The following is a 50,623-nucleotide window of genomic DNA, read 5'->3' on the forward strand; positions in this document are numbered from 1 at the left end:
GTCGCGGGATCGAGAACCACGTCGCCAAGGCGCGCGGTCACGTCGTCCAGCCTGTGCACGTCGACCAAAGGCTCAGCTCCGCCTGATGCAGATTTCTTGTTGTTTCACAGGACGAAACAGGCCGGACCTGTTTGCACCCGCTACCGTGCATAAGAAGGCTCGGACCGCCGGATATGCAAGTTAAATCAGCGTCACGGCCAAAGGCCGGGCCCGCAAACCCTGGCGAAACATGATCGAAAATCGGCGAGGGGGCGAGCCCACCGCTACAGCAAATGCAGATCCCGGCGGCGATCGGCCTCGGTCAATGCCACGCGGCAGAAGCCGGCGGCGATCGCGACGACGTCCTCGACGGCTTGCGGATAGTGCTTCGATACCCAGCGCCGGGCGATCGAGATCACGGCGCCGACCATGCCGATCGAAAGCAACGTGGCCGGAGTACCCTTGTCGCTGCGTTTCGGATCGCGTGGCGGCGGCACCAGGATGTCGCTGAATGTGCGCGATGCATCGAGCGTGACGGCATCGACCGCCGGACTGATCCCGGCGATCTCCAGCAGGAAGACCCGTGCCGGCTTCGGATGCTCCTTCAACCGCGTGAAATACAGTGTCAGCGCAGCGCGCAGCCGCATTTCGGCATCGTCGCCGCCGGACACGGCGGCAGCCGCCATCTCGTCGTGGAGGTGGCCGACGACATGGTTGTAGGCGGCGATCAGCAGCGCCTCGCTGTTGGTGAAGGATTCGTAGAAATAGCGTTCGGTGAGCTCGGCCGCCTCGCAGATCGCCTTCACGGTGGCGACCCGATAGCCGACCTCGCCATAGACCTCGATCGCAGCATCAATCAGCTTCAGCCGCCGCTCAGCGCGGCGTTCCTCGGCGTCCATACCGCCATAGAGGCGGGCTTTCCGGCTGCTTGCCATGAAAAGTGTATTGACACGAGCCATTGTCAGATGTCAAGTTATCTGACAATACGAATTGTCAATTCTGCCGCGGGAGGTCAGGGCATGTCTGCTCATTTCGACGTGTTGATCGTGGGTGCCGGGCTGTCGGGCATCGGTGCCGGCTATCATCTGCAGACCAATTGCCCGGACCGCAGCTACGCCATTCTCGAAGGCCGCGATTGCATCGGCGGGACCTGGGACCTGTTCCGCTATCCCGGCATCCGCTCCGACTCCGACATGTACACGCTCGGCTACTCGTTCCGGCCCTGGACCGAGCCGAAGGCGATCGCCGACGGCCCGTCGATCCTGAATTATGTGCGCGAGACCGCGCGCATGTACGGCATCGACAAGAATATCCGCTTCAACCACCGCGTCGTGCGTGCCGACTGGTCGTCGGCCGACTCGCAATGGACGGTCGAAGTCGAGCGCGGGCCGGAGCAGACGATCGAGCGTCTCACCTGCAGCTTCCTGTTCATGTGCAGCGGCTACTACAAGTATGAGCACGGCTACACGCCGGACTTCCCCGGCCTCGCCGACTTCGCCGGCCGAGTCGTCCATCCACAGAAGTGGACCGACGACATCGACTATGTCGGCAAGAAGGTGGTGGTGATCGGCAGCGGCGCGACCGCGGTGACGCTGGTGCCGGAAATGGCCAAGACCGCCGCCCATGTCACGATGCTGCAGCGTTCGCCGACCTATGTCGTCGCGCGGCCGGATGAGGACAAGGTCGCCAACTGGCTGCGGGCGCGGCTACCCGCAAAACTCGCTTACGGCCTCACGCGCTGGAAGAACGTGCTGTTCGGCATGTATTTCTACCGGCTCTGCAAGCGCGATCCGGAGCGGGTAAAGAAGCTGATCCTCGGCGGCGTCCGCCATGCGCTCGGTCCCGACTACGACGTCGCGACGCATTTCACGCCGAGCTACAATCCGTGGGACCAGCGGCTTTGCCTGGTGCCGAACGGCGATCTCTTTCAATCGCTGCGCAGCGGCGGCTCGTCTGTCGTCACCGACCAGATCGAGACCTTCACGCGTGGGGGCATCAAGCTCAAGAGCGGCAATGTGCTCGACGCCGACGTCGTGGTGACCGCGACCGGCCTCGATCTGCAGGTGCTCGGCGGGCTCGAGATCAAGGTCGACGGCGCGCCGGTCGATCTGTCGAAGACCATGAACTACAAGGGGCTGATGTATTCGGGCGTGCCGAATCTTGCTGCGGCGTTCGGCTACACCAACGCATCCTGGACGCTGAAATGCGACCTGACCTGCGAATATGTCTGCCGCATGCTCAACCACATGAAGGCGAATGGCTTCGCGCAAGTCACGCCGCGGCGGAACGATCCGACCGTGACCGAACTGCCTTGGGTGGATTTCTCCTCGGGCTATATCCAGCGCGCCGCCACCAGGTTCCCCAAACAGGGCTCGCGCCGGCCGTGGCGGCTCTACCAGAACTATGCGCTCGATATCGTGACGCTGCGTTTCGGCTCGCTGAAGGATGAGGCGATCGAGTTTCTGCCGGCGCGCCGGGCCGGCGCGGCGAATGCCGGCTCGAATCCGGCCCGGCAGGTGGCGTAGCGCCAAGCGCCGAACACTGCGCAACTTCGCCCGCGCCTCGAGCAGCGGTTCTGATCGGATCAGAGCCGCTGCTCTAGCTTCTTGTTTTGACGCGTTTTCTTCACGCGAACCGGTGCCCACTTCGCTCGAACACGCTACAGTGTGGCGCGGGCTGGCGATCATTCGGCTCCTCTGCTATGGGGATGGCGACGCCCGCATGCTTCGCTGCGGGCGGTGCGGTCCCGTAGCTCAGCCGGATAGAGCGACGGTTTCCTAAACCGTAGGTCGGAAGTTCGAGTCTTCCCGGGATCGCCATTTTCAGCCTGGCTGCGCGCCATAGCGCGCCCACTCCTCATCGAAGCCGCAACGGCGTTTGGGCAACGTGCTCCGGCACGGTCTGCCGGACGTCCGCCCCCTCAGTTCACCCCAAATTAGGGAAAGCCCGGGACAATGGGGAGGGGGCCACCGGAAGACCGCGCGCATGCGAGCCAGCGTTCCAGAACGGGTTGAAGAGGGCGGCAGCGACGCCCTGCGCGATCCGCAGCGTTCGAAGAGCCGGCCGCTCGTTGTCGATGTCGACGAGGTGATGGTTCCGGGAAGCGCCTTCCCGGCGGATATTGCTTCCTGGATGACAAGCCGCTTTCGCGCCGTCAGTACGGCGATTGCCACCGCCTTCGGACTGGCAGCGCGTATTGCCGATACATCGGGCTTCGATCCATCCCGCGCACGGTTTGACCACGACGCCGTGACCTTCCTTTTGCAGGTGCTGGGCGAAGGTCGTCCGGTGTATCTCTGTTCGGAAACCCATCCCGAGCCGTTCGTCAGCGCCGTTGCCCAGCATCTCGGCGTCTTCACGGCCTGGGCTGCCACTCCGGGCGGCCGGTCGCCGGCTTCGCAGAGCGAAGACCTGCCGCCCGCGCTCTTGCAGGGCTTCGACTACATCGGCAGCGAAGCGGTTGCGCTGCCCGGCTTCGCGTCACGCGTGGCGCGCACCGGTCGATCCGCCGCGGCTGCACCCGCGCCGGCCGGCGTGCACTCATGGCTGAAGCTGCTTCGGGTGCATCAATATGCGAAGAACGCCCTCGTGTTGGTGCCGCTGCTGACCGCGCACAAGTTCGCATTCGGGTCGGCGGCGACGTCGCTGTTTGCGCTGATCGCATTCTCGCTCTGTGCGTCGGCCGCCTATATCCTGAACGACATTCTCGACATCAAGGCCGACCGCGCCCATCCGGCGAAGCGCAACCGCCCGATCGCAAGCGGCGCCGTCCCCGCGACGCAAGCTGCCGGCGCGATGGCGCTGGTGCTGGTTGCCGCGTTCGCGATCGCATTGTGCATATCGGTCGGGTTCGCCGGCGTCCTGCTCGGCTATTTCGCGCTGACCACCTCCTATTCACTCTGGCTCAAGCGCATCGCGATCGTCGACGTCGTCGTGCTGGCGACGCTTTACACCGTTCGCGTGATCGGCGGCGCGGTCGCGATCAGCGTGCCGATGTCGGAGTGGCTGCTTGCGTTCTCGCTGTTCATCTTCATGTCGCTGGCACTGGTGAAGCGCCATATCGAGCTCGCCAGCCAGCCGGACGGCGCGGTGCTGGCGGCGCGCGGCTACCGGATCGAGGACAAATCGATGGTCGCGATCCTCGCGGCTGCGTCGGGCTTCAACGCCGTCGTGATCTTCACGCTCTACATTTCGTCCGATACGGTTCGCGCGCTCTACAGCCACCCGCAACTGCTCTGGGTCTGCTGTCCGATCCTGATGTACTGGATCGGCCGCGTGATGCTGTTCGCGCAGCGCGAATTGATCGATGATGATCCCGTGATGTTCGCGCTGCGGGATCGCGCCAGCTGGGTCGCGCTTGGCGCGATCGGCGTCATCATGCTCGCCGCCATCTAGCGATGCCGGCGGCTGCCTTGCCAGGACGCGAAAGCGCGACCTCCAATCCGGGCGGGGTTTGCCTCTCCGGCTGGGGCAACTATCCCAAGGTATCGACCGAATTACTGGCTCCACATACGCCCGCAGCCGCACGCGATGATCTGCTCCGGCGGTCCGGTGTCATCGCGCGCGGCGCGGGCCGCGCCTATGGCGATGCCGCGATCGGCACGCAAGCCACGATCTCGTCGCGCGGCCTGAACCGGATGCGAAGCTTCGATGCCGCAACGGCCCAATTGACGGTCGAAGCCGGCGTGACCATCGCCGACATTCTTGCCGCGTTCGAGCCGCGCGGCTTCTTCCTGAAAGTTGTGCCCGGCACGAAATTCGTGACGGTCGGCGGCGCGATCGCAGCCGACGTTCACGGTAAGAATCACCATCGCGACGGCGGCTTCGGTATGATCGTCGAATCATTCCGCCTCGCACTGCCGGGCGGTGAGATCGTTTCCTGCTCGAGGTCGGAAAACGCCGCGCTGTTCGCGGCGACGCTGGGCGGCATGGGCCTGACCGGCATGATCCTCGACGCGACGTTGCAACTGCTCCCGATCGAGACGGCCTGGCTGCGGCAAGACACCCGCGTCGCCGGCAATCTCGATGCGGCGATCGATCAGCTGGAAAACAGCGCCTCCTCCACCTATTCGGTGGCCTGGATCGATTGCCTTGCGCGCGGCGCGGCGCTCGGGCGGTCGCTGGTCTATCTGGCCGAGCACGCCACGCGCCGCGACATGGATATGCTGGGGCCCGGCCTCGCGCCGTTTCCCAGCCCTCGTACGCAGCGGCTCTCGGTGCCGGAGCTGTTTCCCGGATGGCTGCTCAATCGCACATCGATGCGGGTATTCAACGAGCTGTATTTCCGCCGCGGTGCTGCGCAGCAGGGCAGACAGCGCCTCGTGCACTGGGATCCCTATTTCTTTCCGCTCGATGCGATCTCCGATTGGAACAGGATCTACGGCCGGCGCGGCTTCGTGCAGTATCAGTGCGTGATCCCGCTCGAGCGCGCGCGCCGCGTGCTCGCCGATATTCTGGACCGGGTATCCCGGCGCGGCGATGCGTCGTTTCTTGCGGTGCTCAAGCAGCTCGGCGATGGCGGCGGGCCGATGTCGTTTCCGCTGCGCGGCTACACCCTGACGATGGACTTTCCCGTCAGCGACACGCTGTTCGCGTTTCTCGATCAGCTCGACGCGCTGGTGGTCGACGCCGGCGGCCGGCTCTATCTCGCAAAGGACGCGCGGCAATCCCGCGCGACATTCGAATCCGGATATCCCGGCCTTGCGGCCCTGCGCGACATCCGCCGGCAGACCGGGGCGACCACGCGCCTTGCCTCCCATCTTTCAGAACGGCTTGGAATTTGATGACCGGCACAAAATCAATTCTGGTGATTGGCGGCAGCTCGGATATCGGGCACGCGACGGCGCTGCGCTATGCGAAGGAGGGGTGGCGCGTGACGCTCGCCGCCCGCGATCTTGCGGCCGCGCAGCGCAACGCCGACGATATCAGGACGCGAAGCGGCGTCGACACAACGGTTCAATCGCTCGACGTGCTGCAGACCGGACAGCTTGCCGGCTTCGTCGCCGGCCTGTCCGCGCTCCCCGACACCGTCGTGTGTGTTGTCGGAGAACTCGGCGATCAGCTGCGTGCCCAGGTCGATCCCGAGCTTGCGACGACAATCATGCGAACCAATTTCGAGGCCCCCAGCCTGTTGCTCGAACAGTTCGCGCAAGCCTTCGCGGCGCGCGGCTCGGGAACGATCGTCGGGGTCAGCTCGGTCGCCGGCGATCGCGGGCGGGCTTCGAACTATTACTACGGCGCGGCGAAGGCCGGCTTCACGCAATTCCTGTCCGGCCTGCGTAACCGCCTGGCGCTCGCCGGCAGAGTCCGCGTCGTCACCGTCAAGCCCGGATTCGTGCGCACTAAGATGACGGCGCATATGAAGCTGCCGGCGCCCCTGACCGTGCAGCCGGATCGGGTCGCGGAGGATATTTTTCGGGCCGACGTGACGCGGCCGCGGGACGTGATCTATGTGGCCAGACGATTTTGGCTGGTGATGACGATCATCTGCGCGCTGCCGGAGACGATCTTCAAGCGGATGCGCATCTGACGGTCGATCCGCTGACCGCTTCCGTTCCCGAACTGCGCAGCAGCACAATCCCGACAATGAGCGCGATCAGCGGAATGATCGCGAAGCCGCCGATCGAGAGCGTGCCGAGTGACGGCTCGCCCGAGTGGGCGGTCGTCGCTTGCAGGTAGCCGAACGCTCCGATCGGGATCGGCAAGGCGTAGATGAGGCCTCGCTCCCACTCGCGCGCGCTCGCCAGCAGCGCCGGCAACAGCAGCGCGAGGCCGACGCTGAAGATCAGAAAGTCGTAATCGTAGGCGTAGGGGCTGATGCAGACCGACACGATCGCGACGAGACCGAGGCGCTCGCGTGCCGGCATCGTCCGGTAGGCGGCGATGAGAACGACCGCAAGCGCCAGGACCGCGACGGCGCCTTGGGTGACAAACGCTGCCGACGCGGACATCCCTGCTGTTCGCAGCGCGGCATAGATCGAGATCATGCGATGCATCGGGTAATTCCCTTGCTCGAGGAACACCGACGAGTCGCGCACGCTTTGCAGGAACGCGCTCCAGATCTCCACGCCGAAGACCGCCGTACAGATCGCCGAGCTGATCAGCACGACGGCGGCGGCCGTCGCCACGACGATCCAGGAACGCCGCAGCACGGCGTAGACCGCGAACGCGATGGCGAGATGCGGCTTGATGATCATCAGACCGAGGGCGGCCCCGGCGAGGACCGGCCGCTCTTCAAGGAACAGGCAGACCATTCCGATCAGCGCGGCGGTCAGCAGGCCGTTCTGTCCGCATGCCAGTGTGATCCCGATCGTCGGAAAGAACACGATCAGCACCAGCACAAAATTATTGCCGGCGAGACGGCGCAGCACGGCAAGGTAAAGCGTCAGCGTCGAGGCAGCGAACAGCAGATAGGCAATCCCGACCGGGATCAGCGCGAACGGCGCCAGCAGCAGGCTGAACTGCGGCGGATAGGTCCACGACATGAAGCCATCGTGCCCGCCCGATGCCTCCTTCTGGATGACGATGAGCTTCGCGAACTGATAGGCCTGATCCACGGTGCCCAGCCACACCAGCTTTGCAGTGATGTAGAAGGCGGCAAAGTCGACGAGCTCGCGGCCATGCCCGAGCCCGACTTGGGCGAGCCACACCGCCTTGAAGACGATGGCGATGACCAGAAGCGCGAGGATTCCGCGGATATAGGCGGTCCGCTTTGACGTGGTCGACCGAATTGCTTCGAGGGTAGTTGCGAACATCAAGCCGGGCCCTGTTTCGGCAGTTCAGGCTAGGTCGAATAGGTTAAGCAGTCGAAAAATCCGGCAGGAGAGCGTGGTCTGGCCTGGCAGCAGGGATGCACGGCATCGGCCCGTGCGCGGGTTGTCGGAACCGGGCGGTATCTTGGTGCAGCGGTGCGACTTTCGCTGGAGCTCCGTCGGCGGCGGTGATAACGGCTGGGACAACCACCCCATGACGGGCCGCATGCCGAAACCACCGCCTCCTTCCAATCGCGGGCCCAGCCCACCCCCGGCTCTGCACCGCGCCATGGTCGCGTTGCAGATGGGGCAGGTCGTCGAAGCCGAGCGGCTGGCGGCGGAAGTGTTGAAGGCAAACCGGACCGATGTCGGCGCGGCCTCGATCCTGGCACGGGCGCTGATGGCCCAGAACCGCAACGAGGAGGCGATCGCGCCGCTCGAGCGCGCCGCGCGCCGCGTCGAGGATCCCGGCATTGAGACCCTGCTCGGGGCGGCGCTCGGCGGTGCCGGTCGGCGCAGCGAGGCGATCGATCTGTTGCGGCGAACGAGCGCGCGGCGGCCACCGTTCCTGCCCGCATTTCAGGGGCTGGCAGGGCAATTGGGCGCGGCCGGCCGCATCGACGAGGCGGTTGCCGTCGTCGAGAGCGCGCTTGCTTTCGCGCCCGGCAGCGTCGAGTTGCTGCTCTTGCTCGCGCAGCTCTTGCCCCATCGCAATGAGCGCGGCCGCGCGCGAGAGATTCTGGAGAAGCTCCGTACTGTGGCGCCGGGCCATCCCGATATTCTGGCCGCGCTCGCGCGCGTGCTGCTGCTCGATGGCGAATATGCGGGTGCGGCGGATCTCTACCGTCAGGTGCTGGCGCAGCGCCCCGACGATCCGCTAACACGGACCAGCTTCTCCGCCTGTCTTCTGGAAATGGGTGACCGCGCCGCTGGCGAAGCCAATCTGCGCCTGGCGTTGCGCGGCCGGCCGCAAATGATCGGCCGCACCACGTCCGCGCTGGCCATGGCATCGCACGGCCGCTTCTTCTTCCGTCCCAGCGCGGCTGCGAAATTTCTGAGCTAGGCAAAGCTCGGGCAAATCATGTTGCGAGACTGCGAAGCCGCGTCCCCACGGCAACTGTCATCGCCCGGCTCGACCGGGCGATCCAGTAGCCGCGGCTCCTCGGCTCAAGCACTGACGTCTCTGGAATACTGGATCACCCGCTTTCGCGGGTGATGACACCGAATTTGCTCAGGATCGCGCCACATATTCGGCGTCGTCCTGGCTTTCGCCAGGACGACGGCGGTGGATGCCGCGCCTCCGACCGGGTGGCTCGCAATGACGCCGGAGACCGCAGCGCGCCTCGCCCGCCGATCTACGTCCGAAACTGGCGGCGATAGAGTCCGGGCTCGCGGGCCATCCTGTTGGACAGGTCCTGTGCGCGCGATGTTTCATCCGGCGTCATCGCCGCGGTCTGCGCGACCCAGTTCTCGCGCTTCACCGGGAAGCATTGCGCAACCGGCGTGCCCTTGGGCAGCACGCCGCTGAAATTGGTGTCGTGCCAGCGCGCCGGAAAATGAATCCAGCTGTCGTGAAACTGATCGCAATCGACCATGCCGGTCAGCGTGGTGAACGGCAGATCGAACCGATTGACCGGATGCGTGAAGAACAGCGAGTAGCCCGCCGGCGCCTCGATGGTCCACAGATTGACGAACTTGATCACGAAGCGGTCCTGTTCGAACAGCGGCGAGCCGATCACCTGGCTCTCGTCGTGAAATCCGACCGGCGAGCGCGGGAATTCGAGCACGCCCCCCGATGGAAGGTCGTTGTCCCATGTCATCTCGCCATTCTCGATCTTGAGGTCGCAGATCAGCGGCATCAGGAAGCCGGATGTCATCGCGTCGATGAATGGCGGGCAGCGCTTGACGGTATCTTCCTCGCGATTGCTCATCGCGTTGAAGGCCTGTGTCGGCATCGTCTTGAGCCATCCGGGAAGACCCAATGACGCGGCCACCGGCGGCGGAATCTTGCCTTCGAGCTCCGCCGGGCAGCGGAATTTGATGGTCATCGCTTCGTTGTTGTTGGACACGGTTTTGGCCCTTGGTTCGTTCGGTGTCGGCAGCGCCCTTGCGCCAGTCGATGCTGATCTAGCACGCGATGACGGGGCGGAGAAAGCAGCCGCATCGCGCGCGGGGCGAGCCGCGGCCTCGACCTATAAGTTGTTGTTATCATGACGGATAAGGTAACTCGTCAATTTCGCGCGTCGCGCGCATGCCAATCCCGTTTTGATGCGTCTTTCCATTCGCCGATGTGCAAGACTTTGCCGATAGGCATTGGCTTTCGATGCCTGTCGGGCGCATCATGGCTGGTGTCGCTGACGACGAGATTTGCAGCAGGTAACGGAGGGACCGATGGCCGAATCGAAGGTTGAGACCGCCAACACTGCAGGTGCCTCGCCACCCTCCGGCGACGGCGGCGGCGTCAGCGAGCTCGCAATCGCGACCGTCCGTACCGTGCCGATCGAGCAGGCGCAGTCCCGCACCGAGCACGATCTGCTCGGCGAGGACGAGGTGCCGGCCAATGCGCTGTGGGGCATCCACACCAAGCGCGCGGTGGTGAACTTTCCGATCACCGGCGTGCCGGTCGGCCATTTCCCGGAATTCGTGCGCGCGCTGGCGCTGGTGAAGCAGGCGGCCGCCCGCGCCAACAAGCGCCTGGGCTATCTCGCGCCGGAAAAGGCCGATGCGATCGACAAGGCCTGCATCCAGATCGCGACCGACAAGGTCTATGCCGAGTCCTTCGTCGTCGATGCGATCCAGGGCGGCGCCGGGACCTCGACCAACATGAACGCCAACGAGGTGATCGCCAACGTCGCGCTCAAGCTGATGGGCAAGAAGCCCGGCGATTATCACACGCTGCATCCGAACGACGACGTCAACATGGCGCAGTCGACCAACGACGCCTATCCTACCGCGCTGCGGCTCGCGGTGATCTTTGCCACTCAGCCGCTGGTGCGCGCGCTCGATGATCTTGCCTATGCCTTCAAGGGCAAGGCGGTGGAGTTCGCCGATGTCCTGAAGATGGGCCGCACCCAGCTGCAGGACGCGGTGCCGATGACGCTCGGCCAGGAGTTCGACGCCTTCCACGCCACCGTGAAGGAGGACGTCGCGCGGCTGAACGAGATTTCGAGCCTGTTCCGCGAGGTCAATCTCGGCGCCACCGCGATCGGGACCGGCATCAATGCCGATCCGCGCTATGCGGCGCTCGCGGTCGAGGAGCTGTCGCGGCTGTCGGGCCAGCCGATGGTGCTGGCTTCGAACCTGATCGAGGCAACCTCCGACCTCGGCGCCTTCGTGCTGTTCTCCGGCGTCTTGAAACGCGTTGCGGTGAAGGTATCGAAGATCTGCAACGACCTCCGCCTGCTGTCGTCGGGGCCGCGCACCGGCTTTGGCGAGATCAGGCTGCCTGCGGTGCAGGCCGGCTCGTCGATCATGCCCGGCAAAGTCAACCCGGTGATTCCGGAGGTGGTCAACCAGGTCGCTTTCCTCGTGATCGGGCACGATCTCACGGTGACGATGTGCGCCGAAGGCGGCCAGCTCCAGCTCAATGCCTTCGAGCCGACCATCGGCTATTGCGTGCTGAGCTCGCTGCGCATGCTGACGGCGGCGATCGACACGCTGACCAAGCGCTGCGTCGACGGCATCGAGGCCGACCGCGAGCGTTGCCGCAGCCTGGTGCAGGGCTCGATCGGTCTGATCACGGCGCTGGCGCCGGCGCTTGGCTATGAGGCCTCATCGCGCGTGGCGCGTCGCGCGCTGAAGGAGAACCGCTCGGTCGCCGATATCGTGCTGGAGGAAAAGCTGCTGACCGAGGAGCAGCTCAATCAGCTGCTCGAGCTCGAAGCCATGACCCGCCCGGCGCGCCGTCAGCCCGTGCCGAAGTTGAAGGAAAGTTGAGCGCAGGCGTTACCGATCCCGCCCAACGAACATCCATTTTGACTCTTGCAGGACGGACCCGCCGGCGCATGCCGGCGGGTCCGTGATGACGCTTTGTGAAGCCGGTCACACGTCGATTGGAGATGTATGATACGATGAAGCAACTTTAGATAATCGATTTACCGCGCTCGCGGCATAGGGATTGCGAGGTTTGCCATGGCCACGCCCAACCTGCCGACGCCAGATTTCGCCTTCGACCCCGATCAGCCCGGCGCCTGCGTTGCCGGCGTGCGGCCTTATCGCAACGGATCGTACCGGCTCGATGCCGAAACCATCTCGCAGAGCTTCATCGTGCACAATTACGGCCATGGCGGCGCCGGCATCACGCTGAGTTTCGGCTGCGCCGCGAAGGTCCGCGACATCGTCAGGGATCATCTGGCCGCAAGCCGTGGGGCCGCCGAAGCCGCCGTGCTTGGCGCCGGCGTGATGGGTCTGACCGCCGCGACATTGCTGCTCGATCTCGGGCTCAAGGTCACGGTCTATTCGGATCGCGCGCCGCTCGAGACCACCTCCGCCAAGGCCGGCGGCCAGTGGGCCGTCTCGGTGGTGGAATTCGCCGGCAAGGAACGCGAGCTCACCGACATCATCAAGAGCGCCTATCGTGCGTTCAAGGATCGGATCGGGCAGGGGTTCGGTGTGTTCGAGCGGCCGAACTACACTGCGACGCGCGCGCACAATCTCGACATCGTGCTGCAACTCGCGCCCGGCCTGATCCCGCCGCGGCAGTCGCTGCAGCGCTTGCCGTTCGCGCACCACACCAAGCCCGGCTTCGTCTACCAGACCTTGCTGATTGAGCCGCCGGTCCTGCTCGCCAGGCTGAAGGCTGACCTCGACCAGCGCGGCGTCAGCTTCGTGTCGAAGCGGTTCGTCAATCGTTCGGATATCCTGGCCAGCGTGCCGCAGCCGATCATCGTCAACTGCACCGGGCTCGGATCGATGACGCTGTGGAGCGACACCAAAATGATGCCGATCAAGGGACAGCTTGCGCTGCTGCGGCCGCAGCCGACGCTGCAATACCTCTACGGCCAGAACGGCTACCTGTTCCCGCGTAGCGACCACGTCGTGATCGGCGGCACCTTCGAGCCCGGCGTCAACAACGAGACCCCGGACAAGGCGGTGTGCCAGGGCCTCGTCGATCACATCGCCTCGCTGTTCGGCAAGGCACCGGCGAGGCCGCTGCCGGACATCCATATCCACAACCCCGTCCACGCGCCGATCGTCAACCCGGCAATTCCCGAAGTCTGAGGGATCGCCATGGAACATCCGCTTCGCGTCGGCGAGTTCTTGCCCTCCGATGCGCCTGCCGCCGCCGACGCCGAGATCGCCGCGCCGCCGGCGGAGGCCGTGGCACCGCTGCCGCCATTGCCGAACCTGCCGGCGACCGACGTTCAGTTCCTGCGGCCGCAGGACGCGCATTATGCGGATTACCTGCCTGCCGCGAGCAAGCGCAGGCAATTGGCGCCGGCGCTGCGTGCAGTCTGCAAGACCGAGCACGCGGTTGCCGCGATGGTCGACTGGGTGCGCAGCAATGGATTGAGCTTCGCCGTTCGCTGCGGCGGGCATTCCTATGAAGGCCTGTCGCAATCGTCCGGGGTTGCGATCGACGTGCGCGGATTGCAGCAGATTGTGGTCGACAAGGCCTCGAACCTCGTCACGGCAGGCTCCGGCGTATCGCTGTATGCGCTCTATTCCGCGTTGGCCGCCCAGGGTCTCGCGCTGCAGGCAGGGAGTTGCCCAACCGTCGGCATCTCCGGCCATCTCACCGGCGGCGGCCACGGCCTGCTCGCGCGCTCGCATGGACTGACCTGCGACGGTCTGCTGCAGGCGAACGTCGTCGATGCCCAGGCGCGTGTGCTGCAGGCCAATGCGACATCGGAGCCGGACCTCTGGTGGGCCTGCCGCGGCGGCGGTGGTGGCAGCTTCGGCATCGCGACCGAGTTCAAGATCGAGGTGTTTCCCTTGAAGACGGCGCGGGTGTTCGGTGTCTCCTGGAAACTGTCGCAGGCCCACGCCGCGCAATTGTTCGCCGCCTGGCAGGACTGGGCGCCGAATGCGCCGTCGAACATCACCTCGATCATGAAGGTCGGCCCGGCCGGCCAGGGCCTGATCACGATGCGCTGCATTGGCCAGTCGGTCGGCAGCGAGAGCGAGCTGCGCAGCGAACTCCGGCGATTGACGGCGGTGCGACCGCCGTCATCGGCGCTGTCGGTGCAATCGCTCGCCTTCCTCGATGCGGTCAAGCACTTTGCCGGACCACTCGCCTACGAGTCGGTGCTGATGAAGGCGAAGTCGGACTATGTTCTGGCGCCGCTCGCCTCTGACGGCATCGAAGCCATGATGGCGGCGGTCGCGCCGATCGCGCCGGGCGGCATCGTGCTGCTGTGCGATTCCTACGGCGGTCGGATCGCCGATGTTGCCGCCGACGCCACTGCATTCCCGCGCCGCGCCGGCACGCAGTACTGTATCCAGTATTTCTCGAGCTGGAGCCGATCTGCCGACACCGCGGCGCATCTCGCTGACGTCGCAAGGGTCTATGCGGCGATGCGCCCTTTCATGCCGGGCGCGTCCTACGTCAATTATTGCGATCTCGACCTCGACGACTATGCGTCATTCTACTGGGGCGACAACCTCGCCCGCCTGGCCGCGGTGAAGCAGCAATATGATCCCGATGATTTGTTCCACCACGCCCAGAGCGTGCCGCTCAGCGTGCCGACGGCATGAGGAGCAGGCCGAAGCTCAAAGCGTCTTGATGAACTCGATCAGGGCGCGGCGTTCGTCTTCCTTCAGCTCCGGCCCGATCACGCCTGTGCGCTTCTCGTTCGAAAATTCGTGTCCGGAATTGCTGTTGCCGCGCTTGCTGGTGTCGAGCACGAAGGCGTTCTTGATGTTGTCCTTCCAGACATGGCCGAGATCCTTGGGATCATACTCCCGGTTGCCGAGATGGAAGGTCGCGGGACGATCCTTCACCGGCGACAGCAGCGCGTAGATGGACGGCACCGATCCGTTGTGCAGGTAGGGCGGGGTCGCCCAGATGCCGTTGAGCGGCCGGACCTTGTAGGCGAGCGGCGCCTGGATCTCGTTCGGCCGGTAGCCGTTGATGCGCTTGCGGTCCTCCGGCGGGGTCTTGTTCTGGTCGTACCAATAGTCGACGGTCTTCTCGACCAATTCGCCGAGCGCGGGCCCGAATCCGCCGTCCTTGATGTTCAGATTGGCCGGCGTCTCGACCGTGCGGCTCTTGAGGCCTTCGGCCTGCGCGCTGTCGGTGCCGATATGGCTGATCGGAATCATCTCGACGTCGAGCAGCGGCTGGCCGGCGTCGTTCTTGATCCAGCGCTTCTTGTCCTTGAACAGCGCAAAGGCTTCGCTCGCGGGCAGCGCCTTGCTGTCGATCGCCGGGCCGTGGCAGCCCTGACAATGCGTCTTGTAGAGCTCGCCGCCCTTCTTCGCGAGATCCATGTTGATCTGTCCCAGGATATTCTCCGGCCATTTCGGCGACGCCAGGCCGCCGAAGCCCTTGTCCTCGCTGGGCGGCTCGCCGGCGATCATCCGCTCCATCTCGTGCAGCACGTCGACCCGCGCGCTCGATTTGAACAGGCCCCTGGACTCGTCGAGCAGATTGAGCTCGGCGCTGACGCCGAGCGCCTCGCCGGCATTTCGCACCATCGGCTGCATGATCGAGCCGTCATACTGCACCCAGCTGAACCACGGCGCGTTCCAGATCCGCGGGAAATGCACCGGCGCCGAATGCGCGGCGTAGTTGTTCGGATTGTTCAGGTCGATCGAAAACACCTGGTTGCCGATCCGGTTCAGCGCGTCGAGCCGCGAATAGCCCTCCTCGACGCTGTTTGCGGCGACCTTGGTCTCCAGTGCATTGATGTTGGCATATTGCTTCAGCACGAGATCGAGCTGGCCGCGCAGCGCCATGCGCTCGTCAACGGTGGCGTCCTTGCCGAGGATCTCGTCGGCAAAGCGCGCGAAGCGGCCCGGCCAGAACCGGGTCAGCAGCAGCGAGACGCCGACGCCCTTCTGGAATTCGAACAGATTGGTGTTGGCGGGCCCGCCGTCGATCACGATCTCGGTGCCGCGATAGCTGAAGCTTCCGGTGTGGCAGGCGGAGCAGGTCAGCCCGACCCCGTTCATGTCGGCCTTGCTATGCGGATTGCGCCACGGTGCGCCGTTGGCGTCGGCCATCGGGCCGCTCGGCGCAAAGCCGATCGGCAGCGCATCGGGGCTGCCCGGAATCACGGTGTCGGGAATAAAGCCGAAGCGACCGAGATAATTGGTCTCGCTGAGCCGCGGTGCCGCAGTGAGCAGTGGCCAGACCGTCGGCTGCTCCAGCGCCATGAACCACTCAAGGGGAATGCCGAAAGTCCGCGTGCCCTGGTCGGCGTGGTAGAACCAGCGAAGCCGTTCGGCGCTGACATTCTGATCCAGCCACACCGTCTTTGCCGGCGGCTGGTAGTCGACGACCTTGACATGGAAGCCGCTCGCCACCGTCTCGATATCGTCCTTGAAGTAGAGGACGCCGGCGACAATCAGCAACCCGATGAAGAAGATCGTCTTGCGAGGCATGCCCCGTCCCCCAATTCGCGGTACCCGCGCGTCATATGGATGAGATATTAAAAATCGCCGAAACTGGTTCGCGTTAAGCGTGTGATGCGCTGTGTACCATCCTACAGGGGCGGCTCTCGGTCTAACAACGGAAATGTTGCCAAGGAAATATTGCAAAGGAAATGTTGATTGGCTGTGAGCCAGTTCACTTGCGGCTGGTTCGCCTCGGCGGCATTTGCGCGCATGGCAGCCTGCCGCTAGAAATGGCGGAGCAACAATTCTTCGAGATGTCATCTTGAACGCGCCAAGTGCACAACCGCTCACGATCACGGTTTCGAGCGACAACTCAGTGTCCGCACTGCTGCTGCGCCCGGCGCAGGCCCGTAGCGCCTATGTGTTCGCGCATGGTGCCGGCGCCGGCATGACCCATGCCTCGATGGAGACGATTGCGGTCGGCCTCGCCGAGCGCGGCATCGCGACCTTGCGCTATCAGTTTCCGTACATGGAGCAGGGCAGCAAGCGGCCCGATCCGCCCGCCGTCGCGCAGGCGACAGTGCGCGCGGCGGTGACGGAGGCCGCGCGCCGTTGCGGCGAACTGCCGCTGTTTGCCGGCGGCAAGTCGTTCGGCGGACGCATGACCTCGCAGGCGCAGGCCAAAGCGCCGCTCGAAGGCGTGCGCGGGCTGGTGTTCCTCGGCTTTCCCCTGCATCCCGCCGGCAAGCCGTCGAGCGAGCGGGCCAAACATCTCGCCGAGGTCAAGATCCCCTTGCTGTTCCTGCAGGGCACGCGCGACGCGCTGGCCGAGCTCGATCTGCTCGAGCCTGTGGTGAAGGGGCTCGGCGCGCGGGCGACGCTGCATCTGGTGCAGGAGGCCGATCACTCCTTCCATGTCCTGAAGCGCTCCGGCCGCAACGACCGCGAGGTGATGGCCGAGGTGCTGGATGCATTCGCGGCCTGGGTCGGGAAGCATTCGTAAGCAGGCACGGTATTCCGCCTGTGACACCGTCCCGGATTGCGCTTCGCTGCATCCGGGCTACTAATCTCGACCCATGACCAAAATCCTGATCGTCAATCCCAACACCACTGCGTCGATGACTGCGACCATCGCCACTGCCGCGCGGGCGGTTGCCGCTGATGGCACCGAGATCGTGGCCGTCACATCGTCGATGGGACCCGCCTCGATCGAGGGCTTTTACGACGAGGCGTTCGCCGTTCCTGGGCTGATCGACGCACTGCTGAAGACACCCGACGCCGATGCCGGCATCATCGCCTGCTTCGACGACACCGGGTTGGACGCCGCGCGGTCGGCGGCGCGCTATCCGGTGGTCGGCATCTGCGAGGCGGCGCTGGTGACAGCCGGACAGATCGCCAAGCGGATCGGCATCGTCACCACGCTGCCGCGCTCGATCGTGCCGCTCGAGGAGCTGGTCCGCCGCTACGGCTTTGCCGACCGCGCCATGGTCACCGCCTGCGACGTCGCGGTGCTCGATCTGGAGAGACCGGGTTCGGGTGCAAAGGCCAGGCTGGAGGCGGAGATCGCGCGGGCGCTGGAGAAGGGCGCCGACGCCATCGTGCTCGGCTGCGCCGGCATGGCCGATCTCGCGCATGAGCTGTCGGTGCAGTTCGGCGTGCCCGTCGTCGACGGCGTGGCGGCCGCGGTGAAGCAGGCTGAAGCGCTCGCCGGCCTCAAGCTGACGACGTCGCGCCGTGGCGCCTATGCTTCGCCGGCGACGAAGAGATACGCCGGACTGCTTGAGGGATTCGCGCCAGCTTCAGAGGAGTAACTTCGTCATTGCGAGGAGCGAAGCGACGAAGCAATCCATTTCTCGGCAAGAGGTGATATGGATTGCTTCGCTTCGCTCGCAATGACGGCGGGCACCACTTAGGACGCACCGCCGTAGATCCGGTCGCGCAGGCGGCGCATGCCGGACAGCCAGCGTTCGCGGTTGGTGGCCTTGCGCTGCATGTATTCCTGCACCTGGGGATGCGAAAGAATCAGGAAACGTTCCTCGGCCATCGCCTCGATCACCATCCGCGCCACTTCGCCGGGTTGCAGCACGCCGTCGACGCGCGCCGCGCTCGGGCCCGGCGTGCTCATTCCCGTCTGCACCGATTGCGGGCAGAGCACGGAGACGCGGATGCCGCGATCGCCATACTGGATGGCGAGATGTTCGGCGAGCGCGACCGCGGCGTTCTTGGTCACGCCGTAAGGCATCGAGTTCAGCGAGGCCAAGAGCCCCGCGGCCGATGCGGTGTTGATGAGATAGCCGGAGCCGCGCGCGAGCATGCCGGGCACCAGCGCGCGCGCCGCGAACACGTGGCTCATCACATGCACCCGCCAGCTCACGTCCCAGTCGGCATCGGACGCGGATTCCTGTCCCTTGCGCGACAGCCCGGCATTGGAGAAGAACACGTCGACCGGGCCATATTTGTCCTCGGCCGCTGCGATCAGCGCCTTGACGTCCTCCTCGAGCCCGACATCGGCGGTGACCGCGAGCCCGTCGATATCGCCGGCGACGCTTGCGAGCCGGTCGCGCGAGGTCTTGAGGTCGGCGACCACGACGCCACGCGCGCCGGCCTCCGCATAGGCCCGCGCCACCGCTTCGCCGATCCCGTTCGCGCCGCCGGTGACGACGCAGACCTTGTCCTTGACTTGCATGGTTCGATGTTCCCGCTTGAGATCGTCGTGTTCGGATTGTCAGCCCTGATAGAGCCCCTTGTCACGCGCCTTCTGGATCGCGAGCGCGGCCATCAGGTCGAGCATCGGTGTCGGAATCCCAGCCGCGCGGGCAAACGCCGCCGGGGCGCGCACCAGCACATCGATCTCCATGGCGCGGCCGAGCTCGTAGTCTTGCAGGATCGATGGCTTGTGGTCCGGCGCCGGCCCTGAGCGGGTGACGCGCTTGACCGCGGCAATGTAGTGCGTCGCCACCGCATTGGCCTCGTCGAGCAGGTGCGGGATCACGTCCTGCATGGCAGGATCGTCGCGGACGCCGCGCGCGGTCAGCCCGGTCAGCAGGCAGAGCACCGACATCGACATGTTGGTCAAGAGCTTCGACCAGATCGTCTCGCGGATCTCGTTGACCTCGGGTGATTCGATCGCAGCGTCATTGAGTGCTGCACGCAGCGCGGCGATGCGTTCGCTCCGGCGGTCGTCGCATTCGCTGATCATGAGGCGGTTGCGGTCCGGCGACAGGTTCGCCACGACGCCGGGCGCGATCACCTCATTGGAGGAGAAGACGACGCCGCCGATGATCCGCTCTTTCGGGATGGCACCGCGCAGGCGTCCGCCGGGATCGAGGAAGCCGAGATCGGGAATGGCGGGATGTTGCGGCGGCAGGCCGAGATCGTACCACCAGGGAATGCCGTTTTGCGCGAACACGATTGCGGTATCGCGCTGAAGCAGCGGCGGCAGCCCGGTTGCGAGCGCGGCGATGCCGGTCGCCTTCAGCGTGCTGATGACGAAATCCTGCGGCCCCAGATCGGAAGGATCGGCCGATGCCTTCACCTTGGCGGTGACGCTGCTATCGCCGACCTTCAACGTCAGTCCGTTGGATTTGACCGCGTCGAGATGCGGGCCGCGCATCACGCAGGACACATCGTGGCCGGCGCGTGCCAGCCGGACTGCGAAATGGCTGCCGACGGCGCCCGCGCCGAAAATGCAAATACGCATGGGTGGAACTAGTCCTTGCAACGTGTCGCGTCAGTTTCCACAAGCAGAGGGCATTGCGCAACCCGCCATGCATGCGGCGCGGCCGCGCGCGCTCGAAAGTGATGGATCAAGCCATCTCCGCTCGCCATAGTGCAAGGTTAGGACAAGACAGCAGCAGTACCGAACGAGGGAGAAACGTCATGTCGGCCAGCCCAGTCCTGTGGAGCCTCGATGCGCGCGGGGTCGCGACCGTCACGCTGAACAGGCCCGAGGTCAACAACGCCTATGACGGCGCGCTGATTGCGGGCGTGCTCGCCGCGATCGACGATCTCTCGACCAAGCCGGTGCGCGTCGTCGTGCTGAACGGCAACGGCAAGCATTTCCAGGCCGGCGCCGACCTGAAATGGATCAACGGCGTGCGGCCGAAATCATCGGAGGAGAACGAGGCGGCGTCGCGCGCCACCTTCGAGGCGGTGCAGCGCCTCAACACGCTGCCGGTCCCGACCGTGGCGCTGGTGCAGGGCGGTTGCTTCGGCGGCGGCACCGGCGTGATCGCGGCCTGCGATATCGTGATCGCGGCCGACAATGCGCTGTTCTCGATCACTGAGGTGCGTTGGGGCCTCACCGCTGCGATCATCATCCCGCAGCTTTGCGACGCCATCGGCGTGCGCCAGGTGCGCCGCTACGCGCTGACCGGCGAACGTTTCGGTGCCGAGGATGCCCGTCGCATCGGCCTCGTGCATGAGGTGGTGCTGCTTGCCGATCTCGAGAGCGCAGGAGCCAAGGTCGTGGAGCAACTGCTCGGCAACGCGCCGGATGCGATGGCCGAGACCAAGAAGCTCGCAATGGAGAGCTCATTCGGCGGCATGGGCGTCGACGATGAGGCCTACAAGCGCCTCGTCCACCTGCACTCGGCCAAGCGGCAGACCGCCGAGGCCGCCGAAGGGCTCGCCTCCTTTGCCGAGAAGCGCGCGGGCCGCTGGCGTGGCGGCGGGGCGTAAGCCCGGTCGCTCAGCTCAGCAGCCGCGGCAGATGCCACGCATGCTGCGATAGACCTCTTCGTCGTCGCGGCGCATCTGCTGCAACTGATCGAACGTCTTCGATTCGCTCGACTGGGTGATCGGCGGCTCGGGCTTGCGCTTGGCCGCCAGTTCCTGCTCCTGCCGATGGTAGCAGGCTTCGCGCTCCGCCTTGGCCTCGATGAAGCGGCATGTCTCGATCGCCGAAGCGGGCCCGGCGGCGATGATGAGACCAAGCGACACTGTGATCAGGAGTTTCAAAGCGGGCGATCCTTATCCGTCCTTGTCTCAGGTCGGCGTGCGGCGAGCAAGACCGCGGCAGTGTCAAAGCGATTGCGCCAGCGACTTTTTCAATGTCTTCAGCAGCGCCTGCACCGCGGCGGCATTGATGCGGCGCTCGGGAACGGCGGCCTTCACCCATAGTTCCGGGATCGGAAACTCGGCGAGGATCGGCTGCAAGGCGCCGTCGCGCAGCGCATCCGCGACCAGATAATGCGAGAGCAGCGCGATGCCGTTGCCGGCGATCGCGCTTTGCGTCAGCACCCGGCCCTCGTTCGAGGAGAGAATCGGGCGGACCTGCACATTGATGCGGCCGCGCGGCCCCTCGAACGGCCATTCCGGGCCGGTCGGCAGGAAGCTGAGGCAGCGATGATCGACCAGGTCGCGCGGATGCTTCGGCGTGCCGTGCTTCTTCAGATACGCTGATGAGGCGCACAACAGCCGCGGCAGCCGGCACAGCGGCTCGTCGACAACACCGCCGAACGAATGCGGGAAGGCGCCGATCGCGATGTCAAAACCTTCGGTCACCGGATCGACCGGGCGGTCGATCATCACGATCTCGAGCTTCACGCTTCTGTTCTGCTTCTGGAAGACCGTGAAAGCATCGGCGAGCCGCGCCACCGTCAGCGAGGTCGGCGCCTTCACGCGCAGATGATCGGTGAGATCCCGCTGCTTCTCGCCCATCCGCGACAGGAGATCGCCGACATCGGCAACCACGCCGCGGGCGCGATGGACGTATTGCTGCCCAGCTTCGGTCAGCCGCAATTGGCGGGTCGAGCGGTGGAACAGCGCGGTGCCGATCCGCTCCTCGAGCTGGGTGACGCGCTTGGCGACGACCGACGTTGCGACGTTGAGCTTGCGCGCCGCGGCTGAGAAGCCGCCGGCGTCGGCGGTGGCGAGGAAGGCTTCGAGGTTGACCAGCGTATCCATCCGCGCTTCCCAGATTTTTCTCGATTCGCGAAAGCTGATTACATAATTTGGTGGATTGTACTGCAATCTGCATCAATTCATAGTTGGCCCAATCAACTTTGTTCAGGGCGGAAAAGATGCTGATGAGCACGATCGAAGAACCTGCGCGGCAGGTCCCCCTCTATGGCGAATATGACGTGGTGGTGCTTGGCGGCGGACCGGCCGGCATCGCGGCAGCGGTCGGCGCGGCACGCGCCGGGCGGCGGACACTCTTGATCGAGCGCTACGGCTTTCTCGGCGGCATGGGCACCGCGGCGGGCGTGACGAACTTCTGCGGGCTGCACGCCAACATCTTCGGCGAGATGCACCGCGTGGTGCAGGGCATTGCCTCCGACCTGCTGGCGCGGATCGACCGGCTCGGCGGCTTGAACGCGCCGCATCTGATCCTCGGCAAGATCCTTGCGCAGGCCTATGACACCGCGGCCTACAAGATCGCGGCCGACGATCTCCTGGCGCATCACAAGGTCGATATCCTGTTCCACGCGCTCGGTGCCGGCGTCGTCATGGATGGCGCGCACATCCGCGCGCTGATGGTGGAGACCAAGGCCGGCCGGCGGGCGGTGCGCGCCGGCATCTTCATCGACTGTTCCGGCGACGGCGACCTCGCGGTGTGGGCCGGTGCGCCCTATGAGGTCGGCGACAACAAGGGCGGGATGCTCTACCCGTCGATGATGTTCCGCCTCAACGGCATCGATCCGGCGAAAGCGGGCGATGCGTGGCGGACGATCCCGGCGCTGATGGCGGAGGCCGAGGCCGCCGGCACCCATAAATTCCCGCGCAAGTCCGCAATCGTGCGGCCGCAGAAATCGCAGATCGAATGGCGGGTGAATTTCACCCAGGTAACGCGCAGCGATGGCGGCGCCATCTCAGGCATCGATCCCGACGACATGACGCGCGGCGAGATCGAGGGCCGCCGTCAGGCGGTCGAAGCCTTCAAGTTCCTCCGCACGGTGCCGGGCTTCGAGAATTCCTACATCGTCGATCTGCCGCCGCAGCTCGGCATCCGCGAGACGCGGCGCGTGATCGGCGGCTACATGCTATCAGGCGAGGACGTGCTGGGCTGCGCCTCGTTCGAGGATTCGATCGGCGTCAATGGCTGGCCGAAGGAATCCCACGTGCCGGGCGACGTGATCTTCGAGTTTCCGCCGATTCCGGAGAGCCGCGGCTACAACGAGTTGCCGTACCGCATGCTGGTGCCTGATGGCGTCGACAATCTGCTGGTCGCCGGCCGCTGCGCCTCGATGACCCACGAGGGGCAATCGGCGGCGCGCGTCTCCGGTGCCTGTTTCGTGATGGGCGAGGCGGCCGGAACCGCCGCGGCGCTGGCGCTGTCGGGCAATACGATTCCGCGCGACATTTCCGTCGAAAAGTTGCAACAACAGCTTGGCAAGCAGGGCGCATTCATCGGCCGCGATCAGGCCGTGCCTGAAGGATTATGAGTGGAGACGGCAATGAAGGGTTGGGCGCGGCTCGCACTCGCGGGTCTCCTGGTGTGGGCCGCGAGCGGCATCGCGCGGGCCGATGATCTGCTGAAGGCGAAGATCGGCGTCTTGCGGCTGTCATCCTCGGCGCCGGTGTTCATCGCGCAGGACAAGGGCTATTTCCGCGACGCCGGGCTTGACGTCGAGCTGAAGTTCTTTGACGCGGCGCAGCCGATCGCGGTCGCGACCGCATCAGGCGACGTGGATTTCGGCGTCACCGCCGTCACCGCAGGCCTCTACAATCTCGCCGGCAAGGGCACGCTGAAGGTGATCGGCGGCATGAGCCGCGAGAAGGCCGGCTATCCCTTGATCGGCTATTTCGCCAGCAATAACGCCTATGCGAGCGGTCTCAAGACCCCGAAGGATCTCGCCGGCAAGCGCGTCGCGGTGACCCAGGTCGGCTCCAGCTTCCATTATTCGCTCGGCCTGCTCGCCGACAAATACGGCTTCAAGCTGTCCGATGTGAAGATCGTGCCGTTGCAGTCGCTGTCGAACGCGGCCGCCGCGCTGAAGGGCGAAACCGTCGACGCCGCGCTGTTGCCGGTCTCGACCGCGCGGACGCTGATCGATGCCAACGGCGCGAAACTTTTGGGCTGGGTCGGCGACGAGACGCCGTGGCAGCTCGGGGCGATCTTTGCTTCGCCGAAGACGCTGACCAACGCCGCATTGGTGACCAGGCTGCTCACCGCGCTTACCCGCGCGGACCACGAATACCACGACGTGATCCTGACCGCGATCAAGGATGGCGTCGCGCCGATCAACGAGAAAACAAAACCGTTGCTCGAGATCATCGCCAAATACACCAACCTGCCGGTCGAGCAGGTGGTCGGAAATTGCGCCTATATCGATCCCGACGGCAAGCTCGACGTGAAGAACCTCGACAACCAGATCAAATGGCTGCAAGGGCAGGGTTTCGTCGACAAGGGGTTTGATGCGAGCGGGATCATCGCCAAGGACTATGTGAAAGCGGATTGATGTCGGGCCGCACGCACCACTATCACCCCGTCACCCTGAGGAGCCGCGTAGCGGCGTCTCGAATGGGCGACGGCCGAGCTGTTGCGTCCGGGCCGTCCATCCTTCGAGACGCGCTTCGCGCTCCTCAGGATGACGGGTTTGCTAGTGGGATCGCGGTGAAATGGACCTGATCGCCGACCATATCAGCCATCGCTTCGGCGCGCTCGACGTGCTCGACGATGTCTCCTTCCAGGTCTCGTCCGGCGAGGTCGTTGCGATCGTCGGGCCGTCCGGCTGCGGCAAGAGCACGCTGCTGTCGATCCTCGGTGGCCTGCTGCGGCCGTCTGCGGGCGCCGCCGAGCTGCGCGGCGCGCCGCCGGCCGGCAGCCTCAATCCATTGACCTTCGTGTTCCAGGACTTTGCCCTGCTGCCGTGGAATACGGTCGAGGAGAATGTCGCGTTTCCGCTGCTGCACGCGGCATTGAGCGCCGGCGAGCGCCGCGCCGTGATCGACGATGCGCTGCGTCGCACGGGCTTGACGGATTTCCGCGCGGCTTATCCGAAGCAGTTGTCCGGCGGCATGCGCCAGCGCGTCGGCATCGCGCGGGCGCTCGCGGTTCGTCCGGCGATTCTGTTGATGGACGAGCCGCTATCGGCGCTGGATTCGCAGACCCGCGAGCTGCTGATGGAGGATTTCGTCGGCCTGCTTGCCGACGGCGCGATGGGCGCGGTCTATGTCACGCATAACCTCGAGGAGGCGGTGCGGCTCGCCGACCGCGTCGTGGTGCTGTCGCGCCGCCCCGGCCGCATCAGGGAGATCGTGACCATCCCGATGACGCGCGCCGAGCGCGGCACGGCGGATGCCCGCGCGCCCATGGCCGTCTTGCAGGGTGAACTGTGGTCGCTGATCCGGAAGGAAGCGATCGATGCCGAGCGCGAGGTCCAGCATGCTTGATCGCGCACCGCAGGAGACGAAGGACCAATCGGTGGAAGCGACGCGGCCGGTTGCGTTTCGCGGCGCCGGTTTTACTTCTGGCGGCAGCCGTCATGCCGGCTGGATCGCACTCGCGCTCGTCATCGCGGTCTGGCAGCTTGCCGGCAGCTCAGGATGGGTCAACCCGCTGTTCCTGCCGGCACCGTCGGCGATCGCGATCGCAATCTATAAGCTCGCGATGTCGGGGGCGCTGTGGCTGCATTTGTCGTGGTCGATCATGCGGATCGGCACCGGCTGGATTATCGGCACGGCAGCGGGCGTCATTGTCGGCTTCGCGATCGGGCTGTCGACCATGGCACGCGGCGTCGGCATCACCTTCATCTCGGCGCTGTTCCCGATTCCGAAGATCGCGCTGCTGCCGTTGCTCATCCTGTGGCTCGGGATCGGCGAGGAGCCGAAGATCGCGACCATTGCGCTCGGGGTGTTCTTCTCGACCGCGATCTCGGTCTATAGCGGCGTCGATGCGGTGCCGCGCAATCTGATCCGGATGGCGCAGAGCTTCAACGTGCCGTTCCACGCCATCGTGCGCCGCGTGATCTGGCCGGGCGCGCTGCCCTCGATCCTCGCCGGCTTCCGCATCACTTCGTCGGTCGCGCTGTTGCTCGTCGTCAGCGCCGAGATGATCGGCGCGCAATACGGCATCGGCGCCTTCGTGCTGCAAGCCGGCAATCTGATGCAGACCGATCAGCTGCTCGCCGGCGTCGTGATCCTATCGCTGTTCGGGCTCGTGGTGGGGAAGCTGATCAACCTGCTCGAGGTGAGGCTGCTGCACTGGCGGTGACGGCCACGCTGCCGGCTACACCCAAGGTGTCGTCCCGGCGAAGGCCGGGACCCATAACCACTGGGCGTGGTTGTTGGGAAAAGCTGGGGCCCAAGCGCGTTCAACCAATCGAGAGTGGTGGTAATGGGTCCCGGCCTTCGCCGGGACGACGTGGGGTGGGTGCTGCGTGCCTTGCGCCGACGGGCGTTATGCGTTGCCGCGATCCTCGCGGAACAAATCAAGCTTCTGCTGCACCGGGCGGTCGGAGAACGAGAACAACACGGAGTCGGCATCGGCCTCGTGGGTGACCCAATGCCAACTCGGCACCACGAACAAGTCGCGCGGTCCCCACTCGAAAGTCTGGTCGCCGACCCGGGTGCGGCCCTTGCCCTCGATCGCGGCGAACACGGTGGCATCGGTTGAGCGATAGCGCGCGGTCTTGAAACCCTTCGGCAGCAGCTGGATGAAGGTGCCGATGGTCGGCATCGCGAAATCGCCGGTCTCGGGGTTAGAGAATTTCAGCTTCAGCCCATGGCAGGCGTCCCACTCGTTACTGACCCTGGCCTTCTCCAGCGCCTCGCGGGTGTATTCATAGGGATAGTTGAAGATCGGCGAGGTCTTCGAGGTCCGCTTCTGGTCGATCGGCAGCAAATTGTGGCCGTAACGCGCGAAGCTGGCGCCTGATGGCTTGGAGATCGACTGCTGATCTTCCTTGGCGCCTTCGGCAAACGAGCAGTCGAAGAACTGCACCATCGGGATGTCGAGCCCGTCGAGCCAGAACATCGGCTCACTGGTTTCGTTGGAATGGTCGTGCCAGGTCATCGACGGCGTGATGACGAAGTCGCCCGGCGCCATCGCAGTGCGTTCGCCGTCGACGGCAGTGAAGGCGCCCTTGCCCTCGAGCACGAAGCGCAGCGCCGACTGGGCATGGCGATGGGCGGGGGCGATGTCGCCCGGCACCACCATCTGCACGCCGGCGAACAGCGAAGTCGTGATCTTGGACTGGCCGCGCAGGCCGGGATTTTCCAGCACCAGCACGCGGCGCTCGGCTTCCTTGGCCGTGATCAGCCTGCCGGCCTCGTTCATGTAATCGCGGATCTGGTTGAACTTCCACAGATGCGGACGGCAGGCGCTCTTCGGCTCCGGCGTGATCAGATCGTTCATCACGTTCCACAGCGCCGAGAGGTTCTGGCCGTCGATCTTCTTGTAGAACGCCTCGCGCTCGGGGGTCTTCTGCACGGCTTCCATGGCAAGCCTCCCATCATTCTTGTCGGTTCAATTGATTGACAGTATACTTACAATATGGCTAGCGTCAATGAAGCAAGCCAATGAGGAAATGCAAGGGAGGTTCCGATGAAGCTGCATGGCTATTTCCGGAGCAGCGCGTCCTACCGGGTCCGGATCGCCCTCAATCTGAAGGGGCTGACGCCAGAGCACCTGCCGCATCATCTGCGCAAGGGCGAGCAATGCGCGCCGGCCTATCTTGCGATCAATCCGCAGGGACTGGTGCCGACGCTGGAGAGCGACGCCGGCGCGATCCTCACCCAGTCGCTCGCCATCATCGAATGGCTCGACGAGACCAATCCCAATCCGCCGCTGCTGCCGAAGGATCCGCTGCGGCGCGCCAAGGTGCGGGCATTCGCGCAGGCGATCGCCTGCGACACCCACCCGGTGCAGAATCTGAAGGTGCTGGCGCGGCTGCGCAAGCTCGGCCTGCCCGAGGAGCAGGTGACGGAATGGGCGGCCTGGGCCAATCGCGAGGGTCTGGCGGCCTGTGAGACCCTGATCGCTGAGGAGGCCGGGCCGTTCTGCTTCGGCGATGCGCCGACGCTGGCCGATCTCTGCCTGGTGCCGCAGCTCGCCAATGCACGGCGGTTCGGCGTCGACGCGTCGGCCTATCCGCGACTGCTCAAGGCCGAGGCCGCGACAAAGCAAGTCAAGGCGTTCGCCGATGCCGCCCCGGACAAGCAGCCCGATGCCGAGTAGCAAGCCAACGCCCGTCACCATGGACGCGGTCTACACCGCGCCCGGCTATCTGTTCCGGCGGATGCAGCAGATCGCGGTTGCGCTGTTCATCGAGGAATGCAAGGCGTTCGACCTGACGCCGGTGCAATACGCCGCGCTGGTCACGATCTCGACCCATCCAGGCATCGACGCCACAAGGCTCTCGGCGGTGATCGCGTTCGACCGCTCCACGCTCGGCAATGTGATCGAGCGGCTGCAAGCCAAGGAATACATCGTGCGCAAGCCGGCGCCCGAGGATAAGCGCGTCAAGCTGCTCTACCTCACCAAGGCCGGTGCCAGCGTGCTCAACGACATCATGCCTTCGGTCGACAAGGCGCAGGCGCGGATGATGCAGCCGCTGAAGCCGGCCGACCGCAAGACGCTTCTCTCGCTCTTGACCCAACTTGTCGACCTGAACAACGAGGCGTCGCGCGTGCCGCTACGCGCCGAGGATGCGCTCGAACATCTCGGGAGGTCGGGCTGATGGTGGAGGGCAAGCCGGTCCTGATCGCAGGTGGCGGCATCGGCGGCCTCGCCGTGGCGCTCGGCCTCGCGCAGAAGGGCATCCGCTCCATCCTGCTGGAGAAGGCCTCCACGCTTGGCGAGATCGGCGCCGGCATCCAGCTTGGGCCGAACGCGTTCCACGCCTTCGACTATCTCGGCATCGGCGAAGCCGCGCGCAACATGGCGGTCTATATCGACCAGCTGCGGCTGATGGATGCGCTGACCGCCGATGAGATTACCCATATCGATCTCGGCGACGCCTTCCGCATGCGGTTCGGCAATTCCTATGCCGTCGTGCATCGCGGCGACCTGCATGGCGTGTTCCTGCGTGCCTGCCAGAACCATGAATTGATTGAGCTGCGCGTGTCCAGCGAGGTGACGGGCTACGAGCAGGATGGTTCGTCGGTGACCGCAACGCTTGCCAATGGCGAGCGCATCACCGGCCGTCTGCTGATCGGCGCCGACGGGTTGTGGTCCAATATCCGCAAGCAGGTGACGGCGGATGGCCCGCCGCGTGTGTCAGGCCACACCACCTATCGCTCCGTCATCCCGACCGAACAGATGCCGGAGGATCTGCGCTGGAACGCGGCCACGCTGTGGGCCGGCCCGAAATGCCACATCGTGCATTATCCGCTGTCGGGCTGGAAGGTGTTCAACCTCGTCGTCACCTATCACAACGATGCGCCGGAGCCGGTCGCGGGCAAGCCGGTCTCCGAGGACGAGGTGATGAGGGGCTTTACCCACGTCCATGAGCGGGCGCAGAACATCATCCGCCACGGCACCAACTGGAAGCTCTGGGTGCTGTGCGACCGCGATCCCACCGAGCGCTGGATCGACGGCCGCGTGGTGCTGCTCGGCGACGCCGCGCATCCGATGCTGCAATATTTCGCGCAAGGCGCCTGCCAGGCGATGGAGGACGCGGTGTGTCTCTCGCACATGCTGGCCAGTCACGACGATCAGGCGGCCGCGCTCGATGCGTATCGCGCGCAGCGCTTCCCGCGCACCGCGCGCGTGCAGCTGATGTCCCGTGCGATCGGCGAGCACGTCTACCATCCCGCCGGCGACCACGCCCGAATCCGCAACGCGATCATGGGCGCGAAGTCGCAAGCCGAGTGGTGCGACGATATCGCGTGGCTGTATGGCGGGACGGGGCTGGGCAGCTAGCTGCTCGCTGCTGACGAACGCGGCGTAGTCGCCGCATTCTCCGTCGTCGTCCCGGACAAGCGAAGCGCGATCCGGGACCCATAACCACCGCTGTTCATGAGGTTAGAAGCTGGGGCCACCGCCGAGTGCAACAACAGGCATTTGTGGTTATGGGTCCCGGCCTTCGTCGGGACGACACTGAGTGTGTGGCGGCAGTGATGCGCAGTCGGGCATCCTATATCCGCATCACCGCCTGCCGGTCGATCTTTCCCGTGCCGGTCTTCGGCAGCTCGTCGATGAACTTAACCTCGCGCGGATACTTGTACGGCATTAGCTTCGTCTTGACATAGTCCTGCAACCGCCGCGTCGCTTCATCGGTGTCGAAGCCGGCCTTGTTCATCACCACCACCGCCCGCAGCGTCATGCGCCGGTCAGGCAGTTCGGCGGCGTAGACAGCGCATTCGCGGATATCGGGGTGATCGGCAAGGCACAGCTCGACCTCCAGCGGATAGACCCACTGGCCGGAGATCTTGATCAGATCGTCGGCGCGGCCGCGGAAGAAGTGGAAGCCGTCGCTGTCGCGGATGAAGCGGTCGCCGGTGTAGATCCAGCCGTCCTCGCGCACGGTCTCGGCGGTCTTGTCCGGCCGGTTCCAGTACAGTGGCGTCGCGGAATCGCCGCGCACCCACAAAATGCCTTCCTCATTGTCGCCGACCTCGCGGCCGTCGCTGTCGCGCAGCATGATCTCGTAGCCGGGCACGCGCAGGCCGGCGGCGCCGAGCTTCTTCTGCTCCGCGCGGTTACTGAGATAGACGTGCAGCACCTCGGTCGAGCCGAGCCCTTCGATGATTTCGAGCCCGGTGAGCCGCTTCCAGCCGTTGAACACATCGGCCGACAGCACCTCGGCGGCCGAGACCGCCATCCGCAGCGAGGAGAAATCTGTCTGCTCGGCGCCTTCGGCCTTGGTCAGGGTGATGTAGAGCGTCGGCAGGCCGAAGAACACGCTCGGGCGATACTGGGCGATCGCCGCGAAGATCGCGGCGGGCTTCGGCTGGCCGGGCAGCAGCAGCGTCGCGGCGCCGACTGAGAAGGGGAATGTGATCGAATTGCCGAAGCCATAGGCGAAGAAGATCTTCGGCACCGAGAAGCAGATGTCGCCGGCCGAAAGCTTCAGCACGTTGCGGGCAAAGGCGAGCTCACTATAGGCCATGTCGTGCTGCAGATGCACGATGCCCTTGGGACGGCCGGTCGAGCCCGACGAATACATCCAGAACGCCATCTCGTTGCGATGGGTGTCGGCCGCGTCGAGCTCGGTCGGAAAGGTATCCAGCCAGTCGCCGGCGTTGCGCGTCTCCGCGACGGCATGCCCGGTGCCAGGACCATTGACCACGACCAGCGTGCGCAGCGGCGTGTCCTTGCAGGCCTCCGCATTGAAGCGCGCGCAGAACTCCGCATCGGTGACGGCGACCTGCGCGCCGGCATCGGACAGATAGAATTGCAGCAGCTCCGGCGTCGTCAGCGTGTTGATCAGCAGCGGCACGAAGCCGGCGCGCACCGCGCCGAAGAACGCCGCCGGATAGGCCGGCGTGTCGTCGAGGAATAGCAGGACGCGGTCGCCACGCTGCAATCCAAGCGACCGGAAGGCATGGCCCCAGCGTGCCGCATCAGTGCAGAGCTCGCGATAGGTTCGCGTGCCGGCCGGGCCGGTCAGCGCAAGGCGTTCGGCATTCCCATTGCCGAGATTGTCGAACAGGATGCGGCTCGCATTGTAGCGCTCGGGGATCGCAAATCCGATCTCGCGCGCACCGCGGTTGTCCAGCGGAACCTGGTCGGCGATCCCGGTCATGAGCGTCCCTTTGCTGCTTCGTAACGGGCCATGAAGGCGGGCGACATCGCGCGCAGCCGCGCATCGTCGATCCGGCCGGAGCGGGTGATGTAGCTGTAGGCGAAATCCATCAGGTCGCGCTTCATGTGCGCGGGGAAATGCTCGTACCAGTCGGCGCTGGTCCGCGCCGCGGTGACGAGCTTCTTCACGATCGGCTTGCGCTCGCTCTCGTAGCGGGCCAGCGCGGCGGCGATGCCGCCCTCAGACTCCAGCGCCTTGGTCAGCGCGATCGCATCCTCGATCGCAAGCCGGGTGCCCGAGCCGATCGAGAAATGCGCCGAATGCAGCGCGTCGCCGATCAGCACCATGTTGCCGTGCGACCAGCGCTCGTTCCAGATCCACGGGAAATTGCGCCACACGGATTTGTTCGAGATCAGTCTGTGGCCGTCCAGCGTCGCAGCGAATACGTCTTCGCAGATCGCCTGCGATTCCTCGATCGTCTTGTCGGCGAACCCGTAAGAAGCCCAGGTCGCCGCGTCGCATTCGACCAGGAAGGTGCTCATGTCCTTCGCATAGCGATAGTGATGGGCGTTGAAGCAGCCTACGTCGGTCGCCACGAAGGTCTGCGACAGCGTCGCGAAGGGCTTGGTGGTGCCGTACCAGGCGAATTTGTTGGTCGAATGCGAGACCGATGCGCCGAATGCGGTCTCGAAATCGCGGCGGACCATCGAGTTCAGCCCGTCGGCGGCGACGATCAGGTCGTAACCCCTGAGCTGGTCGACCGATTGCACCACGGTGTCGAAGCGCGGCGTGACGCCGGTGCTGCGCACGCGCTCTTGCAGGATCGTCAGCAGCGCCAGCCGGCCGATCGAGGAGAACCCGACGCCGTCGATCTCGACGCTCTCGCCGCGCAGATTGAGCGTGATGTTCTTCCAGCTCTCCATCCGCGGCGCGATGGCGTCGACCGTCTCGGGGTCGTCGGCGCGCAGGAACTCCAGTGCCTGCTCGGAGAACACCACGCCGAAGCCCCAGGTGGCGCCAGCGGCGTTCTGCTCGAACAGATCGATCTCGGCGTCAGGATGACGCTTCTTCCAGAGATAGGCGAAATAGAGCCCGCCGGGCCCTCCGCCAATCACGGCGATCCGCAACGTCTGCCTCCCAGATTGACAGTGTACTTACTATTTCGGTCCAGACTAATCGCCCTCTGGCGGGAACGCCAGAGGGAAAATGCGCGCAGTGGCTACCAGCGTGGCGGCGAAAGGCTCAGTAGCAGCGGCGGACCTTGACCCCGCCGACCCATACCCAGCGGCAGCCGGCGACGACGGGCTTGCGGACGACGACCGCGCCGCGCGCGCCGGCGCATCCGGCACGATAGGGGCCGCGTCCGCACACAACGGCGTTGGCATCGGAGGACTCGAACGTCATGGTCGCGGCAAAAGACAGCAGAGCCGCAGCGATCAGCAATAATGAGCGCATCATAATTCCCTCTCCCGGGGTGAGGTTGGTTGGCCTGTTTGTGACAACAAGGTGCTGCGGCTCCGTGCCCGGCTAATCGCCGGGCACCTATCTCTCACCGCCTGCGCGGCTATTTCTTTTCCGCTGCCGCCAGCACTTTCTTGCAGGCGGGCGTCAGCTTGTCGCTCTCCTTGGCGAGGCAGGCGATGATGCGCCCGCCGCCGGGCGTCACGCTCTTGCAGAACTTCTGGTAGTCGCCCATGCAGGCGTCGCGTTGCGCTGTTGTCAGCTCCTGGGCGTAGACGGCGGTTGAGCCGCAAATCAGAACGGCAGTCAGGATAATACGCAGCATCGATCGCTCCCTTTTCCGGTCAGTCGTGTGACAACAGGACTACCGCGCCGCGAACGGCGCCAGCACGTCGCGGCACGCCGGCGAGAGCGAGCCGGCATTGGTTGCCAGGCATTGCACGATCCGCCCGCCGCCCGGCTGAACGCCGCCGCAGATCGAGCGGACGTCGCCGCCGCAGGCCGAACGCAGCACGAAAATCTCTTCGCGCGGCCGCAGCGGCCGCAACACGATCACCGCCGGCGCCGCCGCCGGTGCTGCCGTTGTAGCTGCTGCACCCGCGGCCGGCGCGGCGCCACCGCCACCGGCGGCCGCCACGGCCTTCTCGCAGGCTGGCGAAAGCTTGTCCTTTTTCTTTTCGAGGCACTGCAGTGCCGGTGCCCCGCCGGTCGGCACGCCCGCGCAGACCTTGGGATAATCGGAGCGGCACGCGCTGCGGATCGCGGAGATCTGCGCGCTGCTCGGCTTTCCTGCCGCGGCCTTCGGTGCCGCCGTTTCCGCGGGCTTGGCCGCCGTCGCGGCGGGCGCCGCGTCGGTCTTGGCTGCTGCGGGAGCGGCGCTTGGAGCTTCCACGGCCTTCACGGCGCTGGCGCAGCCAGGGCCGAGGCTTGCCATGTTTTTCTGCAGGCATTGCAGTGACGCTTCGCCGCCGGGAGGCACGCTGGAGCAGTGTGCGATGTAATCGTTGCGGCATTGCGACTTGATGACGTCGCGCTGCGCCTGGGTCGGCGCCTGCGACAAGGCTGGTGCGGTGCTCATCAGTGCCGCAAGCACAAGCCATGCGGAAAGCTTCGTTGCACGTGTCAACGCGTTGATCATCTGAATAAATCCTCTCGTCGCGCCGGAAGCCTCCGGCTCAACTGAACTGAGTCTGAAATAGTTTTGCTCTAACAACCTTCGCGAGCGACATCATTTTCGCTTTCGAGTTCCGCTGCAAGCAGATTGTTGCTATGGAATACGTCGGCTGAATTTTTTGCTCGCTTCTATATCTTTGAATTAAGACATTTGAATTGAGGCTCGGAAATGAGGCATGCGCGCGCGTCGGCACATTTCGGTCAGAGTGATTTTGTGCGGCTGCGAAATGTGCCGCTTGTGCGCATCGCCTTCGTCGTAGCAGCCCTGGTCAGTTTAAGTGCCTGCGAGCAAAACAGTTTTGTTGCGCCGCCGCCGCCCAAGGTCGAAGTCGCGCCGCCGGTGCAACGCGCCATCACGCGCTACCTAGACGCCACCGGAAATACCGCGCCGATCAAGACCGTCGATCTGGTCGCGCGCGTGCAGGGCTTCCTGCAGGCGATCAACTACCAGGACGGCACTTTCGTGAAGGAGGGGACCACCCTGTTCACGATCGAGCCGGAGACCTACAAGCTGAAGCTGGAGCAGGCACAGGCTGCGGAGGTCGGCGCACAGGCAACGGTGAAGCAGGCCGAGTCCGATTACAAGCGGCAGCAGGATCTGGTGCAGCGCCAGGCGGTCTCGCAGGCGACGCTGGAAAACTCGACCTCGACGCGGGACAACGCCCAGGCCAACCTGCAGCAGGCCCAGGTCAACACCAAGATCGCCGCGGTCAATTACGGCTACACCAACGTGGCCGCGCCGTTCGACGGCATCGTCAGCAACCATCTGGTCTCGGTCGGCGAACTGGTCGGCGTGGCCTCGCCCACCCAGCTCGCCACCATCGTGCAGCTCGACCCGATCTACGTGAATTTCAACGTCAGTGAGCAGGACGTGCAACGGGTCCGCGACGAGGCGCGTCGCCTTGGGATGACGGTCAACGACATCAGGCAATTGCCGGTCGAGGTCGGCCTGCAGACCGAGACCGGCTATCCGCACAAAGGCAAGCTCGATTACGTCGCGCCGACCGTCAATCAGTCGACCGGAACGCTTCCCGTCCGTGGCTTGATCCCCAATCCGGATCGCGTGCTGCTGCCGGGGTTCTATGTCCGCGTTCGCGTGCCTTTCACCAAGCAGGAGAACGCGCTGCTGGTGCCCGACGTTGCGATCGGCAGCGACCAGGCCGGCCGTTACGTGCTGGTCGTCAATGCCGACAATGTGGTCGAGCAGCGCAAGGTGACGACCGGTCCGCTCGACCAGGGGCTGCGGGTCGTCGAGAGCGGGCTGAAGGCCGATGACCGTGTCGTGACCGCCGGATTATTGCGCGCGATCCCGGGGCAGAAGGTCGATCCGCAGATGCAGAAGGGCGACGCGACGCCGGCACCGGCCAAGTGAGGGGCGCGCCATGATCTCGAAATTCTTCATCGAGCGCCCGGTCCTTTCCAACGTCATCGCGATCCTGATGATCCTGATCGGCGGCGTCGCGCTGTTCAATCTTGCGGTTGCGCAATATCCCGACGTGGTGCCGCCGACAGTCCAGGTGACGACGCGCTATCCCGGCGCGTCGGCAAAAACCGTGATCGACACGGTCGCGCTGCCGATCGAGCAGCAGGTCAACGGCGTCGAGGACATGCTCTACATGCAGTCCTACAGCGGCGCCGACGGCACCTATACGCTGACGGTGACCTTCAAGATCGGCACCGACCTCAACTTCGCGCAGGTGCTGGTGCAGAACCGCGTCTCCTCGGCACTGTCGCAACTGCCGACCTCGGTGCAGAACCAGGGCGTCACGGTGCAGAAGAAGTCGACCTCGATCCTGCTGTTCGTGACCCTGACCTCGCCGAACAAGACCTATGACAGCCTGTTCCTGTCGAACTATGCCACCATCAACATCCGCGACGAGCTGTCGCGGCTGCCGGGTGTCGGCAATGTCACCGTGTTCGGCGCCGGGCAGTATTCGATGCGGGTGTGGCTCGATCCGAACAAGCTGCAGGCGCGCGGGCTGATGCCGCAGGACGTCATCCAGGCGATCCAGCAGCAGAGCCAGCAGGTCACCGCGGGCCAGGTCGGCGCGCCGCCCGCGCCGCAGGGGCAGGCGTTCCAGTACACGCTGAACGTCAACGGCCGGCTCGACGATGCGAGCCAGTTCGAGGACATCATCGTCAAGACGGGCAATGTCGGCGACGTCACCCGCGTCCGCGATCTCGGCTCGGTCGAGCTCGGCGCGCAGACCTACAGCCAGGTGTTCTCGCTCAACCAGAAGCCGGCCACCGGCATCGGCGTGTTCCTGTCGCCGGGCGCCAACGCGCTGCAGGTTGAGAAGGAAGTGCAGAAGAAGGTGGCGCAGCTCGCCAAACAGTTCCCGCAGGACATCAAATACGACACCCCGTTCGACACCACCAAATTCGTCCAGGCCTCGATCGACGAGGTGTACCGGACGCTGATCGAGGCCGGCCTGCTGGTGCTGGTCGTGATCCTGGTGTTCCTGCAGGATTGGCGGGCGATGCTGGTGCCCGCCACCACGGTGCCGGTCACCATCATCGGCGCGTTCGCGGCGATGGCCGCGCTCGGCTTCACCATCAATCTGTCGACGCTGTTTGCGATCGTGCTGGCGATCGGCATCGTGGTCGACGACGCCATCGTGGTAGTCGAAGGCGCCGCGCACAATATCGAGCGCGGCATGTCCGGGCACGATGCCGCGATCAAGGCGATGGACGAATTGTTCGCGCCGATCGTCGGCATCACGCTGGTGCTGATCTCGGTGTTCCTGCCGGCGGCCTTCCTGCCGGGGCTGACCGGCCGGATGTACGCGCAATTCGCCCTGGTGATCGCGGCGACTGCGCTGCTCAGCGCGGTCAATGCGGCGACCCTGAAGCCGACGCAATGCGCGCTATGGCTGCGCCCGCCGGCGCCGCCGGAGCAGCGCAATTTCTTCTACCGCGGCTTCAACGCGGTCTATGACCGGGTGGAGCGCGGCTACACCCGGATGATCGGCGGCATCGCCGGCCACGCCAAGACGTCGGTTCTGGTCGCGCTGATCCTGATCGGAATTGCCGGCTACGGGCTGTCGCGGGTGCCGACCGGGTTCATTCCGATCGAGGACCAGGGCTACCTGCTGGCCGCGGTGCAACTGCCCGACGGCGCCGCGATCGACCGCACCCAGCGGGTGCTCGATCAGGTCACCGAGATCGCCCGCAAGACACCTGGTGTCGAGCAGGTGGTCGCCATCGCCGGCATCTCCGCGCTCGACAACTCGTCGAGCCTGGCCAATGCCGGCGTCGCCTATGTGATCCTGAAGGATTGGGGCTCGCGCGGCCCCGGCGAGGATCTGCGCTCGCTGGTCTACGGGCTCAACGACAAGCTTGCGGTGATCCCGGAGGCGCGGATCCTGGTGATCCCGCCGCCGCCGATCCAGGGCATCGGCAATGCCGCCGGCTTTGCCATGCAGGTGCAGCTCCGTGACGGCAACGCCGATTACGGCAAGCTGCAGGCGGTGACCGGCGCCGTCGTCGGCAACGCGCAGACCCAAAGCGCGCTGCAGCGGGTGCAGTCGTCGTTCCGCTCGATGGTGCCGCAGTTCGACGTCCAGGTCGACCGCGTCAAGACCGAGACGCTGCACGTCACCACCGACCAGATATTCTCGACACTGTCGACCTATCTCGGCGCGAGCTACGTCAACCAGTTCACCAAGTTCGGCCGCACCTTCCAGGTCTACACCCAGGCCGATGCGCAATACCGCCTGACGCTGCGCGACATCGAGAACATGATGGTGCGCAACAGCAATGGCGACATGATCCCGCTCGGCACTGTGGCGAAGATCACCCCGTCGGTCGGGCCGTCGCTGATCAGTCTCTATAACCTCTATCCGTCCGCGACCATCATCGGCCTGCCATCGCAGGGCTACAGCTCCGGCCAGTCGATGACGCTGATGGAGGAGATCGCCGCCAAGACGCTGCCGCCGGGGACCGGCTATGAATGGACGGCGATGTCGTACCAGGAGAAGGAGGTCGGCAGCCAGATCTACTATGTATTCGCGCTGGCGCTGCTGCTGGTCTATCTCGTGCTCGCCGGACAATATGAGAGCTGGTACGCGCCGATCTCGGTGATCCTGGCGGTGCCGCTGTCGCTGCTCGGGCCCATGCTGGTGCTGACGTCGCTCCGGATCGAGAACAATCTTTACACCCAGATCGGCACCATCCTCTTGATCGCGCTGTCGGCCAAGAACGCGATCCTGATCGTCGAGGTCGCGCTCGAGCATCACATCCGCGACGGCAAGCCGGTGCTGGAATCGGCGATCGATGCGGCGCGCGCCCGGTTCCGGCCGATCCTGATGACGTCGTTCGCCTTCATCCTCGGCGTGCTGCCGCTGGTGCTGGCGACCGGCGCCGGCGCCAACGCCCGCAAGTCGATCGGCATCACCGTGTTCTCCGGCATGATCGCCTCGACCTGCCTCGCGGTGCTGTTCGTGCCGGCGTTCTTCGTCGTGGTGCAGAATTTCGAGAACTGGCGCAAGGCGAAGGGCAAGACGCCCGCGCCGCAAGCCGCTCCGCAGGCGTCGGGCACGGTGCATTAGGGCCCGTGCACCCAATCCATCCCCGTCACCCTGAGGAGGCCGCGGAGCGGCCGTCTCGAAGGGTCGACGGCCACCCAGCCGGGGCCGTGCATCCTTCGAGACGCGCTACGCGCTCCTCAGGATGACGGGATTGATAGCGCTTCCCGCTACACCTTCACCATGCGCTTGCCGCGGTTCTCCCCGGCCAGGAGCCCGATCAGCGCCTGCGGCGTGTTCTCGATGCCGTCGATGACGTCCTCCTGGACCTTGAGCTTGCCCGAGGAGACCCAGGATTGCAGGTCGGCGAGCGCGGCGTCGCGCTGGTCCATGTAGTCCATCACGATGAAGCCCTGCATGACCAGCCGCTTCACCACGATCAGGCCGGGCACGCCGCGCGGCCCGTGCGCGGAGGGCACGCCGTCATACTGCGAGATCGCGCCGCAACAGGCGATGCGGCCGCGGTTGTTCATCTGCGCCAGGCAGGCCTCCAGGATGTCGCCGCCGACATTGTCGAAATAGACGTCGATGCCCTTAGGCGCCGCCGCACGCAGCGCCTTGTAGGTGGCGCCGTCCTTGTAATCGACCGCGGCGTCGAAGCCGAGCTCCGAGGTCAGCCAGTGGCACTTGTCCTTGCCGCCGGCAATGCCGACCACGCGGCAGCCCTTGATCTTGGCGATCTGGCCGACGATCGAGCCGACCGAGCCGGCGGCTGCCGACACCACCACGGTCTCGCCCTCCTTGGGCTTGCCGACATGGAGCAGGCCGAAATAGGCGGTCAGGCCGGCAATGCCGTAGACGCTGAGAAGATGCGTCATCGGCTCGAGCTTCGGCATTTTGGCCAGGTGCTTGGCGGGCACGGCGGCATAGTCCTGCCAGCCGGTGTCGCCGAACACGATATCGCCCGGCTTCAGGTCGGGGTCATTCGATGACACCACTTCGGCGATGCCGCCGCCGGCCATCACGGTGTTGGCTTCCACCGCAGCGCGGTAGGTGGCGCCGTGCATCCAGGCGCGGTTGGCGGCGTCGAGCGAGATGTAGCGCGTCCGCACCAGCGCCTCGCCGTCCTTCGGCGCGGGGACCGTGCCCTTGGTCAGGCGAAAATGCTCGGGGCCAAGCTTGCCGGTCGGCTTTTCAACAAGCAGGATCTGGCGGTTGACGGTGTCGTTCATTGGCGGTGTCTCCCCTCTTGGCTTTCCTTGGCGTTGGTCGTTTCGCATGCAGTTTGACTGCGGCGCGCGCAGCTCATTGCACAGATTGTGCGCTGCATGAACGCTAGTCTCCGCGCTGGCATTCCACAACGGGAACAGATCGGCAAAGTCCCGCACGGCGCGAAGCGTGTTGCGTAGCTGCGTAAATCTGCCACACTTGCCCTTCGCCGGGAACTTACGGGGGTAAGAGAATGTCGAACAGGTTTACGCAGTACATCCTGATTGCGATGGTCCTTGGCATCGCAATGGGGACGATCGTCTTCAACTATTTTCCTGACAGCCGTGCCGAGATTGCAGCCGACGTCAACCTGATCGCGATGCTGTTCCTGCGCCTGATCAAGATGATCATCGCGCCCCTCGTATTCGCAACCCTCGTCGGCGGCATCGCCCATATGGGAAGCGGCGCCAAGCTCGGGCGCATCTTCGCCAAGACCATGGGCTGGTTCGTCTCCGCCTCCTTTATCTCGTTGCTGCTCGGCCTCGTGATGGTCAATTTGTTGCAGCCCGGCGCCAATTTCCCCGGCACGCTGCCCGACAAGGCGCAGTCGACCGGCCTGCCGGTCTCGGCCTTCTCGATCGAGAAATTCCTGACCCATCTGATCCCGACCTCGATCGCGGATGCGATGGCGCAGAACGAGATCCTGCAAATCGTGGTGTTCGCGGTGTTCTTCGCGGTCGCGCTCGGCGCCATGCCTGAGCGCGCCAAGCCGATCATGAGCCTGATCGACGACCTCGCCCACATCATGCTCAAGGTCACGGGCTACGTGATGCTGTTCGCGCCGATCGCGGTGTGGGCCGCCATCATGGCGACCGTCTCGAAGAACGGCCTCGGCGTGCTCTGGAAGCTGATCGTCTTCATGGGCGGCTTCTATCTGTCGCTGCTGCTCCTGTGGGGCATCCTGGTCGCGGTAGGCTTCGTGGTGATCGGGCCGCGATATAGCCATCTGCTACGGCTGATCCGCGAGCCGCTGATGATCGCATTCTCGACCGCCTCCTCGGAGGCGGCCTACCCGAAGACGCTGGAGGGGCTGAACAAGTTCGGCGCCTCCTCGCGAATCTCGGCCTTCGTGCTGCCGCTCGGTTATTCCTTCAATCTCGACGGCACGATGATGTACTGCACCTTCGCGAGCATCTTCATCGCGCAGACCTACCACATCGAGATGTCGCTCGGCACGCAGCTCGCGATGCTGGCCACCTTGATGATCACCTCGAAGGGCGTCGCCGGCGTGCCGCGCGCGTCGCTGGTGGTGATCGCCTCGACGCTGTCGCAGTTCGGCATCCCGGAGGCCGGTCTGCTGATGATCATGGGCATCGACACCTTCCTCGACATGGGCCGCAGCGCCACCAACGTGATCGGCAACTCGCTGGCCACCGCCGTGGTCGCGAAGTGGGAGGGCGAGCTGAAGCCCGAGCACGAGCTCGGGCCCGACGACGCGGTGCCGCAGGATGCGGTGCCCGGCGCCGTGATGGCCGGTCATTGACGGGAGGCATGCATGCATCGCGCCCGCTGGAGGCCGATACGGGCTGAGGCGCCTCTGCTGTCGACGTGCCTGTTGTCGGCATGTCTGCTGGCGGCAGGCCTGCTCGCCGGACCGGTGTCCGCACAGCCGGCGGGCGAGGGGCTCAGCCCCACGCTCGCCAACATCAAGGCCACGCACGCGGTGCGGGTCGGCTATCGTGAAAGCTCGCCGCCGTTCTCTTTCCTCGATCACTCCAACCGGCCGATCGGCTACAGCCTCGAGCTGTGCGATGCGATCGTCGACGAGATCGCGGCCGAGGTCGACGACGCCAACCTCAAGATCGACTATGTCAAGGTCACCTCCGACGACCGCATTCCCGCGGTCGTCGACAAGAAGATCGATCTGGAATGCGGCTCGACCACGGCGAATGCCGAGCGCGGCAAGCAGGTCGCGTTCTCGCCGCTGATGTTCGTGGCCGGCACCAAGCTGATGGTGCCGAAGGCCTCCGGCGTCAACCAGGTCGGCGACCTCAAGGGCAAGACGGTGGTGGTGACCAAGGGCACCACCAACGAGCAGGCAATGCACAATGTCGACGCCAAGCAACAGCTCGGCCTCAACATCGTGACCGCGCCCGACCACGAGCAGTCCTACCAGATGCTGGTGGACGGCAAGGCGGACGCCTTCGCGACCGACGACATTCTGCTCTACGGCCTGATCGCGCGGCACAAGTCGCAGGACAAATTCCGCGTCACCGGCGACTATCTGTCCTACGATCCCTACGGCATCATGTACCGCAAGGGTGAGCCCCAGATGAAGGACGTGGTCGAGCGCGCCTTCCGCAAGCTCGCCTCGAACCGCGACATCGTCCCGCTCTACAACAAGTGGTTCGTCGCCCGCCTGCCGACCGGCGAGAAGCTCAACGTCGCGCTGTCACCGCAGCTCGAGGATGCCTTCAAGGCGCTCGACGATTCGGCGGGCGGAGCCAACTAGCCTCGAAATCCGGCCTCTCTCCTTGCGGGAGAGGCCGGATTGCGTTGCAGACGCAATCCGGTGAGGGGGCTTGCGCAACGCGCGCGGCTTCCGAAGCGGTCCCGAACTGTGCCGACAAAACGGGACTTCGTTCATCGCCAATAGCGATACGACAAATCCAGGCACTGCCGGACCCAGAACCCGTTCACATGGATCAACTGACATGGGCTCGGCGGCGGCTCCTTGATGATCGGATAGCCGTGGATGTCGATATTCGTCGGTGCGGTGACGCCGCGCCAGAATACGGCGTTGGCGGGCGGTGGATTGAAGGCAGCGGCGAACGCCGCGACTGCGAGGAAGCTCAAAAGGAGTTTGCGCATAATCTGTATCCGGATCGATTAATGCGCATCAGCGTACTCCCTTGAGCAGGATGAGCAAGCCGCTGAATCGGTCAAAGTGACGGAGTGAATCTTGCCGCAAGCTGCACCGCCGCGCGCGAATAGCCGCCGTGGACTGCGATGCAGGCGAGGGCAACGATGCCGACTGCAGCCAGAACAACCATGACCTGGAAGATCGCGCGTCCAAGGATCGCTCCCATCAAAACTCCATTGATCCGGCGGGGATCTTGCTTCGAGTTTCCGCGCCGCGATCTCTGGAGCATCATCGGCAGGCGAGATTCCACTGTTGAAGTTTGCGAACTCGTCACTTCACCAGCTAGAGCGTTTTCGAGCGAAGTGGATACCGGTTCGCGTGAAGAAAACGCGTCAGAACAAGTGTCTAGAGCCCCGTTCCGATTCAATCGGAACGGGATAGGCTCTAGTGTCGCTCCGCGACAAGCCGATCGACCTGCTGCTTGAGCTCTGCTTCCATCTCGGAAACGATGTCGTGCGGCAGGCGAGCGCCAAAGGGATCGACAAGCGAACCGGTCGTCTCTCGCTCTATCGCCTGATGTCGCATGTCATTGGCACCCGGTACCGGGTCTTCGCCCCGTCGTCGAGAGAACAGATAGCTCGGCGCGCCAGCCGCCGCGTCGGCTTTGTAGGGTTCAGAAAAATCCTGATCGGAGCGTACAGCGTTCTTCATCAGCTTTGCCTCCTGGCACGACTTCCTTTCCCCAGGCCCGAACCATCCGGCTCGTCTCTCATCAATGACGCGCCAGCCTCGAATGTTGTTCCGCTCGGAACTTGCAAACGTCCGCCGGAACCTGCCGGTTATCGAGTCTGGAACCAGAACTTTAAGCGTCCCCGATCATTGAACACTGGGGTTGACCGTTTGGAGGTTGCCATGGGCTACGCGAGGTCAATTCACCAAACCGCAATTGTGGTTGAAGACGACACGATCCAGCGCGACATGATTGCGCTGTTGTTGAAGGAAGGGCATTTCGACGTCATCCAATGCGAAGACGGCGAGACGGCTGCGCTTGCCATCAAGATGCGTCACCCGTCGCTGCTGGTCACCGACGTCAAGCTCACGGGCAGAATGAACGGCATCGAACTCGCACAATGGGCCCTGGATTGCGACCCGGGCGTGCGCGTGCTCGTGATCTCGGGCCTGGCGCCGCCCAGCGATCTGCCAGACGGCGTCAAATTCTTTGCAAAGCCGGTTTTTCCATCCACTCTGCTGCGCGAGCTAGCGTTGTAGTCCCCAGCCGATTGAGACTTGGCCTATGCAAGACGATCCCGAAATCGATTGGCACCGCGAGCAGATCACGAAGAATCGTGAACTGCTCGCCGAGTTGCAATCCGGAAATACGGCAGGCGCTGACGTGTTTCCGGAGACGCAAGCCGAGATCGACCGCCTCACCGCACAGGTCGAGCAATCGGAACTGATCGTCGCCGCCTTTGAGAAAGAACACCCGCGAGAATGATCGGGGCTGAAGGCAAGTACGTCGTTTACGCGAACACGGCGTCCAGCGCTGCCGAATACGCCGCCTCGACCAACGCCGGATGCCGCCGGCCTAGCGCTTCCATCTTCACGCCGGAATTCACCTCAAGCACCTGCCACGTGCCATCGACGTGCACGACGTCGATGGAGGCGAAGCGGATGCCGACCGCTTGCGCGGCCTTGGTCGCGAGCGCGACGCAGGCCTCGCGTGTCGCGGCATCGGTGAGCAGCGCGGGCTCGGCGCCGGCATCGAGATTGTGCCGCCAGTTGAGCAGAAGCCGTTCGCCGGCGGGCGGAACGGCATCGAGTGCGGCGGCATCGAAATCCTCGGAGAGGGCCTTCAGTTGTTCGGCCGTCGCGGTCGCCTCTGCCAGCGCGCGCAGCGAGCGAACGCCATCGCCAATCACCGACGGCCGTGTCTTGCCGTAGACGATCGGCGCGCGATCATCGAGCAGCACGACGCGCACCTCGTCCTTGATCTCGACGAAAGGCGAGATCGCAAGGCTCGGGTGCGCGGCGAGGATGCGTGCGACCGCGGTCTCCAGTTGCGCTCGCGTCGTGACGCGGAAGACCAGCTCGCCGGATGTCCCCTCGTTGGGTTTGACGACGAGGCCGTGCGGATGCTGCGCGAGCAGAAGCAACATCGCATCCAGCGAGTCCGATCCGGGGATGTGCTTGCTGAGCTTGCTGCCGAGAAACAGCCTGTGCGGAACGGCTGATATGTCCGCCGATGCCAGCACTTCGGCGCAGGCCGATTTGTCGTTGGCGACCTGATGTGCGACCGCGCTGTTCAGCCCGATGTCGTAGCCTATCGCAAGCCGCCGCGCGTCGCCTTTGGTCATGATGACCAGCCAGCCGCCGGATCGCACCTCGACGGCAATCGAGCGTGCCAAACAATATTTTTTGATGGTTTCCAGGAAGATTCGCTGGCTGATCAGGACCACGAGATCATTTTCCCTTCACCGCGGCTTTCGTAGCAATTAATTGCCAGATCAGCGGCGATCTCAGCAAGTAAATTACCTGCAGCGCCGCGTGTTAACGATGTCGCGGTTGAACCTCTGCGCGAAATCGAACGACTGCCATTCTGAGATCGCAATTGCACGCCAGTTGATCTTGACTATCTCATGCATTGGCGCAATGGACACGCGAGATCTTCAATGATTTCGGCCACTTCAGCGCCGTCGCGAGCAGTCTAGAAATCAAACCATTCTAAATCTGATCAGTCGAGAAAACGAAAACCCATGAGCGCGTTCTATCGAGAGAAAGTTCTTTCTGTTCAGCACTGGACCGATACGCTTTTCAGCTTCCGGGCGACCCGCGATTCCGGTTTCCGCTTCCAGAATGGCCAGTTTGCCATGATCGGCCTCGAGGTCGAGGGCCGGCCGCTGCTGCGCGCCTATTCGATGGCGAGCGCCAACCACGAGGAAGAGCTCGAGTTCTTCTCGATCAAGGTGCAGGATGGCCCGCTCACCTCCAAGCTGCAGAAGATCCGCGAGGGTGACACCATCCTGGTCGGTCGCAAGGCCACCGGCACGCTGATCACCGACAATCTGATTCCCGGCAAGCGGCTGATGCTGCTGTCGACCGGCACCGGCCTTGCGCCGTTCGCGAGCCTGATCAAGGACCCCGAGGTCTACGATCGCTACGACCAGATCCTGCTGGTGCATGGCTGCCGCCAAGTCTCCGAGCTCGCCTATGGCGAGGAGTTGGTGGCCAAGCTGCGCGACGACGAGCTGTTCGGGCCGCTGCTGTCCGAGAAGCTCTCCTACTATCCGACCGTGACGCGCGAGCCGTTCCGCAACCGCGGCCGCATCACCGACCTGATCACCTCGAACCAGCTGTTCACCGACCTGCATCAGGGTCCGCTCGATATCGAGACCGACCGCATCATGATGTGCGGCAGCCCGGCGATGCTGGACGAGCTGAAGCAGCTGTTCGAGACCCGCGGCTTCAAGGAAGGCAGCGGCAACACCCCCGGTCACTTCGTGATCGAGAAGGCGTTCGTCGAGCGCTGAGCGACGGTTTTTACCGTCATTCCGGGGCGATGCGCAGCATCGAGCCCGGAATCCATAACCACCACAGTTCATTTGACGAAGGCTGGGGCCCCATCGGGCTCCAGCCTTCTCCATTTGTGGTTATGGATTCCGGGCCCATCGCTTTCGCGATGTCCCGGAATGACGACTGGGATGATGGCCTCACCGATCTCCCCGCTGCTATAACGCCCCCAACGCCGCGCAGCCGTTTCCCGAACGCGGCGCCCCCAGGGAGCCGCACCTTGTCCATCACCGATCCGGATGCCCCGAAGACCGCCTTTGTGTTCGCCGGCGGCGGCAGCTTTGGCGCGGTCCAGGTCGGCATGCTGCAGGCGCTGGCCGCGCATGGCGTCGCCGCCGACATGGTGGTCGGCTCCAGCGTCGGCGCCTTGAACGGCGCGTTCTATGCCGGCGACCCGACGGTCTCGGGCGTGGCGCGGCTGGCCGAGATCTGGCGCGGCCTGAACCGGCAGGACGTGTTTCCGGTGAGCTGGCGGACGCTGGTGGGCTTCCTGTGGCGGCGGGACTTCCTGATCCCGCATGATGGGGTCCGCAGGCTGATCGAGGATTACATCCCGTTCCGCAATCTCGAGGACGCGCGGCTTCCGATCCACATCGTCACGACCGACATCATCAGCGGCGACAGCGTGGTGCTGTCGGAAGGCTCCGCGGCCGAGGCGATCGTTGCGTCGACCGCGATCCCCGGTGCGTTTACGCCGGTGCACTACCGCAATCGCTACCTCGCCGACGGCGCGATCTCCAGCAACACGCCGGTCCGCGTCGCCGTGAAGCATGGGGCAAAGCGCCTGATCGTGCTGCCGACCGGGCATGCCTGCGCCAACCAGGCGCCGCCGGTCGGCGCGCTCGCCAATGCGCTGCATGCGCTGACGCTGCTGATCGCGCGGCAGCTCGTCAACGAGCTCGAGAATATCGGCCCCGACGTCGAGTATTTCGTGGTGCCGCCGCTGTGCCCGCTGGTCGGCTCGCCCTATGATTTCTCCCGGACGTCAGATCACATCGCTCGCGCCCTCGACACCACCAATGCATGGCTCGCCAGCGACGGCCTGAAGGCGGGGCACATCCCCCACGAATTGCAGCCGCACGACCATTGATGCCGGACGGGGCTCTTCCCTGTGAGGCTACATCCTCGTCCACAACTGTCATCGCCCGGCCTGTGCGCAATTGCGCACAGGGGCCGGGCGATCCAGTACGCCGCGGCTCCTCGAATCAAGCACGGACGTCTCTGGAATACTGGATCACCCGCATGCACGGGTGATGACACCACGAGGGGCGTCCGCACGATTTCGGAATAATGGAAGAATGCCGGTGAGTTGCCCGACGTGTCAAGTTGCCCAGTCGAACGCCGGCAGCCGCCGGCTACTGTGCATGGGGTTGTTTTCGATATTTTGACAGGGCGCGCCTCGCTCCGCTGCGTTGCACTGCAAAAGGCGATTTCGTTTCAATTTGCCTGGCAGCCGTACCCGCCCATCCGGGCGGTTGTCACATCTGTGACTGCTCGGCCGTATAACCGTAGTGCACTTGTTCCGCGAGTTGGATTAGGCTCACCGCCGACAGGGTATTCAAGGCAGACCGGAGAGATTTGATGGATACGATGCTGCTTCCGTTCTCGCCGCGCTTCATCGTGCTGACGATCTGCGCCGTCGTCACCGCACTGCTGCTGCTGGTCGGGATTTTCGACCACAAGGTCTTCAAGATCGTTGTGATCCCGCTGGCGATCTTCGGCGCGCTGACATTGCTCGGCATCCGCGACCTGACGCAGAAGAACCATGCGGTGCTGCGCAACTACCCGATTTCGGCGCATATGCGCTTCCTGCTCGAGGAAATCCGCCCGGAAATGCGGCAGTATTTCTTCGAGAGCGAGAAGGACGGCATGCCGTTCTCCCGCGACACCCGCGCGTTGGTCTATCAGCGCGCCAAGATGGTGCTCGACAAGCGGCCGTTCGGCACCCAGGAGGACGTCTACCGCGAGGGCTACGAGTGGATGCATCATTCGGTGGCGCCGAAGCCGCGCGCCGAGGAGAAATTCCGCATCACGATCGGCGGTCCCGACTGCACCAGGCCGTATTCGGCCTCGGTCTTCAACATCTCGGCGATGAGCTTCGGCGCGCTCAGCCCGAACGCGGTGCGGGCGCTCAATGCGGGCGCCAAGAAGGGCGGCTTCGCCCACGACACCGGCGAGGGCGGCGTCAGCCCCTATCACCGCGAGATGGGCGGCGACATCATCTGGGAGATCGGCTCCGGCTATTTCGGCTGCCGCAACCGTGACGGCACCTTCAATCCGGAGCTGTTCGCAAGCGTCGCGGGCGACGACCAGATCAAGATGGTCGAGCTCAAGATCAGCCAGGGCGCCAAGCCCGGCCATGGCGGCGTGCTGCCGGCCGCGAAGGTCTCCGAGGAGATTTCCAAGATCCGGGGCGTGCCGATGGGCGAGGACTGCATCTCGCCGGCCTATCACAGGGCGTTCTCGACGCCGCTGCAGATGATGGAATTCGTGGCGCAGATGCGCAAGCTGTCCGGCGGCAAGCCGGCCGGCTTCAAGATGTGCATCGGCCATCCCTGGGAGTTCCTGGCGATCTGCAAGGCGATGAAGGAGAGCGGGCTCTATCCCGACTTCATCGTGGTCGACGGCAATGAAGGCGGCACCGGCGCTGCGCCGCTCGAGTTCATGGATCATCTGGGCATGCCGATGCGCGAGGGCGTCAATTTCGTCCACAACGCGCTGATCGGCATCGGCGCGCGCGATCGCATCAAGATCGGCGCCGCCGGCAAGATCGCGACCGCCTTCGACATGGCGCGCGCGATGGCGATCGGCGCCGACTGGTGCAATTCGGCGCGCGGCTTCATGTTCGCGCTCGGCTGCATCCAGTCCCTGAGCTGCCACACCGATCGCTGCCCGACCGGCGTCACCTCGCAGGACCCGATCCGCAACCGCGCGCTGTACGTGCCCGGCAAGATCGACCGCGTCTACAACTACCACCACGCGACCCTGCACGCGCTGACCGAGCTGCTCGCGGCCGCCGGCCTCGAGCACACCCAGGACCTGCGCCCGATCCACTTCTCGCAGCGGAGCTCGACCACCGACGTCCGCACCTTCGCGCAGCTCTATCCGACGCTGCGCCCGGGCGAACTGCTCGAAGGCACCCAGGATCCCCGCTTCCGCGAAGCCTGGGCAATGGCGCGCGCGGATTCGTTTCAGCCGGCGGGGTAGGGGCGCCCAGCTACGCCGGCGCGCCGAACCATTTGGTCAGCGCCTCGGCGAGGCCTGACTGACTCCCGTCTCCGACCCACGCCACATAGCCGTCGGGTCGGACCAGCACTGCGCCGGGCGCCGGAACCGTTCCGAGCGCGGGAAGCTCCCACATGCCGGCATAATCGGCATCGACCAGCCGAACCCGATCTCTCCATCCCGCGATGTCGATGCTGCCGGGCTCGTCAAAATTGAGCAGCACCGGCCGCGCACCGTGCAGCAACGCGAAGACCCGCAGCGGGCCGTTGGTCGTCACCAGATCGAGATCGGGCATGCGGCGTCCGAGCAGCGGATGGCCGTCGCCGAGATCGTAATGCAGGTCGAGGCCCGACATCATCGCGGCGAATTTTCGGCGCGGCTCGTCCATGCGCAGCAATTCGGAAACGACCTCGTGCAGCGCCTTGCTGCGTGCATCGGTTCGGCTGAGCGCAACATGCGCCATGGTGTTGCGCAGCACGCGCGCCGCCACCTTATGCCGTTCGGTCTGATAGGTGTCGAGCAGGCTGTCCGGCGATGTCTGCTTGACCACCTGGGCGAGCTTCCAACCCAGGTTCACCGCGTCCTGCACGCCGACATTGAGGCCCTGTCCGCCCATCGGCGGATGCACATGGGCGGCATCGCCGGCTAGCAGCACGCGCTGTTTGCGGTAGGTCACGGCCTGCCGGGTCATGTCGGTGAAGCGTGATATCCAGACCGGACTGTGGATGCCGAAATCGGTGCCGTAGACGGCGACGAGCCGCTCGCTGACGTCGCGCAGGGTCGGCTCCCTGTCGGTGC

48 protein-coding genes and 1 tRNA gene (1 of these 49 only partly in view) are annotated in these 50,623 nt (G+C 64.8%); 28 read left to right on the forward strand and 21 right to left on the reverse strand.

What is annotated here, in order from left to right; all coding sequences use genetic code 11:
* Nucleotides 1-68: the 5' end (the start) of a helix-turn-helix transcriptional regulator gene (locus BraRD5C2_RS24340; RefSeq protein ID WP_223972239.1), read on the reverse strand. 1,030 nt of this gene lie to the left of the window's left edge; only the first 68 of its 1,098 coding nucleotides appear in the window; the start codon lies at nucleotides 66-68; the stop codon falls past the left edge of the window.
* Nucleotides 69-263: 195 nt separating this feature from the next.
* Complete coding sequence (locus BraRD5C2_RS24345) at nucleotides 264-914, reverse strand: TetR/AcrR family transcriptional regulator (protein WP_223972241.1); 651 nt, start codon at nucleotides 912-914, stop codon at nucleotides 264-266.
* 84 nt (nucleotides 915-998) lie between these two features.
* On the opposite strand from BraRD5C2_RS24345, the gene BraRD5C2_RS24350 reads away from it, so the two are divergent.
* The 5 genes from BraRD5C2_RS24350 (at nucleotide 999) to BraRD5C2_RS24370 (ending at nucleotide 6,508) form a co-directional block, all read left to right on the forward strand.
* Nucleotides 999-2,504 carry a flavin-containing monooxygenase gene (locus tag BraRD5C2_RS24350; protein ID WP_223972242.1) on the forward strand — a complete coding sequence of 502 codons (1,506 nt, stop codon included), beginning with the start codon at nucleotides 999-1,001 and terminating at the stop codon, nucleotides 2,502-2,504.
* Nucleotides 2,505-2,721: 217 nt separating this feature from the next.
* Nucleotides 2,722-2,798: transfer RNA gene (locus BraRD5C2_RS24355), tRNA-Arg, on the forward strand.
* 166 nt (nucleotides 2,799-2,964) lie between these two features.
* The gene (locus BraRD5C2_RS24360; protein ID WP_223972244.1) at nucleotides 2,965-4,374 is read left to right on the forward strand and encodes a UbiA family prenyltransferase; all 1,410 of its coding nucleotides are present in this window, start codon (nucleotides 2,965-2,967) and stop codon (nucleotides 4,372-4,374) included.
* A 2-nt stretch (nucleotides 4,375-4,376) separates the two neighbouring features.
* On the forward strand, nucleotides 4,377-5,762 hold the full coding sequence (locus BraRD5C2_RS24365) for an FAD-binding oxidoreductase (RefSeq protein WP_223972246.1): 1,386 nt from the start codon (nucleotides 4,377-4,379) through the stop codon (nucleotides 5,760-5,762).
* On the forward strand, nucleotides 5,762-6,508 hold the full coding sequence (locus tag BraRD5C2_RS24370; protein WP_223972248.1) for an SDR family oxidoreductase: 747 nt from the start codon (nucleotides 5,762-5,764) through the stop codon (nucleotides 6,506-6,508). Before BraRD5C2_RS24365 ends, BraRD5C2_RS24370 begins: the two co-directional genes overlap by 1 nt.
* Here the strand turns inward: BraRD5C2_RS24370 and BraRD5C2_RS24375 are convergent.
* Complete coding sequence (locus BraRD5C2_RS24375) at nucleotides 6,489-7,733, reverse strand: glycosyltransferase family 87 protein (protein ID WP_223972250.1); 1,245 nt, start codon at nucleotides 7,731-7,733, stop codon at nucleotides 6,489-6,491. The two genes, BraRD5C2_RS24370 and BraRD5C2_RS24375, sit on opposite strands and share 20 nt — an antisense overlap.
* Nucleotides 7,734-8,019: 286 nt before the next feature.
* Here BraRD5C2_RS24375 and BraRD5C2_RS24380 point away from each other — a divergent pair, with 286 nt between their 5' ends.
* On the forward strand, nucleotides 8,020-8,793 hold the full coding sequence (locus BraRD5C2_RS24380; RefSeq protein ID WP_223972572.1) for a tetratricopeptide repeat protein: 774 nt from the start codon (nucleotides 8,020-8,022) through the stop codon (nucleotides 8,791-8,793).
* Between the two features lie 292 nt (nucleotides 8,794-9,085).
* Here the strand turns inward: BraRD5C2_RS24380 and BraRD5C2_RS24385 are convergent, their stop codons facing one another.
* Nucleotides 9,086-9,778, reverse strand: a complete 693-nt coding sequence (locus BraRD5C2_RS24385; RefSeq protein ID WP_374708044.1) for a hypothetical protein — start codon at nucleotides 9,776-9,778, stop codon at nucleotides 9,086-9,088.
* 343 nt (nucleotides 9,779-10,121) lie between these two features.
* On the opposite strand from BraRD5C2_RS24385, the gene BraRD5C2_RS24390 reads away from it, so the two are divergent.
* The 3 genes from BraRD5C2_RS24390 (at nucleotide 10,122) to BraRD5C2_RS24400 (ending at nucleotide 14,426) form a co-directional block, all read left to right on the forward strand.
* Nucleotides 10,122-11,666 (forward strand): aspartate ammonia-lyase, encoded by a 1,545-nt coding sequence (locus BraRD5C2_RS24390; protein ID WP_223972253.1) that lies wholly within the window; start codon nucleotides 10,122-10,124, stop codon nucleotides 11,664-11,666.
* 195 nt (nucleotides 11,667-11,861) lie between these two features.
* Complete coding sequence (locus tag BraRD5C2_RS24395; RefSeq protein WP_223972254.1) at nucleotides 11,862-12,950, forward strand: FAD-dependent oxidoreductase; 1,089 nt, start codon at nucleotides 11,862-11,864, stop codon at nucleotides 12,948-12,950.
* 9 nt (nucleotides 12,951-12,959) lie between these two features.
* Entirely contained in the window at nucleotides 12,960-14,426 is a 1,467-nt protein-coding gene (locus BraRD5C2_RS24400; protein ID WP_223972255.1) for an FAD-binding oxidoreductase, read from the forward strand.
* A 15-nt stretch (nucleotides 14,427-14,441) separates the two neighbouring features.
* On the opposite strand, the gene BraRD5C2_RS24405 is transcribed toward BraRD5C2_RS24400, so the two are convergent.
* Nucleotides 14,442-16,277, reverse strand: coding sequence for a c-type cytochrome (locus BraRD5C2_RS24405; RefSeq protein WP_223972256.1), 1,836 nt, complete (start codon nucleotides 16,275-16,277; stop codon nucleotides 14,442-14,444).
* 274 nt (nucleotides 16,278-16,551) lie between these two features.
* On the opposite strand from BraRD5C2_RS24405, the gene BraRD5C2_RS24410 reads away from it, so the two are divergent.
* Complete coding sequence (locus BraRD5C2_RS24410; protein ID WP_223972257.1) at nucleotides 16,552-17,232, forward strand: alpha/beta hydrolase family protein; 681 nt, start codon at nucleotides 16,552-16,554, stop codon at nucleotides 17,230-17,232.
* A gap of 73 nt (nucleotides 17,233-17,305) precedes the next feature.
* On the forward strand, nucleotides 17,306-18,040 hold the full coding sequence (locus BraRD5C2_RS24415) for an aspartate/glutamate racemase family protein (protein ID WP_223972258.1): 735 nt from the start codon (nucleotides 17,306-17,308) through the stop codon (nucleotides 18,038-18,040).
* A 98-nt stretch (nucleotides 18,041-18,138) separates the two neighbouring features.
* Here BraRD5C2_RS24415 and BraRD5C2_RS24420 read toward each other — a convergent pair whose 3' ends face one another.
* Together BraRD5C2_RS24420 and BraRD5C2_RS24425 are read right to left on the reverse strand one after the other, a co-directional pair.
* Nucleotides 18,139-18,915 carry an SDR family oxidoreductase gene (locus BraRD5C2_RS24420; protein ID WP_223972259.1) on the reverse strand — a complete coding sequence of 259 codons (777 nt, stop codon included), beginning with the start codon at nucleotides 18,913-18,915 and terminating at the stop codon, nucleotides 18,139-18,141.
* A gap of 39 nt (nucleotides 18,916-18,954) precedes the next feature.
* The gene (locus BraRD5C2_RS24425; RefSeq protein ID WP_223972260.1) at nucleotides 18,955-19,929 is read right to left on the reverse strand and encodes a ketopantoate reductase family protein; all 975 of its coding nucleotides are present in this window, start codon (nucleotides 19,927-19,929) and stop codon (nucleotides 18,955-18,957) included.
* 179 nt (nucleotides 19,930-20,108) lie between these two features.
* Here BraRD5C2_RS24425 and BraRD5C2_RS24430 point away from each other — a divergent pair, with 179 nt between their 5' ends.
* Nucleotides 20,109-20,909: an enoyl-CoA hydratase-related protein gene (locus BraRD5C2_RS24430; protein ID WP_223972261.1), complete on the forward strand. Its 801-nt coding sequence runs from the start codon at nucleotides 20,109-20,111 to the stop codon at nucleotides 20,907-20,909.
* A 15-nt stretch (nucleotides 20,910-20,924) separates the two neighbouring features.
* Here the strand turns inward: BraRD5C2_RS24430 and BraRD5C2_RS24435 are convergent, their stop codons facing one another.
* Together BraRD5C2_RS24435 and BraRD5C2_RS24440 are read right to left on the reverse strand one after the other, a co-directional pair.
* Complete coding sequence (locus BraRD5C2_RS24435; protein WP_223972262.1) at nucleotides 20,925-21,188, reverse strand: hypothetical protein; 264 nt, start codon at nucleotides 21,186-21,188, stop codon at nucleotides 20,925-20,927.
* 63 nt (nucleotides 21,189-21,251) lie between these two features.
* The gene (locus tag BraRD5C2_RS24440; RefSeq protein ID WP_223972263.1) at nucleotides 21,252-22,136 is read right to left on the reverse strand and encodes a LysR family transcriptional regulator; all 885 of its coding nucleotides are present in this window, start codon (nucleotides 22,134-22,136) and stop codon (nucleotides 21,252-21,254) included.
* A gap of 116 nt (nucleotides 22,137-22,252) precedes the next feature.
* On the opposite strand from BraRD5C2_RS24440, the gene BraRD5C2_RS24445 reads away from it, so the two are divergent.
* From BraRD5C2_RS24445 to BraRD5C2_RS24460, 4 genes are all read left to right on the forward strand, one after another.
* Nucleotides 22,253-23,614, forward strand: a complete 1,362-nt coding sequence (locus tag BraRD5C2_RS24445; protein ID WP_223972264.1) for an FAD-dependent oxidoreductase — start codon at nucleotides 22,253-22,255, stop codon at nucleotides 23,612-23,614.
* A gap of 12 nt (nucleotides 23,615-23,626) precedes the next feature.
* Entirely contained in the window at nucleotides 23,627-24,631 is a 1,005-nt protein-coding gene (locus BraRD5C2_RS24450) for an ABC transporter substrate-binding protein (protein ID WP_223972265.1), read from the forward strand.
* Nucleotides 24,632-24,791: 160 nt separating this feature from the next.
* Entirely contained in the window at nucleotides 24,792-25,565 is a 774-nt protein-coding gene (locus BraRD5C2_RS24455; RefSeq protein WP_223972267.1) for an ABC transporter ATP-binding protein, read from the forward strand.
* Nucleotides 25,558-26,385, forward strand: coding sequence for an ABC transporter permease (locus BraRD5C2_RS24460; protein WP_223972268.1), 828 nt, complete (start codon nucleotides 25,558-25,560; stop codon nucleotides 26,383-26,385). Before BraRD5C2_RS24455 ends, BraRD5C2_RS24460 begins: the two co-directional genes overlap by 8 nt.
* Nucleotides 26,386-26,571: 186 nt before the next feature.
* Here the strand turns inward: BraRD5C2_RS24460 and gtdA are convergent, their stop codons facing one another.
* Nucleotides 26,572-27,612: a gentisate 1,2-dioxygenase gene (gene gtdA / locus BraRD5C2_RS24465; protein ID WP_223972269.1), complete on the reverse strand. Its 1,041-nt coding sequence runs from the start codon at nucleotides 27,610-27,612 to the stop codon at nucleotides 26,572-26,574.
* A gap of 105 nt (nucleotides 27,613-27,717) precedes the next feature.
* Here gtdA and maiA point away from each other — a divergent pair, with 105 nt between their 5' ends.
* Genes maiA through BraRD5C2_RS24480 form a run of 3 tightly spaced genes read left to right on the forward strand, consistent with a single transcriptional unit; the run spans nucleotide 27,718 to nucleotide 30,036 of the window.
* A complete protein-coding gene (maiA, locus tag BraRD5C2_RS24470; RefSeq protein ID WP_223972270.1) occupies nucleotides 27,718-28,350 on the forward strand; it encodes a maleylacetoacetate isomerase in 633 nt (210 codons plus the stop codon).
* Nucleotides 28,340-28,852 (forward strand): MarR family winged helix-turn-helix transcriptional regulator, encoded by a 513-nt coding sequence (locus BraRD5C2_RS24475; RefSeq protein ID WP_223972271.1) that lies wholly within the window; start codon nucleotides 28,340-28,342, stop codon nucleotides 28,850-28,852. The genes maiA and BraRD5C2_RS24475 overlap by 11 nt, the downstream gene beginning before the upstream one ends.
* On the forward strand, nucleotides 28,852-30,036 hold the full coding sequence (locus BraRD5C2_RS24480; RefSeq protein ID WP_223972283.1) for a 3-hydroxybenzoate 6-monooxygenase: 1,185 nt from the start codon (nucleotides 28,852-28,854) through the stop codon (nucleotides 30,034-30,036). The genes BraRD5C2_RS24475 and BraRD5C2_RS24480 overlap by 1 nt, the downstream gene beginning before the upstream one ends.
* Nucleotides 30,037-30,250: 214 nt before the next feature.
* On the opposite strand, the gene BraRD5C2_RS24485 is transcribed toward BraRD5C2_RS24480, so the two are convergent.
* The 5 genes from BraRD5C2_RS24485 to BraRD5C2_RS24505 all read right to left on the reverse strand — a co-directional run bounded on the left by BraRD5C2_RS24485 (nucleotide 30,251) and on the right by BraRD5C2_RS24505 (nucleotide 34,460).
* Nucleotides 30,251-31,861 (reverse strand): benzoate-CoA ligase family protein, encoded by a 1,611-nt coding sequence (locus BraRD5C2_RS24485; protein WP_223972285.1) that lies wholly within the window; start codon nucleotides 31,859-31,861, stop codon nucleotides 30,251-30,253.
* Nucleotides 31,858-32,988, reverse strand: coding sequence for an FAD-dependent monooxygenase (locus BraRD5C2_RS24490; protein ID WP_223972287.1), 1,131 nt, complete (start codon nucleotides 32,986-32,988; stop codon nucleotides 31,858-31,860). The genes BraRD5C2_RS24485 and BraRD5C2_RS24490 overlap by 4 nt, the downstream gene beginning before the upstream one ends.
* A gap of 115 nt (nucleotides 32,989-33,103) precedes the next feature.
* On the reverse strand, nucleotides 33,104-33,316 hold the full coding sequence (locus tag BraRD5C2_RS24495; protein ID WP_106328038.1) for a hypothetical protein: 213 nt from the start codon (nucleotides 33,314-33,316) through the stop codon (nucleotides 33,104-33,106).
* Between the two features lie 109 nt (nucleotides 33,317-33,425).
* A complete protein-coding gene (locus BraRD5C2_RS24500) occupies nucleotides 33,426-33,647 on the reverse strand; it encodes a cysteine rich repeat-containing protein (RefSeq protein WP_223972289.1) in 222 nt (73 codons plus the stop codon).
* A gap of 39 nt (nucleotides 33,648-33,686) precedes the next feature.
* Nucleotides 33,687-34,460: a cysteine rich repeat-containing protein gene (locus BraRD5C2_RS24505; RefSeq protein ID WP_223972291.1), complete on the reverse strand. Its 774-nt coding sequence runs from the start codon at nucleotides 34,458-34,460 to the stop codon at nucleotides 33,687-33,689.
* Nucleotides 34,461-34,709: 249 nt separating this feature from the next.
* Here BraRD5C2_RS24505 and BraRD5C2_RS24510 point away from each other — a divergent pair, with 249 nt between their 5' ends.
* The gene (locus BraRD5C2_RS24510) at nucleotides 34,710-35,867 is read left to right on the forward strand and encodes an efflux RND transporter periplasmic adaptor subunit (protein WP_223972293.1); all 1,158 of its coding nucleotides are present in this window, start codon (nucleotides 34,710-34,712) and stop codon (nucleotides 35,865-35,867) included.
* A gap of 10 nt (nucleotides 35,868-35,877) precedes the next feature.
* Nucleotides 35,878-39,045 (forward strand): efflux RND transporter permease subunit, encoded by a 3,168-nt coding sequence (locus tag BraRD5C2_RS24515; RefSeq protein WP_223972295.1) that lies wholly within the window; start codon nucleotides 35,878-35,880, stop codon nucleotides 39,043-39,045.
* A gap of 146 nt (nucleotides 39,046-39,191) precedes the next feature.
* Here the strand turns inward: BraRD5C2_RS24515 and BraRD5C2_RS24520 are convergent, their stop codons facing one another.
* A complete protein-coding gene (locus tag BraRD5C2_RS24520) occupies nucleotides 39,192-40,193 on the reverse strand; it encodes an NADP-dependent oxidoreductase (RefSeq protein WP_223972298.1) in 1,002 nt (333 codons plus the stop codon).
* Nucleotides 40,194-40,423: 230 nt separating this feature from the next.
* On the opposite strand from BraRD5C2_RS24520, the gene BraRD5C2_RS24525 reads away from it, so the two are divergent.
* Together BraRD5C2_RS24525 and BraRD5C2_RS24530 are read left to right on the forward strand one after the other, a co-directional pair.
* Entirely contained in the window at nucleotides 40,424-41,713 is a 1,290-nt protein-coding gene (locus tag BraRD5C2_RS24525) for a dicarboxylate/amino acid:cation symporter (RefSeq protein ID WP_223972300.1), read from the forward strand.
* Nucleotides 41,714-41,725: 12 nt separating this feature from the next.
* Nucleotides 41,726-42,682, forward strand: coding sequence for an amino acid ABC transporter substrate-binding protein (locus BraRD5C2_RS24530; RefSeq protein WP_223972302.1), 957 nt, complete (start codon nucleotides 41,726-41,728; stop codon nucleotides 42,680-42,682).
* Nucleotides 42,683-42,813: 131 nt separating this feature from the next.
* Here the strand turns inward: BraRD5C2_RS24530 and BraRD5C2_RS24535 are convergent, their stop codons facing one another.
* From BraRD5C2_RS24535 to BraRD5C2_RS24545, 3 genes are all read right to left on the reverse strand, one after another.
* A complete protein-coding gene (locus BraRD5C2_RS24535; RefSeq protein WP_223972304.1) occupies nucleotides 42,814-43,041 on the reverse strand; it encodes a hypothetical protein in 228 nt (75 codons plus the stop codon).
* A gap of 71 nt (nucleotides 43,042-43,112) precedes the next feature.
* On the reverse strand, nucleotides 43,113-43,259 hold the full coding sequence (locus BraRD5C2_RS24540; protein ID WP_223972307.1) for a hypothetical protein: 147 nt from the start codon (nucleotides 43,257-43,259) through the stop codon (nucleotides 43,113-43,115).
* A 218-nt stretch (nucleotides 43,260-43,477) separates the two neighbouring features.
* Entirely contained in the window at nucleotides 43,478-43,744 is a 267-nt protein-coding gene (locus BraRD5C2_RS24545) for a hypothetical protein (protein ID WP_223972309.1), read from the reverse strand.
* Between the two features lie 201 nt (nucleotides 43,745-43,945).
* Between BraRD5C2_RS24545 and BraRD5C2_RS24550 the strand changes: the two genes are divergently transcribed.
* Nucleotides 43,946-44,302 (forward strand): response regulator, encoded by a 357-nt coding sequence (locus BraRD5C2_RS24550; protein WP_223972311.1) that lies wholly within the window; start codon nucleotides 43,946-43,948, stop codon nucleotides 44,300-44,302.
* Nucleotides 44,303-44,327: 25 nt separating this feature from the next.
* The gene (locus BraRD5C2_RS24555; RefSeq protein ID WP_223972313.1) at nucleotides 44,328-44,528 is read left to right on the forward strand and encodes a hypothetical protein; all 201 of its coding nucleotides are present in this window, start codon (nucleotides 44,328-44,330) and stop codon (nucleotides 44,526-44,528) included.
* A 25-nt stretch (nucleotides 44,529-44,553) separates the two neighbouring features.
* On the opposite strand, the gene BraRD5C2_RS24560 is transcribed toward BraRD5C2_RS24555, so the two are convergent.
* Nucleotides 44,554-45,489, reverse strand: coding sequence for an ATP-grasp domain-containing protein (locus tag BraRD5C2_RS24560; RefSeq protein ID WP_223972315.1), 936 nt, complete (start codon nucleotides 45,487-45,489; stop codon nucleotides 44,554-44,556).
* Between the two features lie 297 nt (nucleotides 45,490-45,786).
* Here BraRD5C2_RS24560 and BraRD5C2_RS24565 point away from each other — a divergent pair, with 297 nt between their 5' ends.
* The 3 genes from BraRD5C2_RS24565 to BraRD5C2_RS24575 all read left to right on the forward strand — a co-directional run bounded on the left by BraRD5C2_RS24565 (nucleotide 45,787) and on the right by BraRD5C2_RS24575 (nucleotide 49,807).
* Nucleotides 45,787-46,560, forward strand: a complete 774-nt coding sequence (locus tag BraRD5C2_RS24565; protein WP_097670994.1) for a ferredoxin--NADP reductase — start codon at nucleotides 45,787-45,789, stop codon at nucleotides 46,558-46,560.
* Nucleotides 46,561-46,820: 260 nt separating this feature from the next.
* Nucleotides 46,821-47,690: a patatin-like phospholipase family protein gene (locus tag BraRD5C2_RS24570; RefSeq protein ID WP_223972317.1), complete on the forward strand. Its 870-nt coding sequence runs from the start codon at nucleotides 46,821-46,823 to the stop codon at nucleotides 47,688-47,690.
* A gap of 491 nt (nucleotides 47,691-48,181) precedes the next feature.
* On the forward strand, nucleotides 48,182-49,807 hold the full coding sequence (locus tag BraRD5C2_RS24575) for an FMN-binding glutamate synthase family protein (protein WP_223972326.1): 1,626 nt from the start codon (nucleotides 48,182-48,184) through the stop codon (nucleotides 49,805-49,807).
* Between the two features lie 10 nt (nucleotides 49,808-49,817).
* Here BraRD5C2_RS24575 and BraRD5C2_RS24580 read toward each other — a convergent pair.
* Nucleotides 49,818-50,623: FAD-dependent monooxygenase (locus BraRD5C2_RS24580; RefSeq protein ID WP_223972328.1), on the reverse strand; the 806-nt coding region annotated here is incomplete at its 5' end.

Origin of the sequence: Bradyrhizobium sp. RD5-C2, assembly GCF_019972155.1 — a bacterium.
Taxonomy (GTDB): domain Bacteria; phylum Pseudomonadota; class Alphaproteobacteria; order Rhizobiales; family Xanthobacteraceae; genus Bradyrhizobium.

What these genes read in the sequence shown, in the direction of transcription:
- BraRD5C2_RS24420 (WP_223972259.1), bottom strand. Translation starts at nt 18,915, where the DNA reads ATGCAAGTCAAGGACAAGGTCTGCGTCGTCACCGGCGGCGCGAACGGG.
- BraRD5C2_RS24475 (WP_223972271.1), top strand. Translation starts at nt 28,340, where the DNA reads ATGCCGAGTAGCAAGCCAACGCCCGTCACCATGGACGCGGTCTACACC.
- BraRD5C2_RS24445 (WP_223972264.1), top strand. Translation starts at nt 22,253, where the DNA reads ATGCTGATGAGCACGATCGAAGAACCTGCGCGGCAGGTCCCCCTCTAT.
- BraRD5C2_RS24485 (WP_223972285.1), bottom strand. Translation starts at nt 31,861, where the DNA reads ATGACCGGGATCGCCGACCAGGTTCCGCTGGACAACCGCGGTGCGCGC.
- BraRD5C2_RS24565 (WP_097670994.1), top strand. Translation starts at nt 45,787, where the DNA reads ATGAGCGCGTTCTATCGAGAGAAAGTTCTTTCTGTTCAGCACTGGACC.
- BraRD5C2_RS24545 (WP_223972309.1), bottom strand. Translation starts at nt 43,744, where the DNA reads ATGAAGAACGCTGTACGCTCCGATCAGGATTTTTCTGAACCCTACAAA.
- BraRD5C2_RS24505 (WP_223972291.1), bottom strand. Translation starts at nt 34,460, where the DNA reads ATGATCAACGCGTTGACACGTGCAACGAAGCTTTCCGCATGGCTTGTG.
- BraRD5C2_RS24380 (WP_223972572.1), top strand. Translation starts at nt 8,020, where the DNA reads ATGGTCGCGTTGCAGATGGGGCAGGTCGTCGAAGCCGAGCGGCTGGCG.
- BraRD5C2_RS24390 (WP_223972253.1), top strand. Translation starts at nt 10,122, where the DNA reads ATGGCCGAATCGAAGGTTGAGACCGCCAACACTGCAGGTGCCTCGCCA.
- BraRD5C2_RS24365 (WP_223972246.1), top strand. Translation starts at nt 4,377, where the DNA reads ATGCCGGCGGCTGCCTTGCCAGGACGCGAAAGCGCGACCTCCAATCCG.
- BraRD5C2_RS24455 (WP_223972267.1), top strand. Translation starts at nt 24,792, where the DNA reads ATGGACCTGATCGCCGACCATATCAGCCATCGCTTCGGCGCGCTCGAC.
- BraRD5C2_RS24405 (WP_223972256.1), bottom strand. Translation starts at nt 16,277, where the DNA reads ATGCCTCGCAAGACGATCTTCTTCATCGGGTTGCTGATTGTCGCCGGC.
- BraRD5C2_RS24500 (WP_223972289.1), bottom strand. Translation starts at nt 33,647, where the DNA reads ATGCTGCGTATTATCCTGACTGCCGTTCTGATTTGCGGCTCAACCGCC.
- BraRD5C2_RS24395 (WP_223972254.1), top strand. Translation starts at nt 11,862, where the DNA reads ATGGCCACGCCCAACCTGCCGACGCCAGATTTCGCCTTCGACCCCGAT.
- BraRD5C2_RS24550 (WP_223972311.1), top strand. Translation starts at nt 43,946, where the DNA reads ATGGGCTACGCGAGGTCAATTCACCAAACCGCAATTGTGGTTGAAGAC.
- maiA (WP_223972270.1), top strand. Translation starts at nt 27,718, where the DNA reads ATGAAGCTGCATGGCTATTTCCGGAGCAGCGCGTCCTACCGGGTCCGG.
- BraRD5C2_RS24345 (WP_223972241.1), bottom strand. Translation starts at nt 914, where the DNA reads ATGGCAAGCAGCCGGAAAGCCCGCCTCTATGGCGGTATGGACGCCGAG.
- BraRD5C2_RS24415 (WP_223972258.1), top strand. Translation starts at nt 17,306, where the DNA reads ATGACCAAAATCCTGATCGTCAATCCCAACACCACTGCGTCGATGACT.
- BraRD5C2_RS24350 (WP_223972242.1), top strand. Translation starts at nt 999, where the DNA reads ATGTCTGCTCATTTCGACGTGTTGATCGTGGGTGCCGGGCTGTCGGGC.
- BraRD5C2_RS24525 (WP_223972300.1), top strand. Translation starts at nt 40,424, where the DNA reads ATGTCGAACAGGTTTACGCAGTACATCCTGATTGCGATGGTCCTTGGC.
- BraRD5C2_RS24520 (WP_223972298.1), bottom strand. Translation starts at nt 40,193, where the DNA reads ATGAACGACACCGTCAACCGCCAGATCCTGCTTGTTGAAAAGCCGACC.
- BraRD5C2_RS24360 (WP_223972244.1), top strand. Translation starts at nt 2,965, where the DNA reads ATGCGAGCCAGCGTTCCAGAACGGGTTGAAGAGGGCGGCAGCGACGCC.
- BraRD5C2_RS24400 (WP_223972255.1), top strand. Translation starts at nt 12,960, where the DNA reads ATGGAACATCCGCTTCGCGTCGGCGAGTTCTTGCCCTCCGATGCGCCT.
- BraRD5C2_RS24425 (WP_223972260.1), bottom strand. Translation starts at nt 19,929, where the DNA reads ATGCGTATTTGCATTTTCGGCGCGGGCGCCGTCGGCAGCCATTTCGCA.
- gtdA (WP_223972269.1), bottom strand. Translation starts at nt 27,612, where the DNA reads ATGGAAGCCGTGCAGAAGACCCCCGAGCGCGAGGCGTTCTACAAGAAG.
- BraRD5C2_RS24460 (WP_223972268.1), top strand. Translation starts at nt 25,558, where the DNA reads ATGCTTGATCGCGCACCGCAGGAGACGAAGGACCAATCGGTGGAAGCG.
- BraRD5C2_RS24375 (WP_223972250.1), bottom strand. Translation starts at nt 7,733, where the DNA reads ATGTTCGCAACTACCCTCGAAGCAATTCGGTCGACCACGTCAAAGCGG.
- BraRD5C2_RS24515 (WP_223972295.1), top strand. Translation starts at nt 35,878, where the DNA reads ATGATCTCGAAATTCTTCATCGAGCGCCCGGTCCTTTCCAACGTCATC.
- BraRD5C2_RS24440 (WP_223972263.1), bottom strand. Translation starts at nt 22,136, where the DNA reads ATGGATACGCTGGTCAACCTCGAAGCCTTCCTCGCCACCGCCGACGCC.
- BraRD5C2_RS24385 (WP_374708044.1), bottom strand. Translation starts at nt 9,778, where the DNA reads ATGACCATCAAATTCCGCTGCCCGGCGGAGCTCGAAGGCAAGATTCCG.
- BraRD5C2_RS24535 (WP_223972304.1), bottom strand. Translation starts at nt 43,041, where the DNA reads ATGCGCAAACTCCTTTTGAGCTTCCTCGCAGTCGCGGCGTTCGCCGCT.
- BraRD5C2_RS24495 (WP_106328038.1), bottom strand. Translation starts at nt 33,316, where the DNA reads ATGCGCTCATTATTGCTGATCGCTGCGGCTCTGCTGTCTTTTGCCGCG.
- BraRD5C2_RS24370 (WP_223972248.1), top strand. Translation starts at nt 5,762, where the DNA reads ATGACCGGCACAAAATCAATTCTGGTGATTGGCGGCAGCTCGGATATC.
- BraRD5C2_RS24540 (WP_223972307.1), bottom strand. Translation starts at nt 43,259, where the DNA reads ATGGGAGCGATCCTTGGACGCGCGATCTTCCAGGTCATGGTTGTTCTG.
- BraRD5C2_RS24575 (WP_223972326.1), top strand. Translation starts at nt 48,182, where the DNA reads ATGGATACGATGCTGCTTCCGTTCTCGCCGCGCTTCATCGTGCTGACG.
- BraRD5C2_RS24530 (WP_223972302.1), top strand. Translation starts at nt 41,726, where the DNA reads ATGCATCGCGCCCGCTGGAGGCCGATACGGGCTGAGGCGCCTCTGCTG.
- BraRD5C2_RS24430 (WP_223972261.1), top strand. Translation starts at nt 20,109, where the DNA reads ATGTCGGCCAGCCCAGTCCTGTGGAGCCTCGATGCGCGCGGGGTCGCG.
- BraRD5C2_RS24450 (WP_223972265.1), top strand. Translation starts at nt 23,627, where the DNA reads ATGAAGGGTTGGGCGCGGCTCGCACTCGCGGGTCTCCTGGTGTGGGCC.
- BraRD5C2_RS24555 (WP_223972313.1), top strand. Translation starts at nt 44,328, where the DNA reads ATGCAAGACGATCCCGAAATCGATTGGCACCGCGAGCAGATCACGAAG.
- BraRD5C2_RS24480 (WP_223972283.1), top strand. Translation starts at nt 28,852, where the DNA reads ATGGTGGAGGGCAAGCCGGTCCTGATCGCAGGTGGCGGCATCGGCGGC.